This window comes from Streptomyces sp. Y309 (genome assembly GCF_056712025.1).
Map to the genome: position 1 here is coordinate 1,034,330 of NZ_CM160048.1, position 57,362 is coordinate 1,091,691.

48 protein-coding genes and 1 pseudogene (2 of these 49 running past the window's edge) are annotated in these 57,362 nt (G+C 71.7%); 17 read left to right on the forward strand and 32 right to left on the reverse strand.

What is annotated here, in order from left to right:
* Positions 1-1,524, reverse strand: partial view of a bifunctional lysylphosphatidylglycerol synthetase/lysine--tRNA ligase LysX gene (gene lysX / locus AC0KTA_RS03660; protein ID WP_481053630.1) — the 5' portion only. The gene continues 1,761 nt to the left of window position 1, outside the view; 1,524 of the gene's 3,285 nt are visible here — the first part of the coding sequence; it begins with the start codon at positions 1,522-1,524; its stop codon lies beyond the left edge, outside the window.
* 302 nt (positions 1,525-1,826) lie between these two features.
* Here lysX and AC0KTA_RS03665 point away from each other — a divergent pair, with 302 nt between their 5' ends.
* Both AC0KTA_RS03665 and AC0KTA_RS03670 read left to right on the forward strand, forming a co-directional pair.
* Positions 1,827-2,297: a universal stress protein gene (locus tag AC0KTA_RS03665; protein WP_481053631.1), complete on the forward strand. Its 471-nt coding sequence runs from the start codon at positions 1,827-1,829 to the stop codon at positions 2,295-2,297.
* Positions 2,298-2,430: 133 nt separating this feature from the next.
* Entirely contained in the window at positions 2,431-3,861 is a 1,431-nt protein-coding gene (locus tag AC0KTA_RS03670) for an amino acid permease (protein WP_481053632.1), read from the forward strand.
* A 32-nt stretch (positions 3,862-3,893) separates the two neighbouring features.
* Here the strand turns inward: AC0KTA_RS03670 and AC0KTA_RS03675 are convergent, their stop codons facing one another.
* Positions 3,894-5,072: a CapA family protein gene (locus AC0KTA_RS03675; protein WP_481053633.1), complete on the reverse strand. Its 1,179-nt coding sequence runs from the start codon at positions 5,070-5,072 to the stop codon at positions 3,894-3,896.
* Between the two features lie 287 nt (positions 5,073-5,359).
* Between AC0KTA_RS03675 and AC0KTA_RS03680 the strand changes: the two genes are divergently transcribed.
* Positions 5,360-5,881: a hypothetical protein gene (locus tag AC0KTA_RS03680; protein ID WP_481053634.1), complete on the forward strand. Its 522-nt coding sequence runs from the start codon at positions 5,360-5,362 to the stop codon at positions 5,879-5,881.
* An 86-nt stretch (positions 5,882-5,967) separates the two neighbouring features.
* The gene (locus AC0KTA_RS03685) at positions 5,968-6,621 is read left to right on the forward strand and encodes a zf-HC2 domain-containing protein (RefSeq protein WP_481053635.1); all 654 of its coding nucleotides are present in this window, start codon (positions 5,968-5,970) and stop codon (positions 6,619-6,621) included.
* Positions 6,622-7,098: 477 nt separating this feature from the next.
* Here AC0KTA_RS03685 and AC0KTA_RS03690 read toward each other — a convergent pair whose 3' ends face one another.
* The 5 genes from AC0KTA_RS03690 to AC0KTA_RS03710 all read right to left on the reverse strand — a co-directional run bounded on the left by AC0KTA_RS03690 (position 7,099) and on the right by AC0KTA_RS03710 (position 13,315).
* Positions 7,099-7,959 carry an Fpg/Nei family DNA glycosylase gene (locus AC0KTA_RS03690; protein WP_481053636.1) on the reverse strand — a complete coding sequence of 287 codons (861 nt, stop codon included), beginning with the start codon at positions 7,957-7,959 and terminating at the stop codon, positions 7,099-7,101.
* A 7-nt stretch (positions 7,960-7,966) separates the two neighbouring features.
* The gene (locus AC0KTA_RS03695) at positions 7,967-10,084 is read right to left on the reverse strand and encodes a SpoIIE family protein phosphatase (RefSeq protein ID WP_481053637.1); all 2,118 of its coding nucleotides are present in this window, start codon (positions 10,082-10,084) and stop codon (positions 7,967-7,969) included.
* Between the two features lie 70 nt (positions 10,085-10,154).
* Entirely contained in the window at positions 10,155-11,363 is a 1,209-nt protein-coding gene (locus AC0KTA_RS03700) for a DUF6777 domain-containing protein (protein ID WP_481053638.1), read from the reverse strand.
* 198 nt (positions 11,364-11,561) lie between these two features.
* On the reverse strand, positions 11,562-12,407 hold the full coding sequence (locus AC0KTA_RS03705) for an ABC transporter permease (RefSeq protein WP_481053639.1): 846 nt from the start codon (positions 12,405-12,407) through the stop codon (positions 11,562-11,564).
* Entirely contained in the window at positions 12,404-13,315 is a 912-nt protein-coding gene (locus AC0KTA_RS03710; RefSeq protein WP_481053640.1) for an ABC transporter ATP-binding protein, read from the reverse strand. Before AC0KTA_RS03710 ends, AC0KTA_RS03705 begins: the two co-directional genes overlap by 4 nt.
* Before the next feature lie 132 nt (positions 13,316-13,447).
* Here AC0KTA_RS03710 and AC0KTA_RS03715 point away from each other — a divergent pair, with 132 nt between their 5' ends.
* The 3 genes from AC0KTA_RS03715 (at position 13,448) to AC0KTA_RS03725 (ending at position 16,961) form a co-directional block, all read left to right on the forward strand.
* Positions 13,448-14,752 (forward strand): sensor histidine kinase, encoded by a 1,305-nt coding sequence (locus AC0KTA_RS03715; protein WP_481053641.1) that lies wholly within the window; start codon positions 13,448-13,450, stop codon positions 14,750-14,752.
* Positions 14,749-15,438, forward strand: a complete 690-nt coding sequence (locus AC0KTA_RS03720) for a response regulator (RefSeq protein ID WP_481053642.1) — start codon at positions 14,749-14,751, stop codon at positions 15,436-15,438. Before AC0KTA_RS03715 ends, AC0KTA_RS03720 begins: the two co-directional genes overlap by 4 nt.
* A 98-nt stretch (positions 15,439-15,536) precedes the next feature.
* Entirely contained in the window at positions 15,537-16,961 is a 1,425-nt protein-coding gene (locus tag AC0KTA_RS03725; RefSeq protein ID WP_481053643.1) for a lipase maturation factor family protein, read from the forward strand.
* Between the two features lie 2 nt (positions 16,962-16,963).
* On the opposite strand, the gene AC0KTA_RS03730 is transcribed toward AC0KTA_RS03725, so the two are convergent.
* From AC0KTA_RS03730 to AC0KTA_RS03770, 9 genes are all read right to left on the reverse strand, one after another.
* Positions 16,964-17,326: a DUF805 domain-containing protein gene (locus AC0KTA_RS03730; RefSeq protein ID WP_481053644.1), complete on the reverse strand. Its 363-nt coding sequence runs from the start codon at positions 17,324-17,326 to the stop codon at positions 16,964-16,966.
* Positions 17,327-17,570: 244 nt separating this feature from the next.
* Positions 17,571-18,470, reverse strand: coding sequence for an amidohydrolase family protein (locus tag AC0KTA_RS03735; protein WP_481053645.1), 900 nt, complete (start codon positions 18,468-18,470; stop codon positions 17,571-17,573).
* A complete protein-coding gene (locus AC0KTA_RS03740) occupies positions 18,467-18,781 on the reverse strand; it encodes an L-rhamnose mutarotase (RefSeq protein ID WP_481053646.1) in 315 nt (104 codons plus the stop codon). The genes AC0KTA_RS03735 and AC0KTA_RS03740 overlap by 4 nt, the downstream gene beginning before the upstream one ends.
* The gene (locus AC0KTA_RS03745) at positions 18,778-19,788 is read right to left on the reverse strand and encodes an aldo/keto reductase (protein ID WP_481053647.1); all 1,011 of its coding nucleotides are present in this window, start codon (positions 19,786-19,788) and stop codon (positions 18,778-18,780) included. The genes AC0KTA_RS03740 and AC0KTA_RS03745 overlap by 4 nt, the downstream gene beginning before the upstream one ends.
* Complete coding sequence (locus AC0KTA_RS03750; RefSeq protein ID WP_481053648.1) at positions 19,785-20,549, reverse strand: SDR family NAD(P)-dependent oxidoreductase; 765 nt, start codon at positions 20,547-20,549, stop codon at positions 19,785-19,787. Before AC0KTA_RS03750 ends, AC0KTA_RS03745 begins: the two co-directional genes overlap by 4 nt.
* A complete protein-coding gene (locus tag AC0KTA_RS03755; protein WP_481053649.1) occupies positions 20,546-21,931 on the reverse strand; it encodes an L-fuconate dehydratase in 1,386 nt (461 codons plus the stop codon). Before AC0KTA_RS03755 ends, AC0KTA_RS03750 begins: the two co-directional genes overlap by 4 nt.
* 100 nt (positions 21,932-22,031) lie before the next feature.
* The gene (locus AC0KTA_RS03760; RefSeq protein ID WP_481053650.1) at positions 22,032-23,078 is read right to left on the reverse strand and encodes an ABC transporter permease; all 1,047 of its coding nucleotides are present in this window, start codon (positions 23,076-23,078) and stop codon (positions 22,032-22,034) included.
* Complete coding sequence (locus AC0KTA_RS03765; protein WP_481053651.1) at positions 23,071-24,648, reverse strand: sugar ABC transporter ATP-binding protein; 1,578 nt, start codon at positions 24,646-24,648, stop codon at positions 23,071-23,073. The genes AC0KTA_RS03760 and AC0KTA_RS03765 overlap by 8 nt, the downstream gene beginning before the upstream one ends.
* Positions 24,645-25,727: a sugar ABC transporter substrate-binding protein gene (locus tag AC0KTA_RS03770; protein WP_481053652.1), complete on the reverse strand. Its 1,083-nt coding sequence runs from the start codon at positions 25,725-25,727 to the stop codon at positions 24,645-24,647. The genes AC0KTA_RS03765 and AC0KTA_RS03770 overlap by 4 nt, the downstream gene beginning before the upstream one ends.
* Before the next feature lie 241 nt (positions 25,728-25,968).
* On the opposite strand from AC0KTA_RS03770, the gene AC0KTA_RS03775 reads away from it, so the two are divergent.
* Positions 25,969-26,721, forward strand: a complete 753-nt coding sequence (locus tag AC0KTA_RS03775; protein WP_481056298.1) for a FadR/GntR family transcriptional regulator — start codon at positions 25,969-25,971, stop codon at positions 26,719-26,721.
* Between the two features lie 150 nt (positions 26,722-26,871).
* On the forward strand, positions 26,872-28,269 hold the full coding sequence (locus AC0KTA_RS03780) for a vanadium-dependent haloperoxidase (protein WP_481053653.1): 1,398 nt from the start codon (positions 26,872-26,874) through the stop codon (positions 28,267-28,269).
* A gap of 54 nt (positions 28,270-28,323) precedes the next feature.
* On the opposite strand, the gene AC0KTA_RS03785 is transcribed toward AC0KTA_RS03780, so the two are convergent.
* The 5 genes from AC0KTA_RS03785 to AC0KTA_RS03805 form a co-directional block, all read right to left on the reverse strand.
* Positions 28,324-31,341: an alpha-mannosidase gene (locus AC0KTA_RS03785; RefSeq protein ID WP_481053654.1), complete on the reverse strand. Its 3,018-nt coding sequence runs from the start codon at positions 31,339-31,341 to the stop codon at positions 28,324-28,326.
* Positions 31,342-31,683: 342 nt separating this feature from the next.
* The gene (locus AC0KTA_RS03790) at positions 31,684-32,961 is read right to left on the reverse strand and encodes a glycoside hydrolase 5 family protein (protein ID WP_481053655.1); all 1,278 of its coding nucleotides are present in this window, start codon (positions 32,959-32,961) and stop codon (positions 31,684-31,686) included.
* 118 nt (positions 32,962-33,079) lie between these two features.
* Entirely contained in the window at positions 33,080-33,901 is an 822-nt protein-coding gene (locus tag AC0KTA_RS03795; RefSeq protein ID WP_481056299.1) for a carbohydrate ABC transporter permease, read from the reverse strand.
* A gap of 107 nt (positions 33,902-34,008) precedes the next feature.
* Complete coding sequence (locus AC0KTA_RS03800; protein ID WP_481053656.1) at positions 34,009-34,989, reverse strand: carbohydrate ABC transporter permease; 981 nt, start codon at positions 34,987-34,989, stop codon at positions 34,009-34,011.
* Between the two features lie 11 nt (positions 34,990-35,000).
* Positions 35,001-36,323 carry an extracellular solute-binding protein gene (locus AC0KTA_RS03805; RefSeq protein WP_481053657.1) on the reverse strand — a complete coding sequence of 441 codons (1,323 nt, stop codon included), beginning with the start codon at positions 36,321-36,323 and terminating at the stop codon, positions 35,001-35,003.
* Between the two features lie 355 nt (positions 36,324-36,678).
* Between AC0KTA_RS03805 and AC0KTA_RS03810 the strand changes: the two genes are divergently transcribed.
* Entirely contained in the window at positions 36,679-37,701 is a 1,023-nt protein-coding gene (locus AC0KTA_RS03810; protein ID WP_481053658.1) for a LacI family DNA-binding transcriptional regulator, read from the forward strand.
* Positions 37,702-37,776: 75 nt separating this feature from the next.
* On the opposite strand, the gene AC0KTA_RS03815 is transcribed toward AC0KTA_RS03810, so the two are convergent.
* Positions 37,777-38,874 carry a hypothetical protein gene (locus AC0KTA_RS03815; RefSeq protein WP_481053659.1) on the reverse strand — a complete coding sequence of 366 codons (1,098 nt, stop codon included), beginning with the start codon at positions 38,872-38,874 and terminating at the stop codon, positions 37,777-37,779.
* A gap of 363 nt (positions 38,875-39,237) precedes the next feature.
* On the opposite strand from AC0KTA_RS03815, the gene AC0KTA_RS03820 reads away from it, so the two are divergent.
* Both AC0KTA_RS03820 and AC0KTA_RS03825 read left to right on the forward strand, forming a co-directional pair.
* Positions 39,238-40,170 (forward strand): sulfotransferase family 2 domain-containing protein, encoded by a 933-nt coding sequence (locus AC0KTA_RS03820; protein WP_481053660.1) that lies wholly within the window; start codon positions 39,238-39,240, stop codon positions 40,168-40,170.
* Positions 40,157-41,134, forward strand: coding sequence for a phosphotransferase family protein (locus AC0KTA_RS03825; RefSeq protein ID WP_481053661.1), 978 nt, complete (start codon positions 40,157-40,159; stop codon positions 41,132-41,134). Before AC0KTA_RS03820 ends, AC0KTA_RS03825 begins: the two co-directional genes overlap by 14 nt.
* A 213-nt stretch (positions 41,135-41,347) precedes the next feature.
* On the opposite strand, the pseudogene AC0KTA_RS03830 reads toward AC0KTA_RS03825, so the two are convergent.
* Both AC0KTA_RS03830 and AC0KTA_RS03835 read right to left on the reverse strand, forming a co-directional pair.
* Positions 41,348-42,262, reverse strand: a pseudogene (locus tag AC0KTA_RS03830) (MFS transporter); the annotation flags it as partial.
* Between the two features lie 72 nt (positions 42,263-42,334).
* Positions 42,335-42,730, reverse strand: a complete 396-nt coding sequence (locus AC0KTA_RS03835) for a winged helix-turn-helix transcriptional regulator (protein WP_481053662.1) — start codon at positions 42,728-42,730, stop codon at positions 42,335-42,337.
* A gap of 189 nt (positions 42,731-42,919) precedes the next feature.
* On the opposite strand from AC0KTA_RS03835, the gene AC0KTA_RS03840 reads away from it, so the two are divergent.
* Positions 42,920-43,222, forward strand: a complete 303-nt coding sequence (locus AC0KTA_RS03840) for a DUF1330 domain-containing protein (protein WP_481053663.1) — start codon at positions 42,920-42,922, stop codon at positions 43,220-43,222.
* Positions 43,223-43,357: 135 nt separating this feature from the next.
* Here AC0KTA_RS03840 and AC0KTA_RS03845 read toward each other — a convergent pair whose 3' ends face one another.
* A complete protein-coding gene (locus tag AC0KTA_RS03845) occupies positions 43,358-43,744 on the reverse strand; it encodes a limonene-1,2-epoxide hydrolase family protein (RefSeq protein WP_481053664.1) in 387 nt (128 codons plus the stop codon).
* Positions 43,745-44,081: 337 nt separating this feature from the next.
* Between AC0KTA_RS03845 and uvrA the strand changes: the two genes are divergently transcribed.
* The 4 genes from uvrA to AC0KTA_RS03865 all read left to right on the forward strand — a co-directional run bounded on the left by uvrA (position 44,082) and on the right by AC0KTA_RS03865 (position 48,216).
* Positions 44,082-46,937: an excinuclease ABC subunit UvrA gene (uvrA, locus tag AC0KTA_RS03850; RefSeq protein ID WP_481053665.1), complete on the forward strand. Its 2,856-nt coding sequence runs from the start codon at positions 44,082-44,084 to the stop codon at positions 46,935-46,937.
* Positions 46,938-47,208: 271 nt separating this feature from the next.
* Complete coding sequence (locus AC0KTA_RS03855; protein ID WP_481053666.1) at positions 47,209-47,535, forward strand: PadR family transcriptional regulator; 327 nt, start codon at positions 47,209-47,211, stop codon at positions 47,533-47,535.
* Positions 47,532-47,888: a DUF1048 domain-containing protein gene (locus AC0KTA_RS03860; RefSeq protein ID WP_481053667.1), complete on the forward strand. Its 357-nt coding sequence runs from the start codon at positions 47,532-47,534 to the stop codon at positions 47,886-47,888. Before AC0KTA_RS03855 ends, AC0KTA_RS03860 begins: the two co-directional genes overlap by 4 nt.
* Position 47,889: 1 nt before the next feature.
* Positions 47,890-48,216, forward strand: a complete 327-nt coding sequence (locus tag AC0KTA_RS03865) for a DUF1048 domain-containing protein (RefSeq protein ID WP_481053668.1) — start codon at positions 47,890-47,892, stop codon at positions 48,214-48,216.
* Between the two features lie 61 nt (positions 48,217-48,277).
* On the opposite strand, the gene AC0KTA_RS03870 is transcribed toward AC0KTA_RS03865, so the two are convergent.
* From AC0KTA_RS03870 to AC0KTA_RS03900, 7 genes are all read right to left on the reverse strand, one after another.
* Positions 48,278-49,009 (reverse strand): class I SAM-dependent methyltransferase, encoded by a 732-nt coding sequence (locus tag AC0KTA_RS03870; RefSeq protein ID WP_481053669.1) that lies wholly within the window; start codon positions 49,007-49,009, stop codon positions 48,278-48,280.
* A 164-nt stretch (positions 49,010-49,173) separates the two neighbouring features.
* Positions 49,174-50,757, reverse strand: coding sequence for an alpha-L-fucosidase (locus AC0KTA_RS03875; protein ID WP_481053670.1), 1,584 nt, complete (start codon positions 50,755-50,757; stop codon positions 49,174-49,176).
* Between the two features lie 16 nt (positions 50,758-50,773).
* On the reverse strand, positions 50,774-52,654 hold the full coding sequence (locus AC0KTA_RS03880) for a family 20 glycosylhydrolase (protein WP_481053671.1): 1,881 nt from the start codon (positions 52,652-52,654) through the stop codon (positions 50,774-50,776).
* A complete protein-coding gene (locus tag AC0KTA_RS03885; protein WP_481053672.1) occupies positions 52,642-55,059 on the reverse strand; it encodes an alpha-L-fucosidase in 2,418 nt (805 codons plus the stop codon). Before AC0KTA_RS03885 ends, AC0KTA_RS03880 begins: the two co-directional genes overlap by 13 nt.
* A gap of 87 nt (positions 55,060-55,146) precedes the next feature.
* Positions 55,147-55,779, reverse strand: coding sequence for a histidine phosphatase family protein (locus AC0KTA_RS03890; RefSeq protein ID WP_481053673.1), 633 nt, complete (start codon positions 55,777-55,779; stop codon positions 55,147-55,149).
* A complete protein-coding gene (locus AC0KTA_RS03895) occupies positions 55,779-57,191 on the reverse strand; it encodes an MFS transporter (RefSeq protein WP_481053674.1) in 1,413 nt (470 codons plus the stop codon). Before AC0KTA_RS03895 ends, AC0KTA_RS03890 begins: the two co-directional genes overlap by 1 nt.
* A protein-coding gene (locus AC0KTA_RS03900; RefSeq protein WP_481053675.1) for an ArsR/SmtB family transcription factor crosses the window boundary here: on the reverse strand, positions 57,184-57,362 show its final stretch. 652 nt of this gene lie beyond the right edge of the window; 179 of the gene's 831 nt are visible here — the last part of the coding sequence; the start codon falls outside the window, past its right edge; its stop codon occupies positions 57,184-57,186. The genes AC0KTA_RS03895 and AC0KTA_RS03900 overlap by 8 nt, the downstream gene beginning before the upstream one ends.

Consider the following 57,362-nt stretch of genomic DNA (forward strand, 5'->3'; position numbering starts at 1 on the left):
CAGCCGGCGCCAGAGCCTGAGCACCGGGCCCGCGCCGATCCGCGCGCCCTCCTCGAACACCGAACGGAACACGGCGAAGTTCAGCGAGATCCGCTTCACCCCGAACTTCGGTGCCACGGCGCACAGTTCGGCGACCATGAACTCCATGACGCCGTTGGGCGCGCTGCGGTCACGGCGCATCAGGTCCAGGGAGATGCCGTCCCTGCCCCAGGGCACGAGGGAGAGCAGCGCGAGGAGTCGTCCGTCGGCGTCGAGGGCCTCGACGAGCAGGCAGTCGCCGTCCTCGGGGTCGCCGAGTCGGTCGAGCGCCATGGAGAAGCCGCGCTCGGTCTCGGTGTCCCGCCAGGCGTCCGCCTTGTCGACGATCTCCTCCATCTCCTCGTCGGTGAGGGTGGTGTGGCGGCGTACGCGGGCGGTGGCGCCGGTGCGGCGCACCCGGTTCACGGCCTGGCGCGTGACGCGCATGTCGCGGCCGTCCAGGTCGAAGTCGGGCACGTGCAGGATCGCCTCGTCGCCGAGTTGCAGGGCGCCGAGTCCGGCGCGGGCGAAGGCCTTCGCGCCCTCCTCGGAGGCGCCCATCACGGCCGGCGCCCAGGCGTAGCGCCGTGCCACGTCCAGCCAGGCGCCGATGGCGTGCGGCCAGGCCTCGCGGTCGCCGACGGGGTCGCCGCTGGCCAGGCACACGCCGGCCTCGACGCGGTAGGTCACGGCCGCCTTGCCGCTGGGCGAGAAGACGACGGCCTTGTCGCGCCGGGTGGCGAAGTAGCCGAGGGAGTCCTGGTCGCCGTAGCGGCCGAGCAGGGCGCGGATGCGGGGCTCCTCGTCGCCGTGCAGGGCCGCTTCCATGCGCTGCGAGCGGAACAGCGTCGCGGCGGCGTTCAGGAGCGCGAGGGCGCCGAACAGGCCGAGGAGGAAGTGGAGCGGGCGCGGCGGTGAGCCGTCGAAGTACTCGTGGCCGTGGAGGAGTCCGCCGCAGACCCGGTTGGCCGCCCACAGCAGCCGCTCGCCGCGCGGCAGCGTGCCGGGGAACAGCTCGACGAGCCCCCAGCCGAGCAGGACCGCCACGCCGAGCCCGGCGGCGAACACGCCGACGGCACGCCGGACGGCGCCGCGCCGCGAGTCCGCGTAGAACTCGCCGCGGGCGAGGATCAGCAGGACGAGGGCCGCGCCGCACACGACCATCGACGGCACCGACTCGGCCCAGTAGCCGAGGGCGATCCCGAGGACGTCGAAGGCGAGCAGCAGGCCCAGATAGCTGACGACGAGCCACCAGGCGACCTTCTTGCGGGCGGCGGTGGCGGCGGCGAGCAGGAAGAGGAAGACGGCGTACGCGAGGTTGGCGCTGACCGGGACGGTGATCAGGTCGAGGAAGCGGATCACGGGCCGCATCAGGTGGCGCAGCGGCGCGATGACGGCGAGGACCGCGCAGAACAGGCCGAGGGCGCCAAAGAAGGCCGCGAAGCCTTCCGGGACCCGGCGCAGGACACCCCGCGCGCCGCCCGGCTCGTCCTCGGAGGCACTCATGTCATCGACTCTAAGAAGACCCGGGCCACCCCGCCCGTCGGAATGCCGCCCGACGGGCGAGCGCCCCCGCCAGGGGCGCGAGGAACTGCGCGACCAGGCGAGTGTCCCAAAGGGGCGCGGGGAACTGCGCGCTCAGCCACGAAACAGCCGCAGCCGCGTCTGCTGGGTCTCTCGGCAGACGCGGCTGCGGCTTTTCCCGGGCTGGTCGCGCAGTTCCCCGCGCCCCTTAGGGGCGCGCCCCGCCGACCGCGCACAAAACCCCAGGCCCCGAGACCCTCGGGGCCTGGGCTAGCCTCGGAGGTGTGACGGAAGACGCCTCCCAACAGTCCCACCAGTTCGAACGCGGCACCGACGGGCCGAAGGTGATCGTCGTCGGCGTGGACGGTTCGGACACCTCGCTGCGCGCGGCGGCATATGCCGGAGGCCTGGCGAGGCGGCAGCGGGCGCTGCTCGCCGTCGTCTATGTGCAGCCGGTGCTCGCCGCGGGCGCCGCGCTCGGCGCGCCGGTCGCGGACACCACCGAGGAGATCGCGGAGAGCCTGATCGCCGAGATCCGCGACGCGACGGAGCGCGTGAAGGGCATATTCGACGTGCGCTGGGAGTTCCACACCTTCCGCGGCGACCCCTACAACGGCCTGGTCACCGCCGCCGACGAGCTCAAGGCGGACGCCGTCGTGGTCGGCGCCTCCGAGCAGGCGGGCCACCGCATCGTCGGTTCGGTCGCGGTGCGCCTGGTGAAAGCGGGCCGCTGGCCGGTCACAGTGGTGCCGTAGGGCCGACCGAGCGAACCTCACCCCGCGGGTTCCCGGGCTCCCGCGCGTGATGCGTGGCGTCTTCCGTGCCGTGGACCGCTGGGCCATCATGATCGGCCATCAGCCGACCGCCGCCAGCGAAGAGGTGAGGCTCATGGCCGGACTACGACCGGGGCAGGGAGTCCTGCGCCGCAAGCCCATCGACCACATCGAGGACACCGAGGTGAGCGGCGAGAGCACCCGGCTCACCCGCACCCTCGGCCTGTGGCAGCTCACCGCGATCGGCGTGGGCGGCATCATCGGCGCCGGGATCTTCACCCTCGCCGGCACCGTCGCCAACGAGAAGGCGGGCCCGGCGGTCCTCATCTCGTTCCTGATCGCGGGCGTGGCGAGCGCGGCGGCCGCGTTCTCCTACGCCGAGTTCGCGGGCCTGATCCCCAAGGCGGGCTCGGCCTACACCTACGGCTACGCGGTGCTCGGCGAGCTCGCGGGCTGGTTCATCGGCTGGGACCTGCTCCTGGAGTACACGGCGATCGTGGCGGTGGTCGCGATCGGCATCTCCGGCTACTTCAACTTCCTGCTGAACGAGATGGGCGCGGAGCTGCCCACCTGGATGCTGGGCGCGCCCGGCACCGGCGACGGCCACAAGGTCGACCTGTTCGCGGCGGTCCTGTGCCTGTTCATCGCGTACATGCTCACCCTCGGCATCAAGAACGCGGCCCGCTTCGAGATGGTCGTCGTCATCCTGAAGGTCCTCGTCGTCATCCTCGTCATCGCCGTCGGCTTCTTCCACGTCGAGACGGGCAACTATGAGCCGTTCTTCCCCTTCGGCGTCAGCGGCGCCTTCACGGGCGCGGCGACGGTGTTCTTCGCGGTCTTCGGGTACGACGCGATGAGCACGGCCGCCGAGGAGTCCAAGGACGCGCAGCGCCACATGCCAAAGGCGATCATCTACTCGCTCGCCATCTCGATGGTCCTGTACGTCCTTGCCTGTCTGGTCCTCACCGGCATGCAGGACTACAAGGAAATCGACCCGGAGAGCGGCTTCTCCTCCGCGTTCAAGGCGGCGGGCCTCGGGGGGCTCGCGGACGTCATCGCGGTCGGCGCGATCATCGGCATCCTCACGGTGATGTTCACGTTCATGCTGGGCTGCACGCGCGTGTGGTTCTCGATGAGCCGCGACGGGCTGCTTCCGAAGTGGTTCGCGAAGACCCACGAGACGCGGCACGTGCCGACGCGCGTCACCTGGATCGTCGGCGTCGCGTCCGCCGCCATCGCCGGGTTCCTGCCGATCGGCGAGGCGGCCGAACTCACCAACATCGGCATCCTGCTGGCGTTCGTCGTGGTCTGCGTCGCGGTGATCGTGCTGCGCTACAAGCAGCCCGAGCTGCCGCGTACGTTCCGCTGCCCCGGCATGCCGGTGGTGCCCGCGATCGGAGTCGTGTTCTCCATCTGGCTCATCACGTTCCTGGAGTGGCAGACCTGGGTGCGGTTCGCCGTGTGGTTCGCGCTGGGCCTGGTCGTGTACTTCGCGTACTCCTACCGCAAGTCGGAGCTGGCGAAGTTCGAGGACACCACCCGGTAGGTCCGTGACTGCGGTACCTGCCGTGACCACGGCTACTTGCCCATCATCAGGCCGTCCTTGCCCGCGCCGCGGCTGAGGGTGACGCGGCGGATGCGGTCGCGTACGTCGCCGACGTCCGCGCCGCGGTCGAGGGCGCGGTTGAGGTTGACGACGCGGCCCGCGTCCGTGTCGAAGAGGAACGGCACGAACTCGGCCTTCGTCACCTTCCAGCGGTCGCCGGGCCGTTCGGGGGCGGCGAAGGTGAAGCGTCCCGCGGTGCCCTGATTGCCGCGCGGGTCCCGGGCCCCCTCGTGGTTGGTCATGTCGCCGGCGATCTGGTCGCCCATGCCGTAGATGATCCACGTGCCGTTGACCTTCTCGTAGGCCTGCGGGACGTGCGCGTGCGTACCGAGGATCAGGTCGACGTCGGGTCGCCCGTCCGTGCGCGCCGCCGTCAACTGCCGCCCGAGGACGAGCTGTTGATGGTTCGGGGCGTCCTGCCACTCGCTGCCCCAGTGCAGCGAGACCACCACCACGTCGGCGCCCGCCTTCCGGGCGGCCCGGGCGTCGGCGAGGATGCGGTCCTTGTCGATGAGGTTGACCGACCAGGGGCGGCCCTTGGGCAGCGGGATGCCGTTGGTGCCGTACGTGTACGCGAGTTGGGCGACCTTCGCGCCGCCCGCGCGCAGCCAGGCCGGGGAGCGGCCCTCGATGGCGGTGCGGCCGGAGCCCGCGTGCTTGACGCCCGCCTTGTCGAGGGCGGCCAGGGTGCGGTGGATGCCGTCCGCGCCGTCGTCGAGGGTGTGGTTGGACGCCGTCGAGCACGCGTCGTAGCCCGTGGACTTGAGGCCGCGGGCCACCTGCGGGGGCGACTTGAAGGTCGGATAGCCCGTGTAGTCGCCGTTCGCGCCGTACACCGTTTCCATGTGACAGATCGCCAGGTCCGCCTTGGCGACCACGGACTTCGCGCCCGCGAGCATGGGCGCGAAGTCGTATCCGTCGCCGCCCGCGTCGGCGTTCGCCTGCCGGATGATCGAGGCGTGCGGCAGCACGTCGCCGGTGGCGACGAGCGTGAAGCCCTGGGCGGCGCCCGCGCCGCCCGCCGCGGATGCCCGGTCGGACGACTGCGGGGCGGTGCAGGCGGCGGTGGCGCCGACGAGAGCGGCCGTGAGGACGGCCAGCCCGCGCCGGGTGCGTCCGGTGTGCCGGGTGGGGCGTGTGCGCTGTGTCATCGACCGGGCTTCCGTATGGGGAGATATTAGGTAAAACAGATCCACATACGAATACAAGGGTGAGTCAAGGATCAAAGCCGCGCCAGTCGCCTAAAGGGAGCAAAACCGGCGCACTGTGACCCGAAGAACACGACCGCTCCACCTGCGGCGAAACCGGTGCCCGGGTCAAGGCTCCGTAAAGCGCCTTGCTCAGCACCCCTGTTGGGTAATCGGCTGTCCTCATCCGTGTTCCGGGTGGGGGGCCAGAAGCCGGTGACGCGTACACGGAGCAAGGAAGGCGGAGCGTGATGCTGCACGAGAGCACGGACGGCGCCCAGGGCCCCGGCGGAGACGAGCTGACGGTCCCGATGGCATGGCTGTACGCCGAGTACATCGCGGACGAGTTGCTGCGCACCGGCGACCTGATGCCGCCGACGTCGTTCGAGTACCGGGCCGGGCGTGACGCGCTCGCGCTGACCATCTTCCTGTCGGACACGCAGGGTGAGCTGTCCTGCATCCGCGTGGTCTCCCAGCTGGAGACCTGGCTCTGCCTGACGGCGCACGACCAGCCCTGGCAGGAGTGGGTCCGCGAGCGCATGGACGGGCTCGCCGCCGACGCGATGGCCGCGCGCGGCCCCGCGCCCGACCTGGTGCTCGCCGAGGCGGCGTGGCGCTGGCTGGAGGAGACGGAGCTGCTCGCGCCGGACCTGGACGCGGTGCCCGGCGGGGGCGGGGCCGTGCCCGGCGATGACGACGACGTGCCGAAGGTGTGGACGCCGGCGTGGCAGCTCGGGCTGCCGCTCGGCCACCTGGCCATCCAGCTCTTCTGAGCCCGCTTCTTCTGGGCCCGCTTGAGTGATTCGAGGGCCGATTGCGTACGGGAGGGCAAGAAGCACCCTCACCGACAAGGAACGCCATGAGGTCCCTGGAGCGGCATCGCGACGCCGGCGCCTACGCGCTCGGCGTCCTCGACGAGGCGGACACGTTCCGCTTCGAGGATCACCTCGTGGACTGCGCGCCCTGCCGCGCGCAGGTGTCCGAACTCTCCCTTCCCACAAGGCTGTTGAAGGCGTACGGGGGTTCCGTGCCGTACGCCTTCGATCCGGCCGCCGCCGTGCCCGGGCCCCGGCTGCTCGACCGTCTCCTCGACGAGACCGGGCGGGTCCGGCGGGTGCGGCGCCGGCGGTGGGTCGGGGCCGTCGCCGCGGGGGCGGTGCTCGCCGTCGTCGGTCCTGCGGCGGTCGTCATGAGCGCGGGTGGGGGTGACGGTGCGCTGCGGGTCGCTGCGCGCGACGGTCGCAGCGGGATGGCGGCCGTGCTCACCGCCCGGGGGCGGGCGTGGGGGACCGAGGTGGGCCTCCAGGTGCGGGACCCTGCGGGGCGGGGGCGGGCCTGCGAGCTGGTCGCCGTCGGGACGGACGGTTCCCGGGACACCGTGACGACGTGGCGGACCCCTGGCCAAGCCCTGGAAACCACCGGCGGCACGGGGCTCCGCCCGGACCGAATCACCCACTTCGAGGTCCGCGCCACCGACGACGGCGAACATCTCCTCACCCTGCGCCCGCGCTAGGCACCGTCGCCGCCACGGCACCGCCGACGTGGGCTGTGCCCACCCGTGCCGCCCCTGGCGGCCCAGCTGCCCACAGCAGGAACGGGAACCGGCAGTGACCGCCCACGCGGGCGCCGCAAGGCAGGCGCCGGAGAACCCACCCACCCCGGCGACGCCGAACGACCCGCTGTGGCACCGGAAGCGTGGCCCACCCGCAGAGGTGTCCCAGAGCGGCGCCGGTGCCGGCCCGGACGGGTCTGTGCCGGTGAACGGGCGGGCGGGTGGGAGAGATCCGCCGCGCAGCGGCGGGAACGCATCACCCTCCCCACCCCGGCGACGCCGAACGACCCGCTGTGGCACCGGAAGCGTGGCCCACCCGCAGAGGTGTCCCACAGGGGCGGCGGTGCCAGCCCGGACGGGTCTGTTCCGGTGAACGGGCGGGCGGGTGGGAGATATCCGCCGCGGAGCGGCGGGAACGAAAACGCCCGGGAGAGCGGGCTACTTGAGTAGCCGGGACATGCGGCGGTCGGCCAGCGGCTTGCCGCCCGTCTGGCACGTGGGGCAGTACTGCAGCGCCGAGTCCGCGAAGGACACCTCGCGGATGGTGTCGCCGCAGACGGGACAAGGAAGCCCCGCACGCCCGTGCACCCGGAGTCCCGACTTCTTCTCGGACTTCAGCCGAGCGGCAGCGACCCCGCGCGACCGCTCCACGGCCTGCGCCAGCGTCGCGCGCAGCGCCTCGTACAAGCGCCGTGTGTCCGCCGCGGACAGGCTCCCCGCGAGCTTGTAGGGCGACATCCGCGCGGCATGCAGAATCTCGTCGCTGTAGGCGTTGCCGATGCCGGCGATCAGGCTCTGGTCGCGCAACGCGCCCTTGAGGCGCCGCCGTTCCCCCTCCAGGAGCCCCGCGAACCGCTCCAGGGTGAAGTCCGCGGACAGGGGGTCGGGGCCGAGGCGGGCGATGCCGGGAAGCGCGGCGGGGTCGTCGGTGACGTACACGGCGAGACGCTTCTGCGTACCGGCCTCGGTGAGGTCGAATCCCGCTCCGGTCTCCAGCGCCACGCGCAGCGCGAGCGGCCCCTTGCCGGGCCGCGGCACTCCGCTCGGCAGCGGGTCCTTCCACTGCAGCCAGCCCGCGCGGGCGAGATGCGTGACGAGATGCAGCCCGCCGGCGTCGACGGCGAGGAACTTGCCGTGCCGGGCGACGCCGGTCACCTCGCGCCCTTCGAGCGCGGTCACCGGCGGGTCGTACGTCTTGAGGACGCTGATCGCGACCGGCAGCACCCGGACGATCTCGTGCCCGGTCAGCGCGTCGGCGAGAAACTCCCGCAGCGCCTCGACCTCCGGCAGTTCCGGCATGACCGTCTCACCCTTCGTCCACCGCGTCGCGCGCGGGCACGATGAACTCGCACCACACGCACTTTCCCCCGCCCCGGGAGTCCACACCCCACACGTCCGCGAGCCGGTCCACGAGCAGCAGTCCGCGCCCGGACACCCCGTCGTCGGAGGCCTCGCGCAGCCGGGGCAGCGCGCTGGAGGAGTCCTCGACGTCGACGCGAAGCCGCCGGTCGGCGCCGGACAGGACGCGCAGGGTGACGATGGCGGGCCCGTCGGTGTGCATCAGGGCGTTGGTGATCAGCTCGTCTGCGGCCAGCTCGATCTCGTCGGCGCGGTCGCGCGCGCCCCACGCGCGCACGGCGGCCCGGATCATGTGCCGCGCCTCCGCGAGGGCCTCCGGGTCGTTGGGCGCGACGTGCTGCTGGAGGCGGCCGCCGGAGCGCGGCGCGTCCATCACGCGGCGGCGCATCAGGAGCAGCGCGGCGTCGTCGTCGCCCCGGCCGTCGTCGACCCGGCCGCACAGCAGGTCGGCCAGCTCCTGCAGGTCGTGCGGGCCGACGGAGACGAGCTCGGCGAGTGCCTGGGTGCCGTCGTCAAGATCGGCGCCCGGCTCCTCGACGAGGCCGTCGGTGTAGAGCAACAGCATCTGGCCGGGGTCGAGTTCGACGGTGGTGACGGGGTAGTCGAGCCGCCCGAACTCGGCGGACAGGCCGAGTGGCAGCCCCCCGTCGACGGGCACCCGGCGGCAGGTGCCGTCGGTGAGCCGGAGCAGCGGGTCGATGTGCCCGGCGCGCACCAGCTGCACCACGCCGGTGCTGAGGTCGGCCTCCGCGTACAGGCAGGTCGCGAAGCGCTCGGTGTCGAGTTCGTGCAGGAAGCCGGAGGCGCGGGCCATGACGGTGGCGGGGGTGTGGCCCTCGGCGGCGTAGGCGCGCAGCACGATGCGCAGCTGGCCCATGACGGCGGCTGCGTGCGTGTCGTGGCCCTGTACGTCGCCGATGACGGCGCCGACGCGGCCGCCGGGCAGCGGGATCACGTCGTACCAGTCGCCGCCGATGTCGCGGCCGAGCGCGGCGCTGCGGTAGCGCACGGCGATATCGGCGCCGGGCACGCCGGGGATGGTGCGCGGCAGCATGGCCTGCTGGAGGCCCTCCGCGAGGTCCTTCTCCTGCTCGTAGAACATGGCCCGCTGCAGGCTCTGCGCGATGCTGCTGCTGAGCGCCACCAGGACGGTGCGTTCCTCCTGGGTGAACCCGGTGCGGTCCTGGTACAGCAGGCCGAGCACGGCGAGCGGCCGGGCCTGGGCGATCAGCGGCAGATAGGCGGCCGAGGTGATGCCGAGGTGCTCGATGTGCGGCCACAGCACGGGGTACGAGGCGGCGAACTCCTCCGGTGTCTCGATGTAGCGCGGCGAGAGGGTGCGCACGACCTCGCTCATCGGGTAGGGCTCGTCGACGCGTGTGAGGCGGGTGCCGGGTACGTAGCCCTCCGGCGGCCCCTCCGCGACGAGCCGGATCCGGCCGGCCTCGACCAGGCCCATGACCAGGTGCGAGGCGCCGAGGTGGGCCAGGCCCTGGGCGTCGCTCAGCACGTCGATGACGTCCGCGACGGTACGCGCGTGGGCCAGGGCCGCCGTGGTGCCCTGGACGACGCTGGTGCGGCGGCGCCGGTCTGCCTCCTCCTCGACCCGCTCGCGGTGCGCGGTGCTGTCGCTGAGCTCGCGGGTGGCGTCGCGGACGATGCCGACGATGCGCTGCGGGCGCCGGGTGTCGTCGCGCAGGACGTGCCCTTGGGTGTGCCGCCAGCGCAGGCTGCCGTCGCGCAGGCGCACCCGGAAGTACGCGCCGTAGTTGACGTCGCCGCTCTTGAGCGCCTGCGAGACCTGGACGTCGAGGCGGTGGGCCTCGCCGGGCGGCACCCGGACGGCGAGGCTCTGCGGCCGGTTGTCGAATTCGTCGGGCCGTAGGTCGAAGAGGGCGAGGACCGCGTCGTCCAGGAGCAGCTCCCCGCTCCGCAGGTCCCACTCGAAGCCGCCCATCTCGAGACCGGAGCCGTAGGCGTCGAGGAAACAGCAGGTGGGAGGGGATGCGGAGCCGCCGCAGCAGCGCCGCAGCGCCGCCTCGACACCTCCCGTGCCCGCGTCCATGGGCCAACGCTAGGCGCACCCTCGGACGGCCGCATGTGGACGGCGGCCCGCCCGTGCGGCGCCCCGGCGCTCAGCTGTCGAAGGAGCCGGGGTCGGGGCCGGGGTCCGTGGGGCCGCCGTCCTCGGGCGTGCGCTCCTCGGGGGTGAGGCCCTGCCCCGTGTCCTGCTCGCCGGGCGGCTGTACGTCCGGGTCGTCCGGGATGTCCGGGCCCGGCGGGTCGCTCGTGGTGGGGGTGGGGCAGCCGGGCGGGAGCGGGGCCGGGGTGGCGTCGAGGGGGTCGTCCGTGTCGGTTCCCGGGGTGGGAGTGGGGCAGTCGGTCGAGGTGGTGTCCTCGTCGGGGGTGAGGGGGCCGGAGTCACGGTCGGAGGGGTCGGACGGGTCGAAGGGGTCCGGGCTCTCGTCGTCCGGGTCGGCGGGGTCGGTGGGGGATGTGGGCGGGGTGGGAGGCGTGGGCGGCGTGGGAGGGGTGGACGACGGGTCCGGTGGGGGCACGGAATGGTCGTCCTTGCCGTGCTCGTCGCCGGTCTTCCGCTCGATCCAGGTGTTGTTGACGATGTTCACGATGACGATGACGGTGATCGGCCGCGGCGCGGGGGTCACGACGATCACTTTTGTGGGCCGGTAGCCGCTCCACGGCTGCCCGCTGTGGCTCGGGGTGTGCCGGAAGGCGACCGGGGGCTTCAGCGGGTTGCCGCACGCGCAGCGCACCCGGGGCAGGCCGCGGTCGTCGACGAGGACGGCGGTGCCGGCCTGCAGCACGGACTGGTAGGCGGTGGCGTGCCCGTCGCGGTAGCCGTGGTTGGTGACGCGGGTGTCCGCGCGCAGGACGACGGGGGTGAGGCCGCGCAGATACGCGGGGATGTCGTCCTGGGCGATGCCCGCCGCGTCGGCGAAGGCGCGGGCCCGGGCGGGTTCGGCGGTCAGGAAGCGGATCTGCAGCCCCACGTCGCAGCTGCCGATCCGCTGCGTTCCCCCGTACAGGCCGGGGGTGCCGCCCGGCAGGGAGCGCAGGCCCTGGTCGGCGGGCGAGGGGGAGCCGCTGGGTGCCGGTTGCTGCGAACGGGTGACGGGTGGAGGGCTCGCGGTGTCCCGGGCGGTGGAGTCCGTGAAGGGGTCCGGGCCCTGCGCGGCGACGGGTTGCAGGAACAGCTCCCGACCGGTGTCGGCCTGCTGCTTCTTCCCCTGGGCGCCGCCGCCGTCCGAGCCGGAGCATCCCCCGACGGTCAGCGCCGCGGATATCCCGAGGGCCGTCGCCCAGGTCCTGGTGGATGCGCGCACGGGGGGTCTCCCGCCTGTTGCCGGGGCATTCGTCCCTCATTGTCTGGCGGGCGCGGCGGGGCCCCGCAAGCGGAGGCGGGGCCCGGCCGGGCCGCGTGCGCGCGGCCTCCCACCGCCCACCGGCCGAGACCCACCGACCGGGCTGCCCATGCCCACCGGCCGGGCTGCCCATCCCCCCGGCCTGCCCGGCCGGTCGACTCACTGATCCCGTCTCTCCACGCTGAACACGGTGATCGCGACGGCGGCCAGTGCCCACACGACGTACACCGTCCAGGCCCCGCCCGTCGACCAGGGGTACGCCTCGACGTGCCAGCCGGGCTCGGTCAGCCGCTCCCACGCCCGGTACGGCAGGGCGTGGGCGATGAGCGCCGACCAGTACCGGTCGGGGCTGACGACCATGGGCAGCACCAGCAGCGTCGCGACGGTGGCGACCATCGTGCTGCCCATGTGGCGCAGGAGCGTGCCGATCGCCATGCCCACCAGCGCGGCGACGGGGGTGAGCAGCGCGGACGCCACGACGACGCGCAGGGCGCCGGGGTGGTCGAGGGGGACCCCGATGCCCCGGCCGGACAGGATCGCCTGCGTCGCGAAGAAGGACACGAAGGCGACCAGCGCGCCGAACACGGTGGTCACCGCCGCGACCACGGCGGCCTTGGCGGCCATCACCGAACGGCGGGCGGGGACGGCCGCGAACGTCGTCCGGATGAGCCCTGTGCCGTACTCCCCCACGACCGTCGCGGCGCCGATGGCTCCGGCCGCGAGGACGTGGATCAGGACGGCGTTGGACGTGAAGGCCTCGGCGAGGGGGATGCCGTCGCGGATGAACCTGTCCCGCTCCCCCGCCATCTCCGCCCTCCAGTAGCGGTACGTGTCGTACGCCTGGCCCACGTTGAAGCCGATCACGGCGAGCGCGGTGATCAGGTACGCCCATGGCGTGGACCGCAGCGACCACAGCTTCAGCCACTCCGCGGCGAGGAGGTCGCGGAAGCGGGCGGCGGGCTCGCCGGTCACCTCGGCCGCGCAGGGGGCAGTTCCTGTGGTCATCGTGCTTCTCCCGCGAGGTAGTCGACGCTGTCGGCGGTGAGTTCCATGAAGGCCTCCTCCAAGGACGCCGCGCGCGGGGCCAGTTCGTGCAGCGGCAGGGCGTGGCGGCAGGCGAGGCCGCCGACGCGGGCCGCGTCCAGGCCGGTGACGGTGAGCAGCGGGCCGTCCCGCTGCACGACGGCTCCCTCGGCGGTCAGCAGGTCCGCCAGGTCGGCGGCGCGCGGTGTGCGCACGGTGACGCCCGCCCCGGTGCCCCGGGCCGCGAACCGCGTGCGGCTCTCGGCCGCGATCAGCTCGCCGCGCCCGATGACGACCAGTTCGTCGGCCGTGTTCTCCATCTCGGACATCAGATGGCTGGACACGAAGACGGTGCGGCCCTCGGCGGCCAGGCGCCGGAACAGGCCGCGCACCCACAACACGCCTTCCGGGTCGAGCCCGTTGAGCGGCTCGTCGAAGAGGAGCACCGGAGGGTCGCCGAGCAGCGCGGCGGCGATGCCGAGGCGCTGCCGCATGCCGAGCGAGAACCCCCCGATGCGACGCCGCCCCGCCGCCCCGGCGAGCCCGACCTCCGCGAGGACCTCGTCCACCCGGCGGCGCGGGATGCGGTTGCCGCGGGCGAGCACGGCCAGGTGCGCGGTGGCGCTGCGGCCGCCGTGCACATCGCCCGCGTCGAGCAGCGCGCCCACGTGGCGCAGGCCGCGCGGCCGGTCGCGGAAGGGGTGGCCGCCGACGGTGACGGAGCCGCCCGTCGGCTCGTTCAGGCCGAGGATCATGCGCAGGGTGGTGGACTTGCCGGCGCCGTTCGGCCCGAGGAAGCCCGTGACGCATCCGGGCCGCACCGTGAAGGTGAGATCCTTCACGGCCGTCGTCGCGCCGTAGCGCTTCGTCAGGTCCTTGACTTCGATCATGTGTCAACGGTGCCGGGGGCGGGGCCCGTTCGGCATCGGCCCGCCGCCGACAATCCGGGCCGCCCGGTGTCGACCCTGGTTGTACACCCGTGGGCCGATCCCGGCTGCCGATCACGCGATTACGATGCCGACATGTCCGTGACACCACCGCAGCCCCTGTTCAGACGCGTATCGCCGAGTACGTGGACGGCGCTGGCCTGGTGCGTGGGGTCGGCGTTGACGTTCCTCTTCCGGTTCCGGCTCCCCGGTGAGGCCCAGCCCATGCAGCAGGGCGTGCTCTTCTTCCGGTGGGACGGCATGGCGATGCTGGCCCTGGCCACCGCGCTGGCCTTCGCGGGCAGCCACCGCCTGCACCGCCGCCCGCTGGCCGGGCTCGCCCTCGTCCTGCTCGCCGCGGCAGGCGCGTCGACCACGCTGAGCGTGGCCGAGATTCCGCTGCTGCAGTTCGTGGCCGCCGACGTCGCGGTGTACGTCATCGCCGCGAACCGGCCGCGCCGGACCGGCCTCGCCGCGCTCGCCATGGCGCTCGGCACGCTCGCCGGATATCTGATCACGCGCCTCGCGTCCGGCTGGGTCGTCGGGACCTCGGCGGAGCTGACCGTCGCGCTGACGGCCGTCGTCGCCTGGCTCCTCGGCGACGCGGCGCACCAGTCCCGCCGCCACGCCGAGCAGCTCCGCGCGCAGGCCGCCGCGCAGGCCGTCACGGCCGAACGACTGCGCATCGCCCGCGAGTTGCACGACATGGTCGCGCACAGCATTGGCATCATCGCCCTCCAGTCGGGCGCGGCGCGGCGCGTCATCGGCACCCAGCCGGAGCGGGCCCGCGGCGCCCTCGGTGAGATCGAGACGGCGAGCCGCGAGACGCTCTCCGGCCTGCGCCGCATGCTCGGCGCGCTGCGCACCCCGGAGCCGGGCAAGGCCGCCGAGGCGGCGCCCCTCGACCCCGGTCTTGGCCTCGCCGACGTGGACCGGCTCGCGCGGACGACCACGGCCGCGGGCGTCCGCGTCGAGGTGCGCTGGCTCGGCGAGCTCCGGCCGGTGCCCGCGGAGATCGACGTATCGGCGTACCGCATCATCCAGGAGGCGGTCACCAACGTGGTCCGGCACGCAGGCACCCGCTCCTGCCGGGTCACCGTCGACAGCCGCGACGACGAACTGGCCATCGAGGTCCTCGACGGCGGCCCCGGCCGGGACGACCCGGCGGTCGGCGGCGGGCACGGGCGGGACGACGCGGCGGCCGACCGCAGGCACGGACCCAACGATGCGGCGGCCGACGGTGGGGGCGGCCGGAGCACCGCCGGCCACGGCACCGGTTACGGCCTGCTCGGCATGCGTGAGCGGGTCGGCCTGCTGCACGGGGAGTTCACCGCGCACCCGCGCCCCGAGGGCGGCTTCCGTGTCGCGGCGCGGCTGCCCGTTCCGGCGGGTGTGCGATGACGGCGCCCCTCGCCCCGGCCGACGAACGGCGGCTCGTGCGCGTCGTCCTGGCCGACGACCAGCCCCTCGTGCGCGCCGCGCTCCAGATGGTCATCACCGAGGCCGACGACCTCGAAGTCGTCGGCGAGGCCGGGAACGGCGAGGAGGCGGTCCGCCTCGCCGCGGACCTGAGGCCCGACGTCGTCGTCATGGACATCCGCATGCCCGGCACGGACGGCATCGAGGCCACCCGCCGGATCACGCGGGCCACGGACGCCACCCGCATCGTCGTCCTGACGACCTTCGATGACGACGACTACGTGTACGGGGCGCTGCGCGCCGGCGCCTCCGGGTTCCTGGTCAAGGACATGGCGCTCGACGAGATCCTCGCCGCGGTCCGCGTCGTCGCGGCCGGGGACGGGCTGATCGCGCCGAGCGTGACCGGCCGCCTGATCAAGGAGTTCGCGGACCGTCCCGAGGCCGCCCCGCCCCCGCGGGACGTCACGGGCATCACGGGACGCGAGCGCGAGGTCCTGACCCTCGTCGGCGGCGGCCTGTCCAACTCCGAGATCGCCGACCGGCTTTCCATCAGCGTCGCCACCGCCAAGACGTACGTCACGCGGCTCCTGTCGAAGCTGGACGCGCGGGACCGGGTGCAGCTCGTGATCATCGCGTACGAGACGGGGCTGGTGGCTCCGCCCCGCTGACAGGCGCACCGCTGGGGCAGCGGGGGCGCGCAGCGCTGTGCGTGACCGCGTGCGACCGCCCACAGGACTCAGGACTCACCCTCCATCACAATGGAGAGGTGGAGTGGTTCACGGCGGACTCCTACTGGCTGAGCCGTCTGGTCTTCCAGCGCGTGCTGGCCGCGATCTATCTCGTCGCCTTCCTCGGCGCCGCGCTGCAGTTCCGCGCGCTCATCGGCGAGCGCGGCATGCTGCCCGTGCCCCGGTACGTGGCGCACGTGCCGTTCCGCCGGGCCCCCAGCGTCTTCCACTTCCACTACTCGGACCGCTTCTTCGCGCTGTGCGCCTGGAGCGGCTGCGCGGTGGCCGTGGCGCTGCTCGCGGGCGCGGACGGGCTGCTGCCGCTGTGGGGCGCGATGCTGCTGTGGCTCGTGCCGTGGGCGCTGTACCTGTCGATCGTGAACGTGGGGCAGACCTGGTACGGCTTCGGCTGGGAGTCGCTGCTCCTCGAGGTCGGCTTCCTGGCGGTGCTGCTCGCGGGGGACGACGTCGGTCCGCCCGTGCTCGCGCTGTTCCTGCTGCGCTGGGTGCTGTTCCGGGTCGAGTTCGGCGCCGGGCTCATCAAGATGCGCGGCGACGCGTGCTGGCGCAAGCTGACCTGCCTGTACTTCCACCATGAGACGCAGCCGATGCCGGGCCCGCTGAGCTGGTTCTTCCACCGGCTGCCGCGGCCGCTGCACCGCGTCGAGGCGGCGGCCAACCACGTCACCCAACTCGCCGTCCCCTTCCTCCTGTTCACCCCGCAGCCCGTCGCCACGGGCGCGGCCCTGCTGATGGCCGCCACCCAGTTGTGGCTCGTCCTCTCCGGCAACTTCTCCTGGCTGAACTGGCTGACGATCGCGCTCGCGCTCAGCGCCGTCGACTTCCGGCGCCTGTTCGGCGACGCGGCGGCCCCGCCCGCGGATCTCGCCGCTCCCCCGCTCTGGTACGAGATCCTGGTCATCGCCGTCACGGCGGGGCTCCTCGCCCTGAGCTACCGTCCGGCCCGCAATCTGGTCTCGCGGCGGCAGATCATGAACTACTCCTTCGATCCGCTGCACCTGGTCAACTCCTACGGCGCGTTCGGCAGCGTCAGCCGGGTCCGGCAGGAGGTCGTGATCGAGGGGACGTCGGACGTGGTGCCCCGGGTGGACTCCGAGTGGCGGGAGTACGAGTTCAAGGGCAAGCCCGGGGACGTACGGCGGTGGCCGCGGCAGTTCGCGCCCCATCATCTGCGGCTCGACTGGATGATGTGGTTCGCGGCGCTGTCGCCCGCGTACGCGGGCCCGTGGTTCGGGCCGCTCGTGGAACGGCTCCTCGAAGGCGACCGGGACACACTGCGGCTGCTGCGCCACTGCCCGTTCCCCGACCGGCCACCGCGGCACGTGCGGGCCCGCCTGTACCGCTACCGCTACACGACGTGGCGCGAGCTGCGGGAGACGGGCGCGTGCTGGGAGCGCACGTACCTACGGGAGTTCTGGCCGCCGACCCGACTCGACGCGTGACCTCACCGAGCCGGTGCCGACGAGGCCTCCTTGGGGTTGGGCCCGTACTCGTTCGCCGGCTTGCTGTCGGTGGCGAGCATCACGATCAGGATGATCAGGCCGATCACCGGGAGCAGGAAGAGGAGCTGCCACCAACCCGTGCGGCCGGTGTCGTGGAGGCGGCGCGCGCCGACGGCGAGGCCGGGAAGCAGGACCGCCAAGGCGTAGATCGCTTCCAGGATCGGCGTGATGCCGAGTGCCATGTCGAGCAGCGCGAGTACGACGCTGATGACGAGGTTGAACAGCGTGAACATCCAGTACTCGGCGCGTCGCGCACGCCCGTTGAACACCGCGTACTTCTTGAGTACGTCCACATACCAGTGCATCGCGTCCCCCTGTGTCTCCGCGCCTGTGTCTCCGCGATGGAGCGCGTCCCCCGTAGACCGCGCTGAGGACCAGAACGTATGGCTTCGGGTGGTGCTGGTCAACCAGTCCCGGTTGGTCCACTTCATGCGGCTTTGGGTGACAGGAGTAAGGCGGGCACGGGATACGTCAAACCAGGTCAGGCCCGGACCGGGCCGAGACGTAGCGGAATCGCGGGGGAACGCCTCACCACCTCAGCCGATTCCCTTAGTTCGGCAGCCCGTACACGCGCCGCGCCGTCCCCGCGAAGACCTGCGCGCGCTCCGTGTCACTCAGCTCCGCCGTCAGTTCCCGGGCCGCCGCCGTCACTTCCTCGTACGTCGCCACCAGCTCGCACACCGGCCAGTCCGAGCCGAACATCAGGCGGGACGGGCCGAAGGCCTCCAGGGCCGTGTCGGTGTAGGGGCGCAGGGACGCCGGGGTCCAGTTCGTCCAGTCGGCCTCGGTCACCAGGCCGGACAGCTTGGCGGTGGTGTTCGGCAGGGCGGCCAGTGCGCGCAGGGAGGTCGCCCAGGGATCGCGGGCGTTCGTCGCGATGGGTGGTTTGCCCAGGTGGTCCAGGACGAAGGTGAGGCCGGGGTGGTCGGCGGCGGCCCGCGCGCACGCCGGGAGTTGGTGGGGCAGCACCACCAGGTCGTACGCGAGACCCGCCGCCGCGACGGCGTCGAGACCGCGGCGTACGTCCGGGCGCAGCAGCCACTCGGGGTCGGGCTCGGCCTGCACCTGGTGGCGGATGCCCACCAGGTGGTCGCCGCCGGGGAGTTCGGCGAGCGCGGCCAGGGTGTCGGCGATGTCGGGGCGGGTGAGGTCGGTCCAGCCGACGACACCGGCGATCAGGTCGCTGTCCGCCGCGAGGGCGAGGAACTCCGGGGTCTCCTCCGGGACGGTGACGGTCTGGACGAGGACGGTGGCGCCGACCCCGGCGGCGCGGGCGTGCGGGGCGAGGTCGGCGGCCGTGAAGGTCCGGCGGATCGGGGCCATCGCGGAGCCGGTGATCCACTCCTGGTCGCGTACGTCCAGGTCCCACACGTGGTGGTGGGCGTCGACGATCCGGGGCCCCACGTCCGCTTCCGTCACTTCCGCTTCCGCCACATCCGCTTCCGTCACGGCAGCTCCCAGACGACGGGCAGGCCCGCGTCCGCGCCGTCGCCGGAGTAGTCGTGGACCACGTCGAGCAGCTCCGCCATGCGCGCCTGCCACGCCACGTTCACGGGCAGGCGCTCCAGCTCGGCGAGGAGACGGGCGTAGTCGGCGCACTCCAGGACGTGGAACAGGTCGGTTCCGCTGCGCCAGATCGTCCAGGACGTGGCGCCCGCCGCACGGATCGCGGCGGTCAACTCGGCGGGGACTTCGCGGTGCGCGGCCTCGTACTCCTCGATGCGGTCGGTACGGACCTTGGTGTGCAGGGCGACTCTCACGACGGGCCCTCCCCCGGTACGGGCACGTGCGGCGGCAGCAGTCCCTCCGCCCGTGCTTCCTTCCAGAAGTCGGCGGGCACGTCCACGGCGAACTGCTCGGCGGCGTCGGCGACTTGGTACGGCGCGTGGATGCCGACCAGGACGCTCGCCACGGCCGGGTGCGCGAACGGGAAGGCGAGGGCGGCGGCGCGCAGGGTGACGCCGTGCCGCCCGGCGACCGTGCGCAGGCGCCGGGCCCGGTCGAGCAACTCACCTGGCGCCTCGGTGTAGTTGAAGCGCGCACCCTCCTTCGGGTCGGCGAGGAGCCCGGAGTTGAAGACGCCGCCGATGACGATCGACGCCCCGCGTTCGCTCGCGGCGGGCAGCAGTTCGGTGAGCGCCTGGTGGTCGAGGAGTGTGTAGCGGCCGGCGCACAGCACGGCGTCGACATCGGTGTCGCGGACGAAACGGGTCAGCATCTCGGCCTGGTTCATGCCCGCCCCGATGGCGCCCACGACGCCTTCGGAGCGCAGCCGTTCCAGGGCTGGATAGCCCTCGCGGAAGGCCTGTTCGCCGTGGTCGTCCGGGTCGTGGAGGTAGACGATGTCGACCCGGTCGAGGCTGAGCCGCGCCAGGCTGGACTCGATCGAGCGGCGCACGCCGTCCGCGCTGAAGTCCCAGCGGCGGCGGTGCGCGGCGGGCACGGCGAAGCCGCCGTCGGCCAGGTCGTCGCCGGTCACGGGCCCGGTGACCGGCTCCAGGATCCGCCCCACCTTCGTGGAGATGGTGTACGCGTCCCGGGGGCGCCCCCGCAGTGCCGCGCCGATCCTGCGCTCGGACAGGCCGAGGCCGTAGTGCGGCGCCGTGTCGAAGTAGCGCATGCCCGCGTCCCAGGCGGAGTCGAGCGCGGAGGCCGCGTCCTCGTCGGTGACGGGCGAGTAGAGGTTGCCGATCCCCGCGCCGCCGAACGACAGCTCGCTGACCCGGACGGCGCTGCGGCCGAGGCGCCGGGCCCGTATGCCGCTCACTGGGCCACCGGCCGCAGCCGCAGGCCCTGCATGCCGCCGTCGACGGCGAGGGCGGTGCCGGTGGTGGCGCCGGACAGCGGGCTGGCCAGGTAGGCGATGGCGCCCGCGACCTCGTCGGCGGTGACGAGGCGGCCGGTGGGCTGGCGGGCCTGGAGGGCGGCGCGTTCGGCGGCCGGGTCGGGAGCGGCGTCCAGGAGGCGGCCGACCCAGGGGGTGTCCACGGTGCCGGGGTTGACGCAGTTCACGCGCACCCCCTCCCGTACGTGGTCCGCGGCCATCGCGAGGGTCAGGGAGAGGACCGCGCCCTTGGACGCCGAGTACAGGGCGCGCTGCGGCAGGCCCGCGGTCGCCGCGATGGAGCAGGTGTTGACGATCGCCGCGTGCGCGGAGGACCGCAGGTGCGGCAGCGCCGCCCGGGTGGTGCGGACGATGCCGAGGACGTTCACGTCGAGGACGGTGTGCCACTGTGCGTCGTCGTTGTCCTCGACGGTGCCCTGCGCGCCGATGCCCGCGTTGTTGACCAGTACATCGAGCACGCCGTGTCCGCCGAAGTCGGCCACGGCCGCCGCGACCGCGTCCCGCACCGCCGTGTCGTCGGTGACGTCGGCGGCGTATCCGCGCAGCGGCTTCTCCACGCCGCTCGGGTCGAGGTCGAGCACCGCCACCTGGGCGCCCCGGGCGGCGAGGAGTTCCGCCGTGGCCCGCCCGATGCCGGAGGCGCCGCCGGTGACCAGGGCCCTGAGGCCGGTGAAGTCCGTCATGCCGCTGCCCCCTTCTTTGCCGTCTTCGCTGTGTCTGCCGTCTTCGCCGCGAGTGCGGCCTGGTGCGCGAGGTCGGCGGCCCAGAAGGCGCCGCCGGGGTAGGTGAATTCCGCGAGCGATTCGGGGCGCATGGTCGCCGAGAATCCGGGCGCGGCGGGTGCGAGGTAGTGGCCGTCGCGGATCACGACGGGGTCCACGAAGTGTTCGTGCAGGTGGTCGACGTACTCGATGACGCGGTTCTCGGTGGTGCCGGACAGTGCCACGTAGTCGAACATCGACAGGTGCTGGACGAGTTCGCACAGCCCGACGCCGCCGGCGTGGGGGCAGACCGGCACCCCGAAGCGGGCGGCGAGCAGCAGGATCGCCAGGTTCTCGTTGACGCCGCCGACGCGGGCCGCGTCGATCTGCAGGACGTCGATGGCGTCGGCCTGGAGGAGCTGCTTGAACACGATGCGGTTCTGCACGTGTTCGCCGGTGGCGACCTTCACGGGGGCGACGGCGTCGCGGATGGTGGCGTGCGCAAGGACGTCGTCGGGGCTGGTGGGCTCCTCCACCCAGTACGGGTCGAACTCGGCGAGCGCGCGCGTCCAGCGCACGGCCTCGTCGACGTCCCAGCGCTGGTTGGCGTCGATCGCCATGCGGATGTGCGGGCCGATGGCCTCGCGGGCGGTGCGGCAGCGGCGTACGTCGTCGTCGAGGTCAGCGCCGACCTTCAGCTTGATCTGGGTGAAGCCGTCGGCGACGGCCTGGCGGGCGAGGCGGGTGAGCTTCTCGTCGCTGTAGCCGAGCCAGCCGGGTGAGGTGGTGTAGCCGGGGAAGCCGCGCTCGCGCAGCCGTGCCTCGCGGGCCCCCGCGCCCGCGCGGCCGCCCCGCAGGAGCGTGAGTGCCTGCTCGGGCGTGAGCGCGTCGGCGATGTAGCGGAAGTCGATCTGGGAGACCAGCCATTCGGGCTCCGCGTCGGCGAGGAGCTTCCACAGCGGGGTGCGGGCGCGCTTGGCGGCCAGGTCCCAGACGGCGTTGACGACGGCGCCGATGGCCATGTGCATCACACCCTTCTCGGGTCCGAGCCAGCGGAGTTGGCTGTCGCCGATCAGGTCGCGGTTGAGTGTGCCCGGGTCCGCGCAGAGCTCGTCGACGGAGCGGCCGACGACATGGTGCCTGAGCGAGTCGATCGCGGCGACCTGCACCTCGTTGCCGCGCCCGATGGTGAACGTGAAGCCGTGCCCTTCGAGTCCGTCCTCGGCGTCGGTGCGCAGCACCACATAGGCGGCCGAGTAGTCCGGGTCCGGGTTCATGGCGTCGGACCCGTCCAGTTCCCGCGAGGTCGGGAACCGGATGTCGTAGGTGTCGACCGCCGTGACGCGGCCGGGAGTTGGGGACACAGGAGGCCTTTCCGGAAAGGAACAGGGAGCCGTGGGGCGGGCGGGGACGGACGTCCTGGGCGCGGCCCGAGGAGGTCGGTCCTGGGCGCGTCCGGGGCGGTCAGTCCTGGGCACGGCCCGTGGTGACGCGGGCGATCATCAGGGCGACGAGGATGATCCCGCCGTAGATGGCCTGGATCCAGAAGGACGGCACCTGCGCGAGCGTGAGCAGGTTCTGTACGACGCCGAGCAGCAGGACACCGGTGAGCGCGCCGAACATGGTGCCCTTGCCGCCGTCGAGGCTGATGCCGCCGATGACGGCCGCCGCGAACACGGTGAAGATCATGTTCTGGCCCTGGTTGGCGTTGATGGCGCCGACGTAGCCGGTCTGCATCAGTCCGCCGACGGCGGCGAGCGTCCCGGCGACGACGAACACGCCGAGCATGACCCGCTCGACGCGGATGCCCGCGGCCCGCGCGGCGTCCGCGTTGCCGCCGATCGCGTACAGGGCGCGGCCGACGCGGTGGTACTTCAGGACGAGGCCGGTGATGCCGAAGGCGGCCGCCGCGATCCACACCGACAGCGGCACGGTCAGGAACGTGGAGGTGGCGAGCGTGAAGAACGACTCGGGCATGCCGAACAGCGTCTTGCCCTTGGTGGCGCCGACGAGGACGCCGCGCAGCACGATCAGCATGGCGAGCGTGACGATGAAGGCGTTGAGCTTCAGCTTGACCACGAGGATGCCGTTGAAGCCGCCGATCACCGCGCCGACCAGCACGATCGCGAGCAGGCCGACGGCCGCGGGCATGTCGGTGCCGAAGCCGGCCTGGGCGGCGGGCAGCACGAGCAGCGCGCCGATGGCGGGCGCGATGCCGACCACCGACTCCAGGGACAGGTCGAACTTGCCGGTGATCAGCACCAGCGACTCGGCGAGGACGACCATCGCCAGGGCCGCGGAGGCGCCGAGGATGGAGATGAGGTTCCGCTCGGTCAGGAACGAGTCGTTGACGAACGCGCCGAGCACCATCAGAAGCAACAGGGCGGGTACGAGGGCGAGTTCGCGGGCCCGCCGCAGCAGCACGGCGCGGGCCTGCGAGCGTGCTTGCGCGGCGCTCTCGGCGATGTCCGGGCTGGGCGGCGAGGCCGACGGGGCCTTGGTGTCAGCCACGCTGTTCCACTCCTTCTTCTGCTGCGTCTGTTCCGTGAGATGCCGCTGTTTCCGTGACGCCCTCGATGGACGCGATCAACTCGTGGTCGTGCCAGCCCGCCGGGTGTTCGGCGACGACGCGGCCGTGGAAGAGGACGAGCACGCGGTCGCAGCGGCGCAGGTCGTCGAGTTCGTCGGACACGACGATGACGGCGGTGCCGTCGTCGCGGGCGCGGTCGACGCGGGCGAGCAGCGACTCCTTGGACTTCACGTCGACGCCCGCGGTGGGGTTGATGAGGACGAGCAGGCGCGGGTCGGAGGCGAGGGCCCGTGCCATGACGACCTTCTGGGCGTTGCCTCCGGAGAGGTCGGACACGGGCTGGTCGGGCCCTTCGGCGTGGATGTCGAGCCGCTGGATGAGCCCGCCCGCGAAGGCGCGCTTGCGGTCGGTGCCGACGAAGCCGTACCGGCCGAGCCGGCCGAGGACGCTCATCGTGGCGTTGTCCCCGATGGACATGGAGAACACCAGGCCCTCGCCGTGCCGGTCGCGCGGTACGCAGCCGACTCCGGCCCGCAGCGCGGCGGGCACGTCGCCGAACTTCAGGGGCTCGCCGTCCAGCAGGGCGGTGCCGCCGGTCGGCGTGTGCAGACCGGTGAACGACTCCGCGAGGTTGATCTTGCCGCTGCCGCTGGACCCGGCGAGCCCGACGACCTCGCCCCGGCGCACGGTGAGGTCGACGTCCTCGTACGAAGGGCTGCTCAGGCCACGGACGTCGAGCAGCACGGGCGCGTCGGCGGGGACCTCGGTCCTGGCGCGGACCTTGCTCTCGGTCAGCGCCTCGCCCGCCATGGCCTCCACGAGGGCGGCGCGGGGCAGGTCGGCGACGGGGGCGGTGGTGATCCAGCGGGCGTCGCGCAGGACGGTGACGGTCTGGCACACCTCGTACACCTCCTGCAGGTGGTGCGAGATGAACAGGAAGGTGACGCCGGAGTCCTGGAGGGCCCGCATGCGCGTGAACAGCCGCTCGATCTCGCGGTTGTCGAGCTGCGCGGTGGGTTCGTCGAGGACGATGAAGCGGGCGCCGAAGCTCAACGCCCGGGCGATCTCCACCATTTGGCGGTCCTCGACCTTGAGGTCGGCGGTGCGCGCCTCGGGGTCGACGCGCACGTCCCAGGTGTGCAGGACCTCGGCGGCCTCGGTCTTGAGGCGGCGCCAGCTGATGAGTCCGCCGCGGCCCTGGGGGTGGCGGTTGATGAAGAGGTTCTCGGCGACGGTCAGTTCCGGCACGACCGTGGGCCGCTGGTACACGCAGGCGACCTTGCGGCGCCAGGCGTCGCGGTCGGCGAGCGGCGGCGCGGCCTCGCCGTCGAACAGGACGGTGCCCGCGTCCGGCGCCTGCAGGCCGGTGAGGATGGTGACGAGGGTGGACTTGCCCGCGCCGTTGCGGCCGACGAGGGCGTGGGACTCGCCGGGCCGGACGGTGAGCCGGCCGTCCTGGAGGGCCACGGTGGGTCCGTACCGCTTCACGATGCCGGACGCCTCGACGAGGGGCACGGGCGCCGCGGGGCTCGGTGGGGTCGGCGTCGTCATTTGACGGAGTTGCCCCACAGCTCGGCGTCGTCCACGTTCGCCTTTGTGACGAGGGGCGCGGGGAGCTGGTCCTCAAGGATGCCGCTCGGCAGCTTCACGATGGTGGAGCCGTGGTCGGTGGGTCCGGGCTTGAACTTCTTCCCGTTCATCGCGGCCTTGATGTAGTACATGCCGTACTTCGCGTACGAGTCGGCGGGCTGCGAGACGGTCGCGTCGATCTGGCCCTTGCGGATGGCGTCGAACTCCTGCGGGATGCCGTCGTTGGACACGATCGTGATGTGCTCCTCGGTGCCCGCCTTCTTCAACATCCCCTTGGACTTGAGGGTCTGCAGGGTGGGCGCGAGGTAGACGCCGCCCGCCTGCATGTAGATGCCCTTGATGTCGGGGTTGGAGTTGAGCAGGGTGTCGAGCTTGGAGGCGGCGGTGTCCGACTCCCACTTGGCGGGAATCTCCAGGACCTTCAGCTTCGGGTATTTCTCCTTCACGCAGTCGCGGAAGGCCTTGGACCGCTCACGCCCGTTCACGGAGGCCAGGTCCCCCATGATCTGGACGACCTTCCCGCTCTTGACCTGCTTGCCCAGGTAGTCGCAGGCCTTCTGGCCGTACGCGACGTTGTTGGCGCGCACCACCATCGCGACCTCGCCCTTCTCGGGCGCGACGTCGACGGCGACCACGGGCACGCCCTTGCGCTCGGCCTGGTCGAGCCCGGCGGAGATGGCGGCGCTGTCGAGCGGGGCCACCACCAGGCCCTTGACGCCCTGGTTGAGCTGGTTGTTGATGTCGGTGATCTGCTGCGAGGGGTCGCTGTTGGAGTTGACGGTCTTGAGCGCGTCGACGTCCTCGGACTTCGCCATCTTCGGTACGTAGTCGTTGTACGACTGCCAGAACGGCGAGGTGAGCAGCGGCAGGATCACGCCGACCTTGCCCTCGCCGCCGGCTTTGCCACCGGATCCCCCGGTGTCTTTCGTACTGCCGCAGGCGGTGAGCGCGAGGGCGGCGCAGGCCGCCAGGGCGACGGCTCGGGCCGGCCGCGAACTCCGCGTCCTCCGGGGGCTGTTCCGCACACTACTGCCGACCATCTGACGGCTCCTCATCGAGCGTGATCAAGCGGGACTCAGGTAGGGGTCGAGCGACCGATGGGCGAATATTTATCAGACCACTTGGCGCGCACAACACCCCTCGTCGCCAACTTTTCCCGCTTTCCGGCCGTAGTGGTCGGACCACATCTGTGGCTACACTGCGCGACACCGGCAAGTGAAGGAGCGTTTCGTGGACCAGAGCGAGCAGAGCGCCCCGCCCGCGCAGCAAGGCTCCGCGCCCGTGCCGAAAGGCACCGTCCCCGCGCAGAAGGGCACGGTGACCCAGCGGGCCATCGAGGAGATCAAGGCGATGATCGGCGAGGGACTCCTGGAGCCCGGTCAACGGCTGCCCACCGAACGGGACCTGGCGACCCAGCTCGGGATCTCACGCAGCTCCATGCGGGAGGCGATCCGGGCCCTGACGGTGCTCGGCGTCCTGGAGGCGCGGCACGGCTCCGGCATCTACGTGACCCAGTTGGAGGCCGGGGACCTCCTCGAGACCTTCGGCGTCGTCGCCGACCTGTCGCGCGGACCGCGCCTGGTGGAGCTCCTCGAAGTGCGCCGGGTCCTGGAGTCCACGGCGACCGCGCTCGCCGCCGCCCGCATCACGCAGGACCAACTGGCCGACGTGGAGAAGCACTTGGCGGCCATGAACGCCACCGACGACCCCGAGGAGATCCTCTCCCACGATCTCGCCTTCCACCGCACGATCACCTTGGCGGCGGGCAACGACACGATGGCGGCGATCCTGGAGGGCCTGTCCTCGCGCACCTTCCGGGCCCGCGTGTGGCGCGGCTACCAGGAGGAGGGCGCCTTCGAGCGCACCCGGCGCGAGCACGCCCGCATCCACCGGGCCCTGGTCGCACGGGACCCGGAGGCGGCGCGGGCGGCGGCGGCCGCGCACGTGGGGGAGGTGGAGGACTGGCTGCGGCGGCAGTGGGAGGAACAGCGGCCATCCGGAGAGCGGCCATCCGGAGAGCGGTCCTCCCGATAGCGGTCCTCCCGATAGCGGTCCTCCCGATAGCGGGCAAATGGACAGTGGCCATCCGGCCAAACTCGGGCCGCCACGTTGGAAGCACCCGTTCCCCGGGGAGCCCCCTCGTCGAACGCGTTCTCGACGCAGACGTCCCAGGGGGGACCCACCATGGCCACAACGCGAAGCGGCACCAGAAGAAGAAGCAGGGGCGTGCGCCGCCGCCTGGCCGCGGCGGCGGTCGCGCTGTCGGCGGCCTGCGGCATGCTGGTGGCCGCGCCCGCACCCGCCGGCGCCGCACCCGACTTCTCCGGCGACCCGATCCACTACTGGAACAACGTCCTGCTCCAGGCCATGCGCACCAAGGGCGGCGCACCCGGCCCGCTGGCCCGCGCCGCCGCGACGCTGAACGGGGCGATGTACGACGCGGAGAGCTCGTACCGGCTGCGCTGGCACAAGATGACCTCGGAGCCGTACCTGGAGGCGTACCGCTACGACGCCATCCTGGAGGGCCCGCACGAGGAGGAGCGGGTGATCGGGCGCACCGCGTACAAGATCCTGCTCGGCCTGTTCAAGGAGCAGAAGCCGTACCTCGACCAGAAGTTCACCGACCGCTTCGGCACCCGTCCCGACGAGTTCGACCTCCTGGACCACACCGTGGTCAACAAGGTGGTGGCCCGGATGGAGGCGGCCCGCGCCGCCGACGGGTCCGACGACCAGCGGCCGTACACGGGCGACAACGTGCCCGGCGCCTGGCGACCCACGCACTACGCCGACCTTCCGGACCCCTCGTGCACGCAGGACAGCGACGCGGCCACGCCGCGCTGGGGGGAGGTCAAGCCGTTCGCGATCCCGACGGGGTCGTCGTTCCGCCCGCCCACCCCCGAGCTGTACGGCACGTACGACCGGCTCCTCGCCAGCACGGCCTACCGGGACCAGGTCGACAAGGTGCGCCGCGCGGGTGACGTGAACGCGCCCGAGAGCGAACGCAGCAGGGACCAGACGGCCGCGGCCTGGTTCTGGGCGAACGACGCGAACGGCACGTACAAGCCGCCCGGGCAGATCCTCCAGCACACCCGGGAGGTGTCCGAGGCCCGCAGGCTCACCACGTACCAGAACGCGCGCCTGTTCGCCCTGGTGTCGCTCGCCATGGCGGACGCGGCGATCGCCGAGTGGGACGTCAAGTACCGCACCCCGATCGACCTGTGGCGCCCTGTGTCCGCGATCCGTGACAGCGGCATCGACCGCACCTGGAAGCCGCTGGCGGGGACGACCCCCTGCTTCCCGGCGTGGGCGTCGGGACACGCGACGTTCGGCGGAGCGTGGGAGCAGGTGATGGAGCACTACTTCGACACGCCCGGCTTCACCATGACCCTCACCACCGAAGAGCCCAAGTCCCCCGTGAGGTCCCGCACCTTCGCCACCTTCCACCAGGCCGCCCAGGAGAACGCCAACAGCCGCCTGTACTTGGGTGTCCACTATCCGTGGGACGCCACGGACGGTCTGACGGTCGGCAACAAGGTCGGTGACTACGTGGTGACGAACAAGCTCAAGCCGATCCCCTCGTGACGCGGAGCGACCACGCGCCGAGCGCGTGGTCGCCCAAGCCGTCCCTGCCGTCACTCAGCCCCTGCGCACCCGCAGCGTCACCAGCTCGAACGGCCGCAGCGACACGGACACCGCGCCCTCGTCCCGCTCCGGCGGGCGGCCGCCGTCCAGCTTCCGCTCCAGCAGGTCGGTGACGTCGACCGCCGCCACCTCGAAGCCGAAACGCAGGGTGGTACGGGCCCGGCCGCCGCGTGCCTCGTGGAAGCGGACCACGACGTCCCCGCTCCCGTCGTCCGCGAGCTTCACCGCCGTCACGACCACGGCGTCGTCGTCGACGGCCACCAGCGGCGCGACCTCGGCGCCGCTCCCGGTGACCCGCCGCTCGGGCAGGTTGATCCGGTACCCCTCGCGCACGGCGTCAAGGACGTCCGCCCCGGGCACAAGGGCGTGCCGGAACCGGTGCAGGCCCTGGTCGGTCTCGGGGTCGGGGAACCGCGGCGCCCGCAGCAGCGACACCCGTACCGTCGTGGTGGTACCGGCGTCGGTGTCCCGCACGGCGCGGGTGACGTCGTGGCCGTACGTCGAGTCGTTGACGAGGGCCACGCCCCAGCCCGGCTCCTCGACGTGCACGAAGCGGTGGTTGCACGCCTCGAACTTGGCGGCCTCCCAGCTCGTGTTGGTGTGCGTGGGCCGGTGGAAGTGCCCGAACTGGGTCTCCGACGCGTACCGCTCGGCGTGCACGTCGAGCGGGAAGGCCAGCTTGAGGAACTTCTCCGTCTCGTGCCAGTCGACCTCGGTGTCGATGTCGAGGCGCCGCTCGCCCGGCGCGAGCGTCAGGACCTGCGTCATCCGCGAGGCGCCGAAGCGGCGCACGACCCGCACCGAGGCACCGTCGCCCGGCACGACCTCCTCCGCGTCCGTCAGGTCGGTGACGGAGTGGCGGTAGAACTCGTCGACGTCCCACGCGTCCCACATGTTCGGGAAATCGGCGTGCAGTTGGGGCAGGTTCGCGGCGTGCCCGGGGGCGACGGTCTCGCGTCCGCCGACGATGTCGTACGCCGAGACGACAAGCCCGCGCGCGTCGATCTCCACGCGCAGCAGACCGTTGTCGAGGACGAAGCCGCCGTCCGCGCGCGCGGCGATCGCCGACTGCCCTGCGGCGACGGGCATCCCGGCGCCGCCCGCCGCGACGCCGTCGCGCGGGTGCGGCGCGGAGTTGAAGACGAGGGGGCGGCCGCCGTCGCCCGCGAGGGCCTTCTGCGCGGCGGCGATGATGCCGTTCAGGTCGGCGGCCACCGCCGCGTACGTCGCGCGGGCCTCGCGGTGCACCCAGGCGATCGACGAGCCGGGCAGGATGTCGTGGAACTGGTGCAGCAGCACCGTCTTCCAGATCCGGTCCAACTCCTCGTACGGGTACGGGAATCCGGCCCGGACCGCGGCCGTGGCCGCCCACAGCTCGGCCTCCCGCAGGAGGTGTTCGCTGCGGCGGTTGCCCTGCTTGGTGCCGGCCTGGCTGGTGAGGGTGGCGCGGTGCAGCTCCAGGTAGAGCTCCCCGACCCACACCGGCGCGTTCGGATACTCGGCCTCGGCCTTCTCGAAGAACGCGGCCGGGGTCTCCCACCGGACGGTCGCCGAGCCCTCCAGGTCGCGAAGCCGTGCCGCCTTCGCGATCATCTCGCGGGTCGTGCCGCCCCCGCCGTCGCCCCAGCCGGTGGGCGCGAGCGAGTGCCGGGCGACGCCCTTGTCCTTGAAGTTCCGTGCCGCGTGGGCGATTTCGCTGCCCTTCATGGCGCAGTTGTACGTGTCGACGGGCGGGAAGTGCGTGAAGATCCGGGTGCCGTCGATGCCCTCCCACTGGAAGGTGTGGTGCGGGAACTTGTTGGTCTGCGACCACGAGATCTTCTGCGTGAGCAGCCACTTGGCGCCCGCCGCCTTGATGATCTGCGGCAGGCCTGCCGCGAAGCCGAAGGTGTCCGGCAGCCACGCCTCGTCGTTCTCGACGCCGAACTCGTCGAGGAAGAACCGCTTGCCGTGCACGAACTGACGGGCCATCGCCTCCGAGCCCGGCATGTTCGTGTCCGACTCGACCCACATGCCGCCGGTCGGCACGAAGCGCCCGTCCGCGACGGCCTTCTTCACCTTCGCCCACACCTCGGGCCGGTGTTCCTTGATCCACGCCCACTGCTGCGCCTGCGACATGGCGAAGACGAAGTCCGGCTCGTCCTCGAGCAGCGCCGTCATGTTGGACGTCGTACGCGCCACCTTGCGCACCGTCTCGCGCAGCGGCCACAGCCACGCCGAGTCGATGTGCGCGTGGCCGACGGCGCTGACGCGGTGCGCGGAGTCGTGCGCGGGGGCGGCGAGCACGCCTTCGAGCTCGGCCCGTGCGGCGGCCGCCGTGCCGTTCACGTCCTGCAGGTCGACGGCGTCCAGTGCCCGGTCGACGGCCCGCAGTACCTCGTGGCGGCGGCCGGAGTCCTCGGGCAGTTCCTGCATCAGCTCGCCGAGGACCTCCAGGTCGATGGCGAGCTGCCACACCGTCTCGTCGAAGACGGCGAGGTCCATGCGTTCCAGGCGGTACTGCGGTTCAGTGCCCGCCGTCTCCTTGTCGCCCAACTGCGTGGGCAGGAAGGGGTGGTAGTCCAGGATGACGGGGTTGGACGCGGCCTCGATGTGCAGGCGCACCTCCTCGCCGCCCTTGGCCGGGGCGGCGACGCGTACCCACTGGTTGCGTGGGTTGAGGCCCTTCACCGGGGTGCCGTCGGGGCGGTACACCAGGCCCTCGCACTGGAAGCCCGGCATGTTCTCGTCGAAGCCGAGGTCCAGGATCGCCTCGACTGTCCTGCCCGCCCACTCGGGCGGGACCGTGCCCGTCACCCGGAACCAGCTCGTGCCCCACGGCGCGCCCCAGCGGGCGCCCGGCTCTGTCGGCTCGGGCTCCGCGGCGAGGCCTTCGGCGACCGGGACCGGTTCGCCCGGGGCGTTCCATACGGCGATGTCCAGGGGGACGGAGTGGGGGTATATGGCGGGTCGGATGCGCTCGTCCAGGACGCGCTTGAGGCGCCCCTCGACGAGGCGACGGTCGTCGTGCATGGTCGGGTCTCCGTGGGTCGGGTCGTGTGTGGTGTGCGCGGCTGACTGGCCCTGCGGGGCTTTCCCCAGTCCCGCCCCTTCCCGTAACCAGAGGGCTCCGCCCCCTGGACCCCCGCTGTCGGCCTGAACGGCCTCGTCCTCAAACGCCGGACGGGCTGAAAACAGGGGGCGGGCGGGTGGGGGAAAGCCCGTCCGGCGTTTGAGGACGAGCGCGCCGGCGCGAGGGGACGGCGGGCCGGATGGCTGCGGCACGCGTAGGTGAATGTGCCGACTACGGCCGGTAGGACAGGTAAGGGCGGGTGGGTGGGAGAAAGGGGGTCTGGGGGCGGAGCCCCAGGGACCTCAGCCGAGGACTTCGGGCGGGTGCACCACCTCCCGGATGCCCCGCGCAGCGAGGTGAGCAGCATCATCCGCCCGCTCCGCGAGGACAAGGGCGGGCCGCACGCCATCCGCCACAAGCCGAGCAAACGCCTCGAACACCGCCCCACCAGGCGCACAAACCGACCGCCGCCCGAAATCGGCACCCACGTCAACGACAAGCGCGGTCGTCCGGGGCGCGGGGGCGTACACCGCACCCCGAGCCTCCTTGGCGAGCCGAGCCAGCGTCTCCCCCGCGGGCTTCACCCGACCCTCATTCGTCAACAGCCCCAGGCTGTATTCGAGTTCGGGAAAGTCGGCGAGGGAGCGGGACACATCGTGGGAGCACCACCACGTCACGCCCCACACGTCGGCGCAGTCGAGCGCGGCGGACACAGTGGCCTCGGTGAAGGCGGCGGCGTCGGCGGCCGGAATGAGCGGGGCGGGCGCGCCGACCTCCTGGAGCCACACGGGCCGCCGCGGATCGAGGGCCCACGCCTTGGACAGCTCGATCATGTACGCGGCGTGCTGCCCGGTCGCCACGCCGTCCCGCCCATGCCGCTGCGCGGTGCCGTTGAACACCCAGGAGTGCACGGCAGTGACGTCCCCGACCCGCGCGGCCTGCGCGGGCGTGAACGGCTGGTCGTCCTGGTACCAGGCGGCGTCGTACTCGGCGTGCAGATGCAGCCGCCCGGGCGCGCCCTCCTCACAGGCGGCCAGGACATCGCGCAGCCACGCCTCGGCCTGCTCCTGGGTGATGCGGTCGGGGTCGGGGTGCGGCCCGGCCGCGAACTGGTTGATCTCGTTGCCGATGGTCATGCCGATGAAGTTGGGCCGGTCGGCGAGCGCGGCGGCGAGGGTGCGCAGGTAGTCGCGCTGGCCGGCCACCACGTCCGGGTCGGTGAAGAGGTTGCGCCGGTGCCAGGTCTGCGTCCACGCGGGCAGGAAGTCGAAGCTCGACAGATGCCCCTGGAGCCCGTCGACGTTCACGTCGAGCCCGCGCTCGGCGGCGGCGTCGGCGAGCGCGACGAGCTGCTCGACGGCGCGCGGCCGGATCAGGGTGCGGTTGGGCTGGAAGTACGGCCAGACGGGGAAGACCCGGACGTGGTCGAGGCCGAGCGCGGCGACGGCGTCGAGGTCGCGGCGTACGGAGTCGAGGTCGAAGTCGAGCCAGTGATGGAACCACCCTTGGCTGGGGGTGTAGTTGGCGCCGAAGCGGGGCGCGGCGGCGGGCGCCGCGCCGGGCAGGTCGTCAGAGGTCAATGCGGATCCTGGTTCTGGGAGAGCGGGGCGGAGCGGGGTGGTGCGGTGCTGTGCGGTGCGGGCGGCACGGCGGCCGGACTGCGGGGTGGGCGACAAGGGCCGGCGGGGCTTCGCGAGGTCAGCCCTTGACCGCGCCTTCGCCGACGCCTCGGAAGAAGTACCGCTGCAGACAGGCGAAGAGCACGATCAGCGGCAGTACGGCGATCACGGTGCCCGCGGCGACGAGGCGTTCGTCGTTGGCGAAGGTGCCGTGCAGATAGTTGAGGCCGATGGTGAGGGTGAACTTGTCGGGGTCGCTGAGCACGATGAGCGGCCACAGGAAGTCGTCCCAGGCGCCCATGAAGGCGAAGATCGCCACGACGGCGAGGGTCCCCTTCACGGCGGGCAGGGCGATGCGGAAGAACCGCTGCCACACGTTCGCCCCGTCGACGAACGCGGCCTCCTCCACCTCGTACGGCAGATTGAGGAAGGCGTTGCGCATCAGGAGCACGTTGAGCGCGGAGACGCAGCCGGGCAGCAGGACGCCGATGAGGGTGTTGTTCAGGCCGAGGTCCCGCATGGTCGTGAACTGGGCGATGATGATGCCCTCCACGGGCACCAGCATGGCGAGGATGAACACGAGCGTGGCGGCCTTGCGGCCGCGGTAGCGCAGCCGGGCCAGGGCGTAGCCGGCGAGCGCGGCGCCCACGCAGTTCGTGACGACGTTCGCCGCGGCGACCTTCAGGGAGTTGAGGGCGTAGTCCCAGACGGGGATGGTGTCGGCGACGCGCTCGTAGTTGTGCAGGGTCGGGTCGGACGGCAGGAAGCTGGGCGGGGAGCTGAAGATGTTCTCATGCGGGCCCTTGAGCGAGGTCGAGAGCTGCCAGAGGAACGGGCCGATCATGAGGGCGAGCACGGCGATCAGCAGGACGTACCGCAGCGCCAGCTCCCACACGGGCATGCGCCGCCCGTTCTCGTCGGTGACCCGCCGACGGCGGGTACGCCCACGCGGCTCGGACGTGGCCGGATCCGTCCGGGACACGGACGCGTCCTTGGCGGTTGTCGGCGTCACTTGTCCTCCTTCCGGTCGGCGCGCAGCACGAGCAGCATCAGCGCGACGGTGACGACGAAGATGACCACGGAGATCGCGGAGGCGTAGCCGACGCGGCCGGTCAGGCCCGTGCCGGTGCGCTGCACGAGCATCACGAGGGTGGTGTCCTCGCCCGCGGGCCCGCCGGTGGGTCCCGCCATCAGATAGACCTCGGAGAAGACCTTGAACGCGGCCACCGAGGACAGCGCGGCGACGAGCACCATGGTGGAGCGCACGGCCGGAACGGTGACGGAGATGAACCGGCGGACCGGTCCCGCGCCGTCGACGGCGGCAGCCTCGTGGAGTTCGCGGGGCACGTTCGCGAGCGCCGCGAGATAAATGATCATGTAGTAGCCGAGGCCCTTCCAGACCGTGACTCCCATGGCGGAGAACAGCAGCAGCCACTGGTCGCTGAGGAAGCCGACCTTGCCCGCGCCCACCGCCTCCAGGACGGCGTTCACCAGGCCGCGTTCGTCGAGCATCCACACCCAGATCAGGCCGACCACGACGATGGAGGCGACCACCGGTGTGTAGAAGGCCGACCGGAAGAACGTGATGCCGGGGATCTGCTTCTGCACGAGCAGCGCGAGCAGCAGCGGCAGCACGACGAGCGCGGGCACCACCACGAGGACGTACAGCGTGCTGTTGCGCAGGCCGATCCAGAACATGTCGTCGTGCAGCAGCTCGCGGAAGTTGGCGAGCCCGACGTACTTGCCCTCGATCAACTGCCGTTTGTCCGTGAAGGAGTTGATGACCGTGCTGACGAACGGATAGAGGATGAAGACACCGACGATCGCGAGCCCTGGGGCGGCGAACAGCCAGGGGCTGGTGACCAGTTGGCGGCGGATGCGGCGCGGCGGCGGGGCGGCGGCGTTCGGTGACCCCGAGGGGCGGGCGGCCCTCGACGGCCCCGGAGGGCCCGCGGTGGCCGATGCGGAGGCGGCTGCTGTGCTCTTCATGTGCGCGGTTCTCAGCTCTGCCGCAGCAGCCGGTCGCAGGCCTTGACAGCGTTGTCAAGCGCTTCCTTGGGGCTCTGCTTTCCTCGCAGTGCCCGGGCGACGGCGTTGCGCAGCTCCACCTTCATCTGCTCGCTGAACAGCACGGGCGTGTAGTTCACGGCGGTCTTCAGGGACTTGGCGGCGGCGATCCGCACCCGGGTCTCGTCCGTGCCGTCCGCCTTGGTGAAGTACGGGTCGTCCAGGGAGCCCTTGGTGCTCGGGAAGATGGCGACCTTCTTCGCGAAGGACATCTGGCGCTGCGCGTCGGTGACGAAGTGCGCGAAGGCGACGGCGGCGGGCGTCCGCTTGGTGCGGGTGTTCACCATGACACCCATCACGTACATGTTGTCCTTGCCGGTGTTGCTGATCTGCGGCGTGATGCCGATGTTCTTGTAGAGCCGGGGCGCGTCCTTCTTGAACTTCTCCAGGTCGAGCGCGCTGCCCGGGTTCATGGCGACGGCCTCGGTGAGGAACTTCTTGCCGGTCGACTCGGGCGTGGCGGTGAGCGCCTGGCCGTCCAGAGCCTTGGCGTCGTACAACTCCTTGTACTTGGTGAGGAGTTCGACGCCCTTGTCGCCGTTGAAGGTGAAGCCGGTGCCCTCCTTGTTCATCAGCGGCACGCCGTAGCGGCCGAAGTCCTCGATGGTGGGGACGTTGGCGAGGGTGGCGACCTTGCCCTTGCTCTTCTTCGCCAACTCCTCGGCGTCGGCGAACAGTTCGTCGTACGTCTTCGGGGGCTTGTCCGCGTCCAGGCCCGCGTCCTTGAACAGGCGCTTGTTGTAGAACAGCGGCCCGGTGTTCAGGTACCAGGGGAAGGCGTACGTCCCCTCCAGGCCCGGCACCTGGTGGCTCTTCCAGGCGCCCGGCAGATACTCCTTCTCGTACTTCCCGGCCGACTTGTCCAGGTCGAGCGCGAGGCCGGCTTTGGCGAGCGGGGCCACCAGGTCGGGCGAGACGTTCACGACGTCGGGCAGCGTGCCGCCGGCGGCGTCGGCGCTGATCTTGTCGGCGTAGCCCTCGCCGGGCTGGTCGACCCACTTCACCTTCGCGTCGGGGTACTTCTTCTCGAAGTCGTCGATCAGGCCCTCGAAGTACGACTTGAAGTTGGCCCTCAGGTTCCAGGTCTGGAAGGTGATCTCCCCCTCGACCTTGCCGGAGGCGTCGCCCGAGCCGCTGTCGTCGCCACCGCCGCAGGCGCTCAGGGCCAGCAGGGCGGCGGCGAGGGCGGCGGCGGTGACCGCTCTGCGAGGACTGCGGGATATCCGGGAACTCCGGGAACTCCGGGAATTGCGCACGGTGAACGGCTCCTTTGCTCGGCCCGGCGTGGGCGGCCGCGACGGACGGCGGCGGCATCGGCCGCGTCGAATCGCACCGAGGCAGACCCTGCACGGCACGGAAGTAAAAAGTCAATGGATTGGCGGCAATTTGCTGGGAGCGGGACCGTTCGCGGGCACGAACTCCCAGGTCAGATAGGTTTGTTGAATGCCTTGCCACAGATGACTAATGCGCTTTAGGCTGTGCCAGCTCAAGCGCATTAGTACGTACGCCGCCGAGCCGCCGCACGCGCGCGGCACGGACCCCGTGGGCGACTCCGCGGGCGGAAAGGGGCCATGGGTGCAAGGCAAGCGGTCACCGGCACGCCGGCCGACCATGAAGGACATCGCGCGGCGCGCCGGGGTCTCCGAGAGCGCCGTCTCCTTCGCGCTCAACGACCGTCCCGGGGTCTCCGACATCACCCGTGACCGGGTGCGCAGGGTCGCCGAGCAGCTGGGCTGGCGGCCCAGTACCGCGGCGCGCGCCCTGTCGGGCGAGGGCGCGGCGACGGTCGGCCTGGTGGTGGCCCGGCCCGCGGCCACGCTCGGCGTCGACTCGTTCTTCCTGCAGCTCATCTCGGGCGTCCAGGAGGTCCTGGCCGAGCGCCAACTGGGGCTTCTTTTCCAGGTGGTGGAGGACGTCGCGGCGGAGTGCGCGGTGTACCGGCGGTGGTGGGCCGAGCACCGCGTCGACGGCGTCCTCGTCGTGGACCCGCGCACGGACGACCCGCGGCCCGCGCTCCTGGAGGAGCTGGGCCTGCCCGCGGTCGTCACCGGCGGCGTGCCCGATCCCGAGCGGCCGTTGCGCCCCGGCCAGTCCACCGTCTGGGCCGACGACGCGGGCGCCATGGAGTCCGTCGTGGGCCACCTGCACGCGCTCGGCCACCGCCGTGTCGTACACATCGCCGGGCTGCCCGGTCTCGCGCACACCGAGCGCCGCATCCGCACGCTGCGGGCGGAGGCCGGGCGGCGCGGCCTCACCGAGGTGCGGTCGGTGACCACGGACTACTCGGACGCGGAGGGCGCGGCGGTCACGCGCCGCGTGCTCGGTTCGGCCTCGCCGCCGACGGCGCTCGTGTACGACAACGACGTGATGGCCGTGGCCGGGGTGGCCGCGGCGGCCTCCCTCGGCTTCACCGTGCCGGACGAGGTGTCGGTGGTGGCCTGGGAGGACTCTGCGCTGTGCCGGATGGTGCACCCGTGGCTCACCGCGCTCTCCCGCGACACGGTGTCCTTCGGGCGGACGGCGGCGCGGGAACTGCTCGGACTCCTCGACGACGGACCGCCGGGGACAGTGCAGGTGCCGCTGCCGCGGCTGATCGAGCGGGAGAGCACGGGGGCGGTGCGCCGGGCGGGGTGAGGGCTCCACGACCTCGTGGAGCGGGGCTTCCCGCAGGGGTGCCGGTCACCGGCTGATGCGCACCGGGAAGGCCGGTCACCAGGTGATGTACACCGCGCCGTTGCCGCCGTCGGCGCCGGGTTGTCCGCCGGTCCCGCCGGCACCTGCCGTGCCCTTCTGACCGTCCCGCAGGCGGCCGTCGCCGCCTGATCCCTTGGCGGAGTCGGCGCCGGAGCCGGGTGGGCCGCCGTTGCCACCGTTGCCGCCGCTGCCGCCGGCGCCGTAGGTGATGCCTTGGTCGACCGACTTCCCCTTTCCGCCGGCTCCGCCGGAGCTGCCGTTGCCGCCCGTGCCGGACCATCCGCCGGGGGCGTCGACGACGGTGCCGCCGCCGCGCCCGGCATTGCCTGCTTTCCCGGCCGATCCTTTGTCGCTGTCGGAGCCTTTGCCGACCTTCGCGGACACCAACCTCTCGCCGCGGCAGCCGAACTGCTTGTTCTCCAGCATGGCCGGGTCCGGCTTGGCCGCACCGGGGGCTTTGGCCCCACCGCCGCCACCGGCCCCACCGTTCCCGGCGCCGCCGCTCCCCACAACAATCCCGTATCCGCCGCCGCCCTGACCCCCTTTGGCCGCCAAACCGCCATTGCCGCCGGTTCCGGGGCCACCACCGACGGCGCCCGCGACACCCGACACTCCGGACACCCCACCACCCGTGGCCTGCCCACCGGTCTTGCCGGCGGTGCTGTCCTTGCCGGAATCACCGCTGTAACGGGACGCACCGCCCGCACCGCCACCGCCACCCGCGCCACCGGCCCCGCCCCGAGCGCCGCCCTTGCCGCCCTTGCCCACCTCCACGGAGAGCTTCTCCTTGGGGGTGACCTTGGCCTTGCACTGGACGAACGCTCCGCCCGCGCCACCGGCGCCACCGGACCCCGCACCGCCTCCTCCCCCACCGCCACCGCCGCCACCGAGGCCGCCCGTGCCATCGGCCTTCCCGTAGCCACCGCCGCCGCCACCGCCACCCGCGCCACCAGCCCCGCCGCCACCACCACCGCCGCCCCCGCCGCCACCCCAGATGGCGACGGTGATCGTGGTGACCCCGTCCGGGACGGTCCAGGAAGACTTGCCGGTTTTGGTGAACCACTGCTCATTCGCGGCCTGCGCCGATGGCGCGGTCCAGAGTTGAGCGCTCATGACACCCGCCGCCATGCCCACCGCTGCCGCGACCGCACCCACCCTGCGCCCGACCCGGCGCCCGACGCGATGTCGAGCTCCGTCTGCTGACTGATCACCAGTCACCGTGATCACCTCATTTCTTGACCAACAAAGCGCCTGACTTTTGTGCATCTGCGCACACAACGTTCGATACCGCGGCGATATGTCGATAAATCCATCGTCACCCTTCTGTACGCTCCGGCCCCTCGTGCCATGAACGGCTGGATTGCACCGCCTGGGGAGGGGGCGGTGTGGGCATGCACCGGCTGGAACTCGGTCTCTGAGGGAGAGCGGTGCGGTGCAGCTGAGGTACACGATGCCGGGTGTGTCCGGTGTGGCCGTATGAGTGCGGTCGAGACCGGCGCGCTGTCCGGCCGGGAGCACGCTTCGGCACTGCCCACCACGCACGGGATCCTGCTGCCGCGCTGGAAGGTCCTGTACCTGGTCACCCCCAAAGCGGCGTGTACCAGCCTGTTGTGGATGCTCGCCGAGTTGCAGGGTGAATCCCACGAGGCCTTCCGGGCCTCCCTCGCGCCCGAAGTGACCAGAGCGCTGACGATCCACGACTTCAGCCACTGGCGGCACACACGCACGCTGCGCCGACTGACCGAACGTGAGTGGCGGCAGATCAGGGACGATCCCGGATGGTTCGTCTTCTGCGTCACGCGGCATCCCCTCCCGCGCCTGTGGTCGGCCTGGCAGTCCAAGCTCCTGCTGCGCGAGCCGTACTACGTACGGCACTACGCCGCCCGCCCCTGGTTCCCGCGCGCACCCCGCCGACTCGCCGAAGTCGTGGAGGATTTCGAGTCCTTCGTCGACGCCCTGCGGGACGAGCCCGGCCTGCTCGACGGCAACTCGCACTGGCGGCCCCAGGCCACCCTGCTGCGGCCCGACGCCTTTCCCTACCGCCACCTGGGCAAGGTCGAGCAACTACAGGACACGGTGGACCTGTTGGGAGACCACCTCAGGCAGCAGGGCTGGACCGGCTCCTGGACACTGCCGCGCGAGAACGCCTCCCCCATCCCGCTGCCGCTCGCCCGGCTCTCCCCGCACGTGATCCAGGCGATCGAGCAGCTCTATGCACACGACCTCGCTCTGCTCGCCTACGCCCCAACGCCCCTTCCCGCAGCCCCAGTTCCTGGCGAAGCCTGCTCGGGGCACTGCACCGACCTGCTGCTGCGCGCCGCCCGAATGATCACGGACCGCAACGAACGCCTGGCGGATGTGCTCGCGTCGGCGCGCGGAGGACGACACTGGGGCCATGGAGCCGAGTGAGACACAGCGGATCAGCGAGGTACTGGGGCGCGCCGTGGTCGGGGTGCGCCCGCTGGCGGGCGGGTTCTCCCACGAGACGTCGCTGCTGCGCGTCGCCGGTGGCGGGCAGGTGGTCGCGCGGCTCGGCGGGGCCGAACCCGCCGTGGAGGCCGCGGTGATGGCGGCGGGCCGGACGCGCGTGCCCGTGCCCGAGGTGCTGCACGTGCTGCCCGCCGTGACCACCGGGGATCAACGGGCGCGCGCCGCGATGATCCTGGAGTACGTGACGGGGACGCCGCTCAGTCACGTGCTCGGCGGAGGCGGGGTCGGCCGTGACTCCCTCACCGCCCTCGGCGCCGAAGTCGGCCAAGTCGTCGCCCGGATCGGGACGGTGACGTTCGACCGGCCCGGCTTCTTCACCGACGACCGGCTCACCGTCGGACGGGACGAGCGGCCGTGGTCTCGGCAGTTGCCGGAGGTCGCCGAGGCCTGCATGGCCGCGGCGCCCGCGGAGCGGCTCGACCCGGCCACCCGGCGGGCCTGGGTGAAGCTGTGCGAGGCCCACGCGCCCGCGCTGGAACGCGTGGACCATCAGGCACGTCTGGTGCACGCCGACATCAACCCCAAGAACATCCTCGTCTCCCGCATGGGCGTCGGCTGGCGCGTGGACGCCGTCCTCGACTGGGAGTTCAGCTACTCCGGCTGCCCGTACGGGGACGCGGCGAACATGCTGCGGTTCGGGGACGAGTACCCCGAGGGGTTCCTCGACGGCTTCCGCCACGGGTTCCGTGACCGGTCCTGTGACCGGTCCTGTGACGGAAGCCCCGAGTCCGCCTCGGCCGAGGAGGCCGGGGACTGGGAGTACCTGGGCCGGGTCCTCGACATGTTCGCCCTCAGCGACCTGGTGACACGGCCGGTGGGACACGAGGTCGCGGATGCCGCGGCCGGGGTGGTGCGGCGGTGGGTGGTCCGGCCCTTCACGTGATGGGCCGGACCACCCACCGGCGGGTTGGGCGGTCCGGGCCGCGCACCGCCACCGTGCCGCGCAACGTCCGGCATCGGCCGGCTGAGGGACCGGCCTTGCCCCACGGGATACCGCATGCCCCCTCGTCCACGAGGCGTCCGGACGGCCGGCGGTCAGCGGTGAGCGGCTCGGTTCGTAGGTGAGTTGTTTGACCTGGCGCAGGGTCAGGGCGGTCTCTACGGCCTTGGTGGACAGCAGGGTGCCGAGGATGGCGGGGCCGAGGGCGGCGCCGACCTGGCGGAAGGCATTGTTGCCGGCCGCGGCCATGCCGGCCTGGTGGAGCGGTACCGAGCTGACTGCGGTGGCGGTCATCGGAGTGATGACGAAGGCCATGCCCAGGCCGAGCAGGGCCAGCCGCCAGGCCAGGGAGCCGAACGATGTGTCGGTGCCGATCGTGGTGAGCGACAGCAACGCACCCGCGGTGACGAACAGGCCGCCGGGGATCAGAACGCGCGGGGAGACCCGGTGCACCAGACGCCCGACGGGCGCGCCGAGCAGCAGCGGCATCATGGAGACCATCAGCAGCCGCCAGCCCGATTCCAGGGTCGAGAGCTGCTGCACCGTGCCGAAGTAGAGGCTGAGGGCGAAGAAGAACCCGATCAGGCCGAGGAAGCTGATCAGGGCGATGAGGGTGGTGGCCGTGAAGGCCGGGCTGCGGAACAGCGTCAAGTCCAGCATCGGGCTGCTGCTGCGCCGCTCCACCAGGACGAACGCGACCGCGCCGGCCGCGGCGGTGAACAGGGCCACCATCACCTTCTCGTCCGTGAAGGAGGTGACGCCGCCTTCGATGATCCCGTACACCAGCGCGGTGATCGCCAGCGCCGCCGTGAGCGAGGTGGCCCACAGGCCGATGAACTTGCCGCGTTCACGCGGGTCGGGGACCGCGTGGCTGATCAGCGCCAGGGTCGTGGGCAGCAGCGCGGCCGAGCCGAGCCCGGTCAGCGCCTGGCCGACCCACACGACCCGGATCGACTGTGCGCACAGCGCGACCAGGGCACCCAGCGCGCTGAGGCCCAGGCCCGCCTGGAACACCTTCTTGCGGCCGTGGACATCGCCGAAGACGCCCGCGGTCAGGATCAGGGCGGCCATGGGCAGCACGAACGCGTCCGAACTCGGGCGCTCACCGCAGCCCGAGTGAACCCACCGGGACGGAGGTGTCGTTCAGGATCCGGACGGAGTCTTTGCGGCGTCGTGGTGTCGGCGGGCGGCGCGAATGGCGTCCTGGTGGGTGTCGGCCCAGGTGTTGAGGACGGTCAGCGGCTCGAGGAGCGTGCGGCCGACGTCGGTCAGCTCGTAGTCGACGCGGGGCGGGACCGTGGGGTAGGGAGTACGGGTGACCAGGCCGTCGCGGACGAGGTTGCGCAGGGTCAGGGTGAGCATGCGCTGGCTGATGCCCTCGATGGAGCGCTGCAGTTCGTTGAAGCGGTAGACGCGCTGTCCCAGGAGGATGACGACCAGCACGCTCCACTTGTTGCCGATGAATTCGCAGATGTCCCTGATCGCGCAGTCGCCGTCGGTGGGGACGGGCACGGGCACATTCAGGTGCGTGGCTGACATCAAAGTGCCTCCTTACGGCCGGGCCTCGTGCTGGCCTATTTTGAGGTTACACACAAGAAGTGACCATTGGGGCGACCTACACGGTTGTCCCCTCCGACCGCATGCCCGCGCTCCGTCCGGAGCCTTTCCCGCACCCCCGCAAACGCCCCCAACCGAGGCCGCCCTTCCGGCAGTTGAAAGGAAGTTGACATGAGCGCTTTCCTGCTGTTCGAGAGCAAAGAGATCATCGACAACGAGAAGATGGAGGAATACAAGGCCCAGGTGCTGCCGGTCGTCGCCAAGTTCGGCGGCGCCTACCGCGTCATCGCGGGAAATCCGACGAACGTCGAGGGCGACTGGCACCCGGCCTACCTGGTGATGCTGGAGTTCCCCTCGGTCGAGCAGGCCAAGGCCTGGTACGACTCGCCCGAATACGAGCCGCTGAAGCAGATGCGTCTGGCGAGCGCCCGCGGCACCGGTGTACTCATCGAAGGGCTGCCAGCCGCCGCGTGAGCCGGCCGGCAGCGCTGCCCGTGCGGATCCGGGCCCCGGAGGTCAGTAAAACGCCCGCCCGGCGCAGTCGGCTGCGCCGGGCGGGAAGGAGGGCGAGGACACCGGGCCGTCGCCGGTGGCCGGCCCGCCGACGGGCTATCCCGGGTACTGGTCCGTGAAAGCCTTCAGGTCGAAATAGTCCCGCCAGGCCACAATCTTTCCTCCGGCGAGCTCGAAAACGCCCATGACCTTCATATGTATTTCCGTTCCGTTACGCATGAAGAAGTGGTCGACGCGTTCGTTCAGTACCGTGCCGGTGGCGTCTTCCGCTGAATTCAGGACATCCCAGGAGATCTTCTCGGTCTCTTCGAAGAACGGAGCGATGAAGCCCCGAATCTGCTCATGGCCGACGAGTATCGGCATCGGCATGTTGTGATAGATCGCGTCGTCGGCGAAGAAGGACATGATCGATTCCACATCGCGGTCCTCCATCGAGGCGATGAATCGATTGACTACTTCAGTGTTCGACACCTTTTGGGCCATTTCTCGACTCCACTCCCGCCAATTGCTTACTCAGTACCAAAGTAGGACACAGCAAAGACCGAATGTAAGTAGGAACTTCAATGTCACCCAGGCACATGAATGTGCCTGTGCCCGTCCCCGCCGAGAGCACCCGGTGAATCGTGTCAGCCCTCGCCATTACCCACATGCCCGGCGGGAAGTCAACTGCTACTGGTGAGTCTTTTCAGCTCGCCTCGGGACGACTTTCTCTTTCTGTGCCCACACCGTCGACTTTCCTGTCAAGGGCGATGTTCCCCACACCGGGACGACGCCGAGCAAGGGCCATCACCAGTGAAGTTGCGGTGTTACGGTTGGCTTCGTGATAAATCGCATCGTCATCAAGGGTGCCCGTCAGCACAATCTCCGTGACGTGTCCGTCGATCTTCCCCGGGATGCGCTGATCGTATTCACGGGCGTATCCGGATCCGGAAAGTCAAGCCTGGCGTTCGACACCATATTCGCCGAAGGCCAGCGGCGTTATGTCGAATCCCTCTCGGCATATGCGCGGCAGTTTCTCGGGCAGCTCGACAAGCCCGACGTCGATGCCGTCGAGGGACTGTCCCCGGCGATCGCCATCGACCAGAAGACGTCGAGCCGCAATCCGCGCTCCACGGTCGGCACCATCACCGAGGTCTACGACCACCTGCGACTGCTGTACGCCCGGATCGGTCACCCCCACTGCCCGCGGTGCGGCGAGCCGGTCAGCAGGCAGACACCGCAGCGCATCGTCGACCTGCTCCTGGACGAGGACGAGGGGACCCGCTTCCAGGTCCTTGCCCCGGTCGTCCGCGAGCGCAAGGGCGAACACGCCGAGGTCTTCCGGCAGTTGTCCGCCGACGGCTACAGCCGGGTCCGGGTGGACGGGACGGTCCTCGCGCTGGCCACGCCGCCCGCACTCGACAAGCGCAAGAAGCACTCCATCGACGTGGTCGTGGACCGGCTGGCCGTCAAGCCGGGCGTACGGCAGCGGCTGACGGAGTCCGTGGAGACCGCACTGGGCCTCGGCGGCGGTGTCCTGCGGATCGAGTTCGTGGATCGCGAACCCGGGTCCACGGACCACGAAGTGGTCTTCTCCGAGGCGATGGCCTGCCCACGCTCCCACGACCTCGGCCTTGAGTCACTGGAGCCCCGGCTGTTCTCCTTCAACGCGCCCTGGGGTGCCTGCCCCGCCTGCACCGGCCTCGGCTCACGCATGGAGGTGGACCCCTCTCTCGTCGTACCGGACGAATCCAGGTCCCTGGCCGAGGGCGCCGTCGCCCCGTGGACCAACACCAGCGGCGCCGACTACTTCACCCGCCTGCTCGAAGCCCTGGCCGCCGACGCCGGCTTCAGCACGGCCACGCCCTGGCGCGAACTCCCCGCCGACGTACGGGAGATGGTGCTGCACGGGGCGGACCGCCGGTTGCACCTCGCGTACCGGAACCGGTTCGGCCGCGAGCGCTCGCACCTGTCCCGCTACGAAGGCGTGATCCCGCACATCGAGCGCCGCTACGCCGAGGGCGCCGAGTCCGGGGCCGGGCAGAACCGGTTCGCCGGGTACATGCGCGAGGTGCCGTGCGCGGCCTGCGGGGGCGCCCGCCTCGCCCCGGGCGTCCTGGCGGTCACGGTCGGCGGGCGCAGCATCGCGCAGGCGTCCGCGCTGCCGCTCGGTGAACTCGCCGAGTTCGTCCGCGCGTTGGAGCTGACGGACAGCGAGCGGCGGATCGCCGAGGCCGTGCTCGCGGAGATCGGCGAGCGGCTGCGGTTCCTGCTCGACGTGGGCCTTGACTACCTCTCGCTCGACCGGCCCGCCGCCTCCCTCTCCGGCGGGGAGGCGCAGCGGATCCGCCTTGCGACCCAGATCGGGGCCGGCCTGACCGGCGTGCTGTACGTCCTCGACGAGCCGTCCATCGGGTTGCACCAGCGCGACAACCAGCGGCTCATCCAGACCCTGAAGCGGCTGCGCGACCGCGGCAACACGGTGATCGTGGTCGAGCACGACGAGGAGACGTTGCGGGTCGCCGACTGGGTGGTGGACATCGGCCCCGGCGCCGGCACCCACGGCGGCCGGATCGTCTGCTCGGGCACCGTGCAGGAACTGGCCGAGCACCCGGAATCCCTCACCGGCGCCTACCTCTCCGGACGCCGCAGGATCGCGCTGCCCGCCCAGCGGCGACAGCCGGCAGAGGAGCGTGCCCTCACCGTGCACGCGGCGTCCGAGCACAACCTGCGCGACGTGACGGTGTCCTTCCCGCTCGGGCTGTTCACCGCCGTCACCGGCGTCTCAGGATCCGGCAAGTCGACCCTGGTCAACGACATCCTGCACACCGCGGTCGCCCAGCGGATCCACCGCGCGCACAAGGTGCCGGGCCGGCACCGCGCCGTCACCGGCATCGAGCACGTCGACAAGGTGGTCCAGGTCGACCAGTCGCCGATCGGCCGCAGCCCCCGCTCCAACCCGGCGACGTACACGGGTGTCTTCGACCACCTGCGCAAGCTGTTCGCCCAGACCCCGGAGGCGAAGGTGCGCGGCTATCTGCCCGGCCGGTTCTCCTTCAACGTCAGGGGCGGGCGCTGCGAACACTGCTACGGCGACGGCACCATCAAGGTCGAGATGAACTTCCTCCCGGACGTGTACGTCCCGTGCGAGGTGTGCAAGGGCGCCCAGTACAACCGGGAAACCCTCGACGTGCACTACAAGGGCCGGTCCATCGCGGACGTCCTGGCCATGACCGTGGCGGAGAGCGTGGACTTCTTCGACGGCCACCAGATCATCTCCCGGCATCTGCGGACCCTCGACGACGTCGGGCTCGGCTACGTGAAGCTCGGCCAGGCGGCCACCACCCTGTCCGGCGGTGAGGCACAGCGCGTCAAGCTCGCCGCCGAACTCCAGCGCCGTACCCGCGGACGCACCCTCTACGTACTCGACGAACCCACCACCGGCCTCCACGCCGCCGACGTCGAGCGGCTGCTGACGGCGCTGCAACGACTGGTCGACGGCGGCAACACGGTCGTCGTCATCGAGCACAACCTCGACGTGATCAAGTCGGCCGACTGGCTGATCGACATGGGACCGGAGGGCGGCCTGCGGGGCGGCGAGGTCATCGCCGAAGGCACCCCCGAACAGGTCGCGGCCGACGCCCGGTCGCACACCGGACGCTTTCTCGACTCCCTGCTGGAGCCGGCGCGGACATGAGCGTCACCGAGGCAGAGGCCCGGGTGCAGGACCCGGAGGAACTCCTGCTCGCGGAGGCCGACGAGACCGACGCGCCCCGTGCGCGGCTCTCCTCCGACAGCGGCTCACCGAGGCCAACCTCCGCCTGGTGGTCTCCGTTCACATCTCCCCTGCCGGTCAGCCGGACCGCTTCGAGCCCGTCCCGGGTGCTCATCGTCGCCCCACTACTCGGTGGTACCGTATAGTAGTACTCGGTGGCACGCAGTACCGAGAGGGCCGAGGAGGACTCGCGATGGACGACCTGACGGAGATGCTGAAGGGCACGCTCGAAGGGTGCGTGCTCGAAATCATCGGCAGCGAGGAAACGTACGGGTACGCCATCACCCGTCAGCTGAACGAGCTCGGCTTCGCCGACGTCGTCGAGGGGACGGTGTACACCATCTTGCTGCGACTGGAGAGGAACGGACTCGTCCAGGTGACGAAGCGACCGTCCGGAGTCGGTCCGCCGCGCAAGTTCTACGCGCTCAACGACGCCGGACGCGAGGAACTCGCGAAGTTCTGGACGAAATGGCAGTACGTCTCATCACGCATCAACAGGCTCAAGGAGGGCGGGAGATGAACTTCTGGGAGACCATCACAGGCAGCGATCTCACCAGGGAATGGAAGGCGTTCGAAACCCGGGCCCAGGCCCTGCCGGACGACTACCGGGCGGCCTGGGAACAGATCAAGGGCCACCTCTTCCCCCATGGGGACTTCACCGGCCGCAACCTGATGCCGATCCTCGACTCCGCCCTGGGGCTGCTCGAAGAAACAGCGGCGGACGGGCAGAGCGTCCAGGAGGTACTCGGCGACGACATCCAAGGCTTTTGCACGGCGCTGGCCGGTGGAGAAGGGGCCCGCACCTATCGCGACCGGTGGCGCGAGCAGTTGAACAGGAACGTCGCAAGGAAATTGAGCCGGCTGGGAGGCTGACGTGAGCATCCAGGACATCATCGAGGGCAAGAAGCAGTGGCGGGCGCACGCGGCTCGGGTCAGAGCACTCCCGCCGGACTACCAGATCGTCTACAAGGAGATGCAGAGGTACCTGTTCAAGGTCGGACCGATCGCCCTGCCCGACGGGCCCCTGCTCCCCGGGATCGTCGACTTCTTCGAGGGGGGCGTCGCCGCGGGCAAGGGGGTCCTGGAACTCATCGGCAAGGACGTCGCCGCGTTCTGCGACGACCTGATCAAGGACTCCCGCACCTATGCGGAGGTCTACCAGGAGTCCATCAGCGGGGAACCCGGCACGGCCGAGAAGTAACACCCGTCGCCCCATGCGGGCGGGCGCACCCCGCACGTACCGCAGGCGGGGCGACCTCGGCTCACGCCTCCGGCCGCCGTGCCAGGAAGACGAACTCCTTGCCCGGCCGGTCGGACGCGTCCCGCACGTCGTCCACCACGTACCCCTGCGCCAGCAGATCCGCCTCGACCTCCTGCCGCTCGCGGAACCGCAGGGTCGACTCCGAGGTCAGCACCTGGCCGTCCGCGGCGAACACATAGCTCCAGCGGAACGTCACCAGCGGCCCGTCCACCTCGACCAGGTCCACCCAGCTCTCCACGGCGCCCACGCCCGGGACCTCGGTCACGCTGTGGGAGGCTGCGCGGTTCCACGTCTCCCAGGCGCGCCGGGACGGGTCCCGGGTCTCGAACACGAAGTGCCCGCCCGGGCGCAGGGCCCCGAAAGTTCCCCTCAGAGTCGCCCGCCACGCCTCGGGGTCGGTGATCTCCTGGGCGGCGTTCGCCGTCATCGTCGCGAGGTCCGCCCGCAGCGGGGGCAGTGTCGTCGCGTCGCCGTGGAGCCACCGCACCCGCTCACTGCCCGCCTTGGCCCTGGCCACGTCGAGGGAAGCCCGCGCGGGATCGACGCCGACGGCCTCGATCCCCCTCTCGGCGAGGAGCAGCGCGAACGCTCCGGTGCCGCAGCCGAGGTCGAGCACCTGACGCGCGCCGAACTCCTCCGCGAGGCGCAGGTACGCGTCGAGATCGCTGCGGTCGGGGTCCAGCGGGTCGTACAGCACGGCAAGGCGCGGGTCCTGGAAGAGTTCGTCAGCCATGCGGGCGAAGGTATAGGGGGCGGCAGGTCGCCGCCGCCCCATTTCGCCCGCGCTGAGCGGGGCTGGCTGCCTCAGCGGAGCCGACCGCTGGGCGGGACTGACCGGAACCGCCCGTCAGCCCACCGACCGGAACGGCCCGTCACCCCGCCGACCGGAACAGCCCCTCAGCCCACCGACCGGAACAGCCCCACCTCCCCGAACCGCACCCTCCCCCGCGCCCCGGTCACCCGCACCCGCCAGTGCCGGGCCCGCACCGGGGCCGCGAGGACCAGCACGCGGCTCGCGCCCACCGTGCCCGCCCCGGTGACCTTCGTCCACGTGCCGTCGCCGGTCCGGGCCTCGACCACGAACGACTCGACCTGCTGCCCGGCCCGCACCACGTCCTCCGCGAGCCGCACACGGTCGGCCTCCCGCTCCCGGCCGAGGTCGACGGTGACGACACCGCCGTGCCGCACCACCCGGGCGCCCGGGGCGGCGGCGAGGTCGGCGGGCAGTTCCCGGTCGATCCGCCGCCGGAACTCCCGCAGCCGCGCCACGTCCGCGTCGGGCAGCAGGCCGCGCTTGTCGGGCGGGACGTTCAGGAGCAGCACGGCGTTGCGGCCCACCGACCGGAACCAGATGTCCGTCAACTGCTCGACGGACTTGGGCTGTTCGTCCTCGTGGAAGAACCAGCCGGGCCGGATGGACACATCGCACTCGGCCGGCCACCACTGCACGTACTGGGCGACGGCGCGCGCCTCGGCGAGCGCCTCGCGGCTGCCCTGGTCCGGGGCGTCGAAGGGCAGGGCGTAGTCGACGCTGCCGTTGCCGGAGTCCTTGACCGGCACCACGCTCCACTCGTCCTCGCGGGCGAGCCCGCCCTCGTTGCCGACCCACCGCACATCGGGCCCGCGCACGGCGACGACCGCGCCCGGCGCGAGGGCGCGGATCAGGGCGTACCAGCTGTCCCAGTCGTAGCGTTCGACCTTCTCCGGCGGGATGCGGCCCTGCGCGCCGTCGAACCACACCTCGTCGACGGGCCCGTACTCGGTCAGGACCTCGTACAGCTGGTTGAGCATGTGCGCGCCGTAGTCCGTGGCGTCCAGCGTGAAGGGGTCGGCGGCGGGGCGGTCGTCGCCGGGCACAGGTGTCGGGACGGTCCGGGGCGAGCGCGCGCTGCCGTTGGCGTACACGCCGTGCAGGTACTGGTTCTCGTCGGCGGGCGAGACGTACACGCCCACCTTGAGCCCGTACTTCCGCAGGGAGGCGGTGAAGTCGCGCAGGACGTCGCCCTGGCCGCCGCGCCAACTGCTGCTCGCCACCGTGTGCTTGGTGTAGCGCGAGGGGTACAGGACGAAGCCGTCGTGGTGCTTGACCGTGAGGATCGCCAGCTCGAAGCCGCCGTCGCGCAGGGCTCGTGCCCACTGGTCGGTGTCGAGGTCGGCGGGCTGGAAGACGTCCGGGTCTTCGTCGCCCGTGCCCCACTCCAGGCCGGTGAAGGTGTTCACGCCGAAGTGCAGGAACGCGGTCCGCTCCAGTCGCTGCCAGGCCACCTGCCGCCGGGTGGGCCGGACCCGGGACGCCTTGGCGACCACTTCCTCGGGGGTGTCCGTCGCGCTGATGGCGATGCGGTACGGGGGCTGGGGCCCGGCCGGTGCGGCACTCCCGGAGAGCGCGGTGCGGTGCGCTGCGGCGGCGAGCGAGGCGCTTGACGCCGTCACCGCCGTACCGACGGACGCGGCCATGAAGAGTCGTCTGCTGACGGTCATGGGCGGGCTGTTCCCTTCACTGGGTGGGCGTCAACTGCCAGGTCGCCGGGCGTTGTTGGTCCGTCGGGTACTGCACGAGGCGCCCGTCGTCCGTCACGTGCGCCGCCATGCGCGTGATCGCGTTCGTCAGGCGGTGGCCGCCGCGCACCGGCGTGAGCTGCCAGCGCTGGAGCGTGTTCTTCGGGTCGCACGTCTCCTGGGTGACCGAACTCCCGGGTTCCAGCCGCACGTTGAGAGTGAGCTTGCCTTCGCGCGTCTCCAGGCAGGCGCCGGTGCGGGCCGACTTCAGGGTGACGTAGCCGTCCGGGGTGCGGCGGATCTCGTAGTCGGCGGGCGGCACACCGCCCGCGGCGTCGCGGAGGGTGTACGTGCCGTCGGCGACCGGCGGCTTCGTCAGGTCGCGCCACCCGGGGGCGTGGCCCACGGCCGTGTCGCGGGCCGTGAAGTCGGCGTACGTCGCGTCCGGGTGCGGGCTGCCCCACGTCACCTGCGCCACATGGCTCAGGGGCAGCCGCATCGACGCCGCGACCTCGTTCTCCGTCTCGCCGCGGCCGTTGTCGGGCCAGAGGCTGATCTTGGCGCCCGTGACGCCCGCGCGCGAGGTGAGTGTCTCGCCCTCGAAGACGCGCGGGTCCCAGCGCTGCTCGTACAGCTTGCGCGTGTCGCTGTGGAAGCCGCCGCGCACCAGGTACAGCGCGTACGCGGCGTTCATCAACGGGTGCCCCCGCGCGATGAGTTCGCTCGGTTTCGTGCGCACCGCGAGCCAGTGCTCGACCGTCGTCCCGGCCGCCACGGGCACGGTGTTGTCGCCGGTCAGGCCGTCGTTCCAGATGCGCAGCCGCTTGCCCTTGCCCGTCGCGTACACCTCGACGCGGTTCACGAAGTCGATGAACGCGTCCTGTGGCGTGGCCCGTTCGCCGTACTTGCGGCGGGCGTAGTCGAGGATGTGCGGGTACTTCGCGAAGTCGGAGCCGAGCATGTACTCGTCGGCGCCCATGTGCCAGGACTTCGCGGGGAACACATCCGCGTACTCGTCGACGAGGCTCGTGTAGTAGGCGAAGGCCTCGTCCTTGGTGATGTCCAGGCGCGAGGGCTGCTTCTTGCCGTCGGTGTCGGTGAGTTGCAGGTCGGGGCGGTGTTCCAGCCAGGGGTCCATGTGGCCCGGGGAGTTGATCTCCGGGATGACGGTGATGTGGTACTTGGCGGCGAGGGCGACCAGGCGGCGGATGTCGCGCTTGGCGTAGTAGCCCCAGGAGTTGGCCTCGGGGTGGCGTTCGCGCTTCACCTTCAGCTCCAGCAGGAGCTGGTTCTGTTTGCGGTACGCCATGTCGCGGATCAGGTTCTCCAGCCAGGGCACGGAGATGTTGATGTAGCAGGCGCAGACGCCGACGCCGCGCTCCTTGTACTGCGGCACGTCGACGGTGCGGCCCGCCGGGATCCGGTCGCCCTGCGCGAGGAGCTGGAGGAGGGTGCGCGTGCCGTAGAAGGCGCCCGCCTCGGTGGCTCCGGTGATCTCCAGGCGTTCGCCCGCGCGCAGTTCGTACCCTTCGGTGCCCAGCGTCGTCCGCCGCTTCTCGACGTCGATCAGTACGTCGCCGGGGCGCGCGGCACCGGACGTGACGGGTACCTTCCCGTGCCCCGCCGCCCGCAGGTCGTCCGCGAGGGTGCCCGCGACGCGCCGGGCCGCGGCGTCCCGCGCGACAAGCCGCACCCCGTCCTCGTACACGTAACTCCCGTCCTCCGGCGTCCAGTTGGTGAGCGCCGGAAGTGTGCGGGGCGGGCTCGGGCGTGCGTCCTGCTCCGACGCGGCGGCCGGGGCGGGGGCCGCGAGCAGGAGGAGCGCCGCCGCGACACCGGTCAGCCGGCGCCACCGGCCGCGGGCCGTCACCGGCTCCACTCCACCTTGAACACCCACACGTGCCGCCCGGCCGCGCGCGCCGCCCGGGGCACGTCGATCACCAGGGAGCCGCCCGTCGTCCGCCACGTCAGCGGCCGGCCGTGGCCGAGCATGGTCACCTTGTCGCCGGGCCTGATCGGCACGGGCGCCCCGACGGTGAGCCGCGCGCCCGGCTCGGCGAGCGAGTGGATGTAGAACGCCTCGTTCTGGCGGACGGTGAAGCGCAGGTCCTCGCCGAGCTGCGCCATCCGTGACCAGTACGTGGTGTCGTAGATCGCCTCGCCGTTGGTCTTCAGCCACCGGCCGGTCTCGCGCAGCCGGGTCTGCATGATCTCCGGGATGGTGCCGTCGGCGCGCGGGCCGATGTCGAGGAGGAAGTTGCCGTTCTTGGAGACGATGTCGACGAGGCTGTGCACGACCTCCTCGGTGGTCATGTAGCGGTCGTCGGGCGTGGCCTTGTTGTAGCCGTACGAGAACGGGTCGAGGCCCCGGCTGGACTCCCACTTGGCGACGACCGTGTTCTCGTACGTCTCGTACTCGGGCGTCGTGAAGTCGTGGAAGGAGATGCCCGAGCGGTTGTTGACGGCGACCTCTCGGGGCCGCGGGCGGTTCTTGCCGTGGTTGAAGTAGTCGGCGAGGACGGTGAGGCTGTCGTTGGGGCCGCCGATGTCGCACCACAGCATCTCGGGGTCGTAGCCGTGGATCAACTCCCGCAGCTGCGCTGCCTGGTAGCCCTTCACGTAGTCCTTGCCGGAGACGTATCCCGTGTACGGGACGGGTTCGAGGGTGTACGGATTGCGGGGCGGCCACAGCTCGCCCTTCCACGGCTGGTCCGGGTTGAACCACTCGGGCATGGAGAAGTACAGGGCGCGGTGCAGTTCGGGCGTGTGCCGGCGGGAGGCGTCGAACAGTTCCTTCACGAGGTCCCGCTTCGGGCCCATCTTCACCGAGTTGCGGTCGCTGACCTTGGTGTCCCACAGCGCGAAGCCCTCGTGGTGCTTGGAGGTGAGCACGTGGTAGCGGGCGCCCGCGTCCCGGAACAGCTCCACCCACGCGCGCGGGTCGAACTTCTCCGCCCTGAACATCGGGATGAAGTCGTCGTACGCGAAGTCCTCGCCGTAGGTGTCGCGGTGGTAGGCGTGAGTGGCGTTGTTCTTGTCTTGGAGGTGGCGCCAGTACCACTCGGCGTACTGCTTGCCGACGGGCGCCCAGGCCGGGACCGAGTACACGCCCCAGTGGATGAAGATCCCGAACTTCGCGCCGTGGAACCAGTACGGGGCCTGGTGGGCGGCGAGGGAGTCGGCGGTGGGGCGGTAGTCGGGCACGCCGAGGGTGAGCGGTCTGCGGGCCTCGGCGGCCTGCCCGCCGCGCCCGGCGACGACGATGTCGCCCTCGCGCCGGGTGCCCGGCTTCACCCCTGTGCGGTTGCGGATGCCGACGCGCACGCGGGCCTGCTCGCCCGGGTCGAGGCGGGTGACGGGCTCGGGCGCGACCGTGCGGGCGCCGTCCACGTCGACGCGGACGGCGAGCCGGTCGGCGGCGAGCACGGGGAGCGTGCCCGCGTTGACGACGGTCGCCTCGACGCTCTGCGCGCCGCTCGACTCCAGGAGCGACACGGTGGAGTGCGCGTCACGCAGCACCAACGCCCGCCCCTTGGCGGCGGGTTGCAGGGACAGCGCGAAGACGTGCAGGGACGGCTTGTTCACCTCGGCGGGGTGCGTGGTGGGCAGGGTGAGCGCGACGGCCTCGCGGCGCGGGTCCAGCCACACCTCGGAGGTGCCGATCGAGACGGCGTGCTCGTCCTTCGTGCCGTCCGGCCTGATCCGGTACGTGGCCGACAGGGCGCCGCCGCCCGCGTACCAGTCGGCGCCGCCGAGCGTGGCCTTCGACGTGGAGCCGTCCGCGTAGTGCGCGGTGACCGGCCCTCCGGCGTTGCCGTAGCTGGCCGCCGTCAGGAAGAGGGCGGAGAGGTAGCGGCCCTTGGGGAGGTCGACGCGCTGGCCGAGGGCGACGACGTTGTTCTTGGCCCCGGCGGCGGAGGACGGGAACCGGTAGGGCACACCGTCGACTTCCACGCGGCCCGCGGGCAGTTCCTCGCCGGGGAAGGTGTGGCCCGAGCCGTCGAAGTCGCCGCCGCGGGCCGTCGCCGTGTCGATGCCGTCGTTGTCGAACCACCGCTCCAGGGCGACGGGGACGGGAGCGGGGACCGTGCCCCAGCCGTCGTCCGCGCGGTCGGGGTCGCGCTGTTCCGAGAGGTCGGACGAAGGGGCTGGGGGGACTGCGGGGACTGCGGGGGCCGCCGTCGCCGGGGACGACGGGACGAGGGCGGCTGCGGCGGCCGCGCCGGCCGTGGCTCCGATGACTCCGAGTGCGTGACGCCTGGCAAGTTCAGGAAGCTCGGTCATGAGGTCCGATGATTGAAGCGTGAGGGAACCATGTCAATGCTCCGGACACGACGGGAGGTGACCAACTTCCCTTATCCATCGGATGAATTAAGTGGCGGTGAGGTGGCGGGTGTCTCCTACGGCGACGACCTGGCGGTTGTGGAAGAAGTCGTCCTCGCGCAGCAGGGTGATGCTGCCGGAGGGCGCGGGGAAGCTGACGGAGCCCACCGACTCGTAGGGCATCTTGATCCAGGCCGCCACCACGAACGTCAGGGCGAACCCGTGCGTCACGATGATCTGGTGCTCGCGCGGGCGGCGCAGCAGTTCGTCCATGGCCGCGTAGACGCGGCGGGCGCACTCCGCCCGGGTCTCGGCGCCCGGCACGCCCTCGCGGTGTCCCATCCGGTCCCCGTCGGCCGGCGGCGGGACGAACCGCCGGTCCAGCCACTCCTGCGGGCGGCCCTCCGCCTCGCCGTAGGACTTCTCCCGCAGCCGTCGGTCCAGGATCGGTTCCACACCGAGGAGTTCGCCCACCGCGTCGGCCGTCTGCGCGGCGCGGCGCAGGTCCGAGGAGACCAGCTCGACGTCGGCGCCGTCGGGTATGCCGGCCCGCAGCGCCCGGGCGATGGCGCCCGCGGCGTCCCTTCCGGCCGGTGTGAGGTCCGAGTCGTGCCAGCCGCCGACGACCTTCTCGACGTGGTGGGTCGCCTCCGGGTGGGTGATGACGTGGAGGGTGCGCATCAGGGGCTGCCTTTCCTCGGCGTGCTCGCTTCGGTACGCGATCCGGTGCTCGGGGTGCCAGTGGTCCGGGTGCCGGTACTCGACGTGGATGACGCCTGCGGCGGCACTTCTGCCTCCCCCGCCACGGTCGCGGTGCGGCGGCGCACCCACAGCAGGGCGCCCGCGAGCAGGACGGTGCCGCCGAGCAGCCAGCGCGGCGGGCCCGCCGGGAGGTGGCCGACGACCAATCCCGTTCCCGCGCCGACCAGTTGGAGGGCGAGGGACTGCACGGACAGGGCGGTGGCCCGGCCCGCGCTGCCCACGCGCCGGTGCAGGAGGTCGTTCTCGCTCGGTCCCGCGGCGCCGAGCCCGACGTACACGAGCGCGTAGCCGACGACGGCGAGAGCCACCGGGGCCGGGGCCGACGCCAGGCCCGTCACCGCCGTGCCGCCGAGCAGCAGCAGGCCGGCGGCCGCGGCGCCCAGGCCGACGAGGACGGCCCGTGCGCTGCCGCCCGCGCACCGGGCGAGCGGCGGCGCGAGGTGGCTGCCCGCCATCGAGCAGAGGAATCCGGCGCAGGCGAGCCCCGCGAAGAGCACCGCCCCGGACTCCGGCGCGCCCGTCAGGTCGACGGCCCGACCGGGCGTGAGGACTTCCACGGTGATCAGCGCGCTGCCCGCGGCCGCCGCGCTCAGGATGATCCGCCGCACCAGCGCGTCCCGGCCACCGAGGCGCACACCGGCGACGACGGTGGCGGGAACGCCGCGCAGCACTCCGCGCAGGGTGGCGCGCGGCCGGGGCGGCTCGGGCAGCGCGGTTAGGACGTACACGAGGAAGGCGACCTCGACCGCCGCGCCGAGCAGCGCGGGCACGGACAGCGGGAGCACGAGCCCGGACGTGGCCTCGCGCAGCCGGCCGCCGACGTCGGGGCCGAGGCCGAGGAGCCAGGGCAGGGCGCCGCCGATCAGCACCCCGGCCGCGAGCGCCGCCGAGGTCGCGGCGCCGCCGCGCGCGAGGCCGGTGCGCAGTTCGGCGTCGGGGCCCGCGCTCGCGTGCACCGTGTCGACGTACCAGGCCTCGGCAGGGCCGCTGGACAGGGCGCGCCCGGCGCCCTTCAGGGCCATGGCGAGGACCAGCACCCACGCGGTGGTGCCGAGCGCGTGCATGACCAGCGCGACGAGGTCGAAGACCCCGGCGGCGGCCAGGACGGCGCGGCGCCCGAGCACGTCGGACAGTCCCCCGGTGGGCAGTTCGAGGGCGGCGGCGGTGAGGGAGTGCGCGGCGATGCACCCGGCGACGGCGGCGAGGGCGAGCCCGCGCTCGGTCAGGAGCGTCACCATCGGGGCGAGGGCCAGGCCGAGTGGCAGCCAGAACAGCGCACAGACGACGACGTAGCGCCGCCGCGCGGTGCGCGGGGCCAGGGGGTCAGTCATGGGTGTAGCCCGACAGACGTCTGGGGACGGGGGCGGCCGCTCCCGCGGAGGCGTCGGCTCGTCCGGGGGCGTCCGGCCCGCCGGAGGCATCCGCTCCTCCGGAGGCGTCGGCCTTCGCGGGGCCGTTGGCTGCCGCCGATTCGTTCGCTGCCGCCGGGCCGTTCGCTGCCG

Coding starts and splice junctions, on each gene's coding strand:
- AC0KTA_RS03715 (WP_481053641.1), top strand. CDS start 13,448: ATGTCCGTGACACCACCGCAGCCCCTGTTCAGACGCGTATCGCCGAGT.
- AC0KTA_RS03810 (WP_481053658.1), top strand. CDS start 36,679: ATGAAGGACATCGCGCGGCGCGCCGGGGTCTCCGAGAGCGCCGTCTCC.
- AC0KTA_RS03680 (WP_481053634.1), top strand. CDS start 5,360: ATGCTGCACGAGAGCACGGACGGCGCCCAGGGCCCCGGCGGAGACGAG.
- AC0KTA_RS03795 (WP_481056299.1), bottom strand. CDS start 33,901: ATGCCCGTGTGGGAGCTGGCGCTGCGGTACGTCCTGCTGATCGCCGTG.
- AC0KTA_RS03875 (WP_481053670.1), bottom strand. CDS start 50,757: ATGACCGTCAGCAGACGACTCTTCATGGCCGCGTCCGTCGGTACGGCG.
- AC0KTA_RS03820 (WP_481053660.1), top strand. CDS start 39,238: ATGAGTGCGGTCGAGACCGGCGCGCTGTCCGGCCGGGAGCACGCTTCG.
- AC0KTA_RS03800 (WP_481053656.1), bottom strand. CDS start 34,989: ATGAAGAGCACAGCAGCCGCCTCCGCATCGGCCACCGCGGGCCCTCCG.
- AC0KTA_RS03835 (WP_481053662.1), bottom strand. CDS start 42,730: ATGTCAGCCACGCACCTGAATGTGCCCGTGCCCGTCCCCACCGACGGC.
- AC0KTA_RS03765 (WP_481053651.1), bottom strand. CDS start 24,648: ATGACGACGCCGACCCCACCGAGCCCCGCGGCGCCCGTGCCCCTCGTC.
- AC0KTA_RS03815 (WP_481053659.1), bottom strand. CDS start 38,874: ATGAGCGCTCAACTCTGGACCGCGCCATCGGCGCAGGCCGCGAATGAG.
- AC0KTA_RS03720 (WP_481053642.1), top strand. CDS start 14,749: ATGACGGCGCCCCTCGCCCCGGCCGACGAACGGCGGCTCGTGCGCGTC.
- AC0KTA_RS03895 (WP_481053674.1), bottom strand. CDS start 57,191: ATGACTGACCCCCTGGCCCCGCGCACCGCGCGGCGGCGCTACGTCGTC.
- AC0KTA_RS03825 (WP_481053661.1), top strand. CDS start 40,157: ATGGAGCCGAGTGAGACACAGCGGATCAGCGAGGTACTGGGGCGCGCC.
- AC0KTA_RS03705 (WP_481053639.1), bottom strand. CDS start 12,407: ATGACCACAGGAACTGCCCCCTGCGCGGCCGAGGTGACCGGCGAGCCC.
- AC0KTA_RS03860 (WP_481053667.1), top strand. CDS start 47,532: ATGAACTTCTGGGAGACCATCACAGGCAGCGATCTCACCAGGGAATGG.
- AC0KTA_RS03870 (WP_481053669.1), bottom strand. CDS start 49,009: ATGGCTGACGAACTCTTCCAGGACCCGCGCCTTGCCGTGCTGTACGAC.
- AC0KTA_RS03770 (WP_481053652.1), bottom strand. CDS start 25,727: ATGGTCGGCAGTAGTGTGCGGAACAGCCCCCGGAGGACGCGGAGTTCG.
- AC0KTA_RS03855 (WP_481053666.1), top strand. CDS start 47,209: ATGGACGACCTGACGGAGATGCTGAAGGGCACGCTCGAAGGGTGCGTG.
- AC0KTA_RS03675 (WP_481053633.1), bottom strand. CDS start 5,072: ATGACACAGCGCACACGCCCCACCCGGCACACCGGACGCACCCGGCGC.
- AC0KTA_RS03890 (WP_481053673.1), bottom strand. CDS start 55,779: ATGCGCACCCTCCACGTCATCACCCACCCGGAGGCGACCCACCACGTC.
- AC0KTA_RS03840 (WP_481053663.1), top strand. CDS start 42,920: ATGAGCGCTTTCCTGCTGTTCGAGAGCAAAGAGATCATCGACAACGAG.
- AC0KTA_RS03670 (WP_481053632.1), top strand. CDS start 2,431: ATGGCCGGACTACGACCGGGGCAGGGAGTCCTGCGCCGCAAGCCCATC.
- AC0KTA_RS03750 (WP_481053648.1), bottom strand. CDS start 20,549: ATGACGGACTTCACCGGCCTCAGGGCCCTGGTCACCGGCGGCGCCTCC.
- AC0KTA_RS03845 (WP_481053664.1), bottom strand. CDS start 43,744: ATGGCCCAAAAGGTGTCGAACACTGAAGTAGTCAATCGATTCATCGCC.
- AC0KTA_RS03690 (WP_481053636.1), bottom strand. CDS start 7,959: ATGCCGGAACTGCCGGAGGTCGAGGCGCTGCGGGAGTTTCTCGCCGAC.
- AC0KTA_RS03785 (WP_481053654.1), bottom strand. CDS start 31,341: ATGCACGACGACCGTCGCCTCGTCGAGGGGCGCCTCAAGCGCGTCCTG.
- AC0KTA_RS03710 (WP_481053640.1), bottom strand. CDS start 13,315: ATGATCGAAGTCAAGGACCTGACGAAGCGCTACGGCGCGACGACGGCC.
- AC0KTA_RS03730 (WP_481053644.1), bottom strand. CDS start 17,326: ATGCACTGGTATGTGGACGTACTCAAGAAGTACGCGGTGTTCAACGGG.
- AC0KTA_RS03885 (WP_481053672.1), bottom strand. CDS start 55,059: ATGACCGAGCTTCCTGAACTTGCCAGGCGTCACGCACTCGGAGTCATC.
- AC0KTA_RS03695 (WP_481053637.1), bottom strand. CDS start 10,084: ATGGACGCGGGCACGGGAGGTGTCGAGGCGGCGCTGCGGCGCTGCTGC.
- AC0KTA_RS03780 (WP_481053653.1), top strand. CDS start 26,872: ATGGCCACAACGCGAAGCGGCACCAGAAGAAGAAGCAGGGGCGTGCGC.
- AC0KTA_RS03685 (WP_481053635.1), top strand. CDS start 5,968: ATGAGGTCCCTGGAGCGGCATCGCGACGCCGGCGCCTACGCGCTCGGC.